Genomic DNA, 55,142 nt, shown 5'->3' with positions numbered 1-55,142 from the left:
GGTTCGGGACCGATCTTGCGGGTCACGTACTTCACCGCGCCGCCGATGGTGTTGCGGCCGTAAAGCGTGCCTTGCGGGCCGCGCAGCACCTCGATGCGCTCGATGTCGAACACGTCGAGGACCGCGCCCTGCGGACGGGCGATGTAGACGTCGTCGACATAGAGGCCCACGCCCGGCTCGAAGCCCCACAGCGGGTCCTGCTGGCCGACGCCGCGGATGAACGAGATCAGGGTCGAATTGGAGCCGCGCGCCACCTGCAAGGTCAGGTTGGGGGTCGACTGCTGCAGGCTGGTGATGTCCGAGGCGCCCATGCGCTCCAGCGCGGCCGCGCCATAGGCCGAGACGGCCACCGGCACGTCCTTCAGGGTTTCTTCGCGCCGCCGGGCGGTGACGACGACTTCCTCGACGCCGACGCCCGTTTCGCCGGCCGTGGCCGCCTGTTCCTGCGCAACCGCGAGATTGCTCGCGGCGCCCCACGCCGCGCCAGCCAGCAGCGCAGCCTTCCACATCGTTTTCATGGACAGCCCCTCTTACCTAGATGCGTTTCGTCCCTCACGCCGGCCGGGCCATCTTCAGCGGCCTCGTTTCCAGCGCTTTCCCGCACGATTTCACCGCCGCAGGAATTCGACTTCACTGTCACCTAGGTTGAGGAATTGCGCCAGCACTTTTTCACCAGGTGGTGAAAAGTGTGATCGGTGTGCGGATCAAGCCTTGCCGCGCTTGGCGACCACGGCCTCGAAGCCCGCCGCGCAATAGGCGAACAGGCGCGCGCGCACGGCCTCCAGGTCGCTGGAATGGCACACGCCTTCCGACAGGGAGTCGATCCGCCCCGTCTCCGACAGGGCCAGCATCATCGAGCCGGTCAGGAACTGGTAGCACCAGTAGAGGTCGCGATATTCCGCGTCGGGACGGACGATCTTCAGCGTGTCGACCAGCTGGTGGACGACCGGATCGAAGAACCGGGCCATGGTCTCGCCGCCCCAGGCCGGGGTGTTGTTCACCTGGGCGACCAGGGCGAAATAGCTCTTCCAGCCGCCGCCGCCCTCCTGCGAGATGCGCAGCAGGGGATCGATGAAGGCCGTGATCACGCCCTCGACCGTCATCCGCTCGCCGAAGGTCTCGACATAGGCGTTCATCGAGACGCTGCGGGCCTGGTTGAGGATGTCGGCCCGGCGCAGGAACACCGCGTCGAACAGCTCGCGCTTGGCGCCGAAATAATAGTGGATCAGGGCGGTGTCGACGCCGGCCTCGGCGGCCACCTGGCGGGTGGTCACGCCATGGAAGCCGTGGCGCGCGAACAGGCCCTCGGCGGAGTCGAGGATGGTCTCCTTCAAGTCGAGGCCCGTGGCCTTGGAAGGACGGCCCCGCCCGCCGGAACGGGCGCGGGTCTTGGTGGCGGTCATGTGGAAGAGACCCATCCGTGAACAGCGTTGTTCCTCGGATAGGCCCGCTTCCGGCGCCGTGGCAAGAGCGCGGCCGTTCCGACGACGTAGCGTCAGGCCGTGAAAATCCCGTGGAATCCCAGCGGCAAGGCGGTGTTCGCCCGCCAGGCGGCCAGCGTCAGCGCAGGGTCACCGCCTGGGCGTTCTCGCCCGGCGCGAGCGTGAAGGCGGCGGCCTCGAAGGATGGCGGTCCCATGCTGGCCTTGGCGTCGTTGGAGAAGCCGTAGGGCTCGGAGGGAATGCCGAAGGCGTTGGTTCCCAGGCGCCCGTCGCCGTCGACGTCATGGAAGACGCGCACGGCGTAGGTCCCGGCCGGCAGGTCCAGACGCACCGTGGGCTCGGCTTCGGCGGCGGGGACGTCCAGCGAGGCGACGGCCTTGCCGCCGTCTTTCCAGGCCTGGGCGCTGTCGTAGACGGCCACGTGAAGCGCTCCGGTGCGGGCCTTCAGCGCGGGGAAGGTCAGGGTCAGGCTGGCGTCGGATGGGGACGTGGCCGCTGCGGTCGCGGGCGCCTCGTCGACGGGGATGTCCTGGCACAGGCCGGCGACCGGGGCGGAGAGAAGGGCGGCGCAGGCCAGCAGGGGAAGAAGACGCATGGAAGGGTCCTTGAAGGCGCGGGCGAAACAGAGACCGCGAAATGCAAACGCGCTCAACCGAAGAAAACGCGCCACAGCAGTCGGCCGGGCAGGAAGGTGAAGGCGCCGGCGATCAGCAGGCCGCCAACGAACAGGCCGGTCATGAAGCGCCGGTGCATGTGGACGTTGTGGCGGCGGGCGGCGTAGACGGCCATCGGCAGGGCCACGATGGTCCAGCCCGACAGCAGGTGGATCCAGCTCATGGCGCCGTGGTTCATCTCGCGGATGAACAGCGAGCTGACCGCCGTGGCCGCCATGGCGACGACCCAGGTCCAGCCGAGGGCGCGATGCATCCGCGTGCCCTTGACCCCGACCATCAGCACCGTGCCGATCGCCAACGCCGCAAGGGCGGCGGCGATGTGGATCTGGATCTTGGCCGGCGCGGCCGCGATCAGCGACAGGTCCGGCAGGTGGACGCCATTGCGCGCCATCACCACCGGCGCGGCGGCGAGTGCGGTGGCGACGAGCACGCCGGCCAGGCCCTTGAGCCGGAAGCGGCGGGCGGCGGCGTCGTGCATTGACAGGCTGGTCTGGGCCATCTTGATCTCCATGCGGCGGCGCGGTGCGTCGCCGTTGCTGGATCGATAGGAGCCGCCGGGCCCGTGTCTCAATCGCCGTTACGTGAGCAGCCGGCTCCGCTTCGCCAATCGCCGCCGTCCGCCGTTCACGCTTCGCCAATGGCGGCCTTCGCTGCGCGGCATGGACGCGGCGTCGTCGTGGCGGGCGTCGCGGGCCTGTTCCTGGCCTTCGTCGGCGCGTTCGGCTCAGGCGCCGCGCCGCTGTGGATCCGGATCGTCTACTGGCTGGTGCTGTGCTGGTCGGGTGCGGCGGCCGGGTCGGTCGTCAGCGGGATCGTGCAGAACAGCGGCCTGACCGAGCGGAGGCCCTTCATCGGCGGCGCGGTCATCACCCTGGGCGTGGCCTTGCCCGGCACGCTCTACGTCTGGGCGGTGTCGAGCCTGATGTTCGGCCAGCGTCCGCAACCGGCGATGCTGCCCAACTTCCTGCTGCCGGTGCTGGTGATCACCGCGGCCATCACGGCGCTGAACTTCCTGGTCGCCCGCAAGCCGATCGAGACCCACGCGGCCGCCCCCGAGGCGGCGGCGCCGCGCTTTCTCGACCGCCTGCCGCCCAGGCTGCGCGGCGCGAGGCTCTACGCCGTCGAGGCGCAGGACCACTATCTGCGCCTTCACACCTCCCGGGGCGAGGACCTGATCCTGATGCGCCTGTCCGACGCGCTCGCCGAGCTGGAAGGCATTGAAGGCGCCCAGACCCACCGCTCGTGGTGGGTGGCGCGCGAGGCGGTGGTCGAGGCCAGGCGCGGCGACGGCCGCGCCGTCCTGACCCTGGCCAGCGGCGCCGAGGCCCCGGTCAGCCGGGCCTACGCCAAGGCCCTGCGCGAAGCGGGCTGGTTCTAGCCGGTGCGTCCCCGCCGCTGGGCCAGCAGCGCCTGCACCTGCGTCCAATGGCTGGCGGCGGCGAGGTCGTCGATGGTGGCGGGCGCGCCGAAGACGCACGTCGCGGATGGCGCGTCGATCGCAGCGCCGCCCTTGATCAAGGCCAGCGCCGCCGCCTCCTCGGTAGCGCAGATCAGCGGCGTGGCGCCGGCCTTGTCGCGCACGTTCGGATCGGCGCCGTTCTTCAGCAGCAGGTCGATCACTTCGGGGCTGCCGGGAAAAAAAGGGGGCGGCCCTCGCGAGCCGCCCCTTCCTGTTTTCAGCTGAACCGTCCGGCTCAGAACTCTTCCCACTCGTCGACCTTGGTCGCGGCGGCGGTCGCCGCGCCGCCAGGACGGCCAGGGCGGACGAAGGTCTGGGCCCGGGCCTGGGCGGCGTGCACCGGGTTGGCGCGCGGCGCGGCGACGGGAGCCGTGGCGCGGGCGGCGCTCTCGGCGCCGACCTTGAAGCGGCCGACAAGGGCGGCCAGCTCGCCGGTCTCGCCCTTCAGCGAATGGGTGGCGGCCGTGGCCTCCTCGACCATGGCGGCGTTCTGCTGAACGACCTGGTCCATCTGGTTCACGGCGGTGTTGACCTGGTGCAGGCCGGTCGACTGCTCGGTGGCCGAGGCGGAAATCTCGGTGACCAGGCTGTCGATGGTGGCGACCTGGTCGACGATGCGCTGCAGGGCCTCGCCGGTCTGGCCGACCAGGGCCACGCCCGCGCCGACCTGCTGGCTGGAGGTCGAGATCAGGGTCTTGATCTCCTTGGCGGCCTCGGCCGAGCGCTGGGCCAGGGCCCGCACTTCCTGGGCGACGACCGCGAAGCCCTTGCCGGCGTCGCCGGCCCGCGCGGCCTCGACGCCCGCGTTCAGGGCCAGAAGGTTGGTCTGGAAGGCGATCTCGTCGATCACGCCGATGATGTTGCCGATCTGGCCCGAGGACTGCTCGATCTCGGTCATGGCGCTGACGGCCTGGCTGACGATGGCGCCCGAGCGCTCGGCGTCGGCGCGGGCGGCGGCGACCACGCTGGAGGCCTCCTTGGCGCCGGCGGCGGTCTTGCGGACGGTGGCGGTGATCTCGTCGAGGGCGGCGGCGGTTTCTTCCAGGCTGGCGGCCTGTTGCTCGGTGCGGCGCGACAGGTCATCGGAGGCCTGGGCGATCTCTTCGGAGCCGGCGCGGATGCCGCCGGTGGCGCCGTTGATGCCGCGCAGGGCGTCCTGCAGGCGGCCGGCGGCGGCGTTGAAGTCGCTCTTCAACTGCTGGGCCTTGGGAGCGAACTGGGCGTTGATGCGGTAGGTCAGGTCGCCGTCGGCCAGCGAACCGAGCGCTTCGGCCAGGGCGGTGATGGCGATGCGGTCGACCTCGGCCTCGGCGGCCTTTTCGGCTTCGCGCTCGACGCGCTCGCGCTCGGTGCGGGCGGCGGCGGCGGCGGCTTCCTCTTCCAGGCGCAGCTTGTGGATGGCGGCGTCCTTGAAGGTGGCGACGGCGCCGGCCATCTCGCCGATCTCGTCCTTGCGGCCCGAGGCGGGGACGGCGACGCTGTTGTCGCCGGCGGCCAGGCGGCGCATGGCGGTGGTCATGGCGGCGACCGGGGCGGCGATGCCGCCGGTCAGCATCAGGCCGCCGGCGATGGCCACGGCCAGGGTCACGCCGATGCCGATGGCCAGGACCAGCGTGCTGCGCAGCGAGGCGGCGGCCTGGGCGGCGGTCTCGGCGGCGACCACGGCCTCGGCGTCGTTGGTGATGGCCTCGATGGCGTTCTCGACCGGCTCGACGGCCTTATCGGCGACGCCGTCGTGCTTGACGAGATCGATGGCCTGGACGCGGGTCGCCGGATCGGCGCCCAGCTTCTCGGCCGGCTCGATGGCGACGGCGCGGTAGTTGGCGTAGGCGGCGTCGACGGCGGCGATGCGGGCCAGGTCGGCCTCGTCCTTGCCGGCCAGGGTGCGCAGCTCGTCCAGGGCGGCCAGGAACTTCGGCTTGTGGGCGTTTTCCAGGCGGTCGACGTAGTAGGCGTCGCCAGACAGCAGGAAGCCGCGCAGCGAGTTCTCCTGACGCGTCAGGCGGAAGGCGGCGGTGTCGGCCGAGCGCAGGCTGGCGTGCGCCACGGCGGTGCGCTGCACCGAGCCCTTGTAGGCCTGCTGGTTGATGAAAAGCGTAACGCCCATGACCACAATCGCGGTCAGCATCACGCCGAACACGACCATCAGCTTCTGGGGAATCTTCAAGTCACCAAACCGCACGACCCGCCTCCGGATGTCTTAGCCCCGACGATGTGCGCGACGGCACATGTCCTCGCTGCAAGCTCTGGCGAGATCGCGGTTTCCACGGGATTAACCGTAGTGTGGCGGAACGTCGCACCCCAAGACCGCGGGTATATGCCGATGGTCGGCGACCGTGTGTCAGCAACCTCCCAAGGTTGCGGCGTGTAAGGGGTTACCGCTGATAACAATACACCCCGCTCCACCTGTGGCGGAGCGGGGTGCGACAAAGAGGCGGACCAAAAATATTCTGATCCAGGGCCTGATCTAGTGGGCCTCGTCCCAGTTGAGAGCCGCGCGCGCCTCGACGGTGAGCGGCACCGAGAGCGCCACGGCCGGCTCGGCCGCGCCCTCCATCACCCGCCGGGCGAGCGCGCAGACGGCGTCGGCTTCCTCCTGCGGGGCCTCGAACACCAGTTCGTCGTGCACCTGCAGCAGCATGCGCGCCTTCAGGCCCGCTTCCTCCAGGGCGGCGGGCATCCGCACCATGGCCCGGCGCATGACGTCGGCGGCCGCGCCCTGGATCGGGGCGTTGATGGCGGCGCGCTCGGAGAACTGCCGCTGCCCCACCGACTTGGCGTGGATGTCGGGAATGTTGATCTTGCGGCCGAAGATCGTGGTGACGTAGCCGTGCTCGCGCACGAAGGCCCGGGTGGCGTCCATATAGGCCTGGATGCCGGGGAAACGCTCGAAATAGGTCTTGATATAGGCCCCGGCCTCGCCCTGGCCGATGCCCAGCTGGTTGGCCAGGCCGAAGGCGGAAATGCCGTAGACGATGCCGAAGTTGATGGCCTTGGCCCGGCGGCGGATCATCGGGTCCATGCCCTCGATCGGCGTGTCGAACATTTCCGAGGCCGTCATGGCGTGGATGTCCAGGCCATCGCGGAAGGCCTGCTGCAACTGCGGGATCTGGCCGATATGGGCCAAGAGGCGCAGCTCGATCTGGCTGTAGTCGGCGCTGATCAGCACCTTGCCGGGCTCGGCCACGAACGCCTTGCGGATCTTGCGGCCTTCCTCGGTGCGGACCGGGATGTTCTGCAGGTTGGGGTCCGACGACGACAGGCGGCCCGTCGTGGTCGCCGCCAGGGCGTAGGAGGTGTGCACCCGGCCCGTGCGCTCGCTGATCGCGGCGATCAGGTTCTCGGTATAGGTGCCCTTCAGCTTGGACAGCTGGCGCCAGTCGAGCAGCACGCGCGGCAGTTCGTGTTCGTTGGCCAGGCTTTCCAGCACATCGCTGTCGGTCGACCACTGGCCGGTGGCGGTCTTCTTGCCGCCCTTCATGCTCAGCTCGCCGAACAGCACGTCGCCGATCTGCTTGGGGCTGCCCAGGTTGAACGGCCGGCCGGCCAGCTTTTGCGCCTGCTCCTCGAACTCGGCCATGCGCAGCGAAAACTCGTTCGACAGCCGGCGCAGGGTCTCCGGATCGACGCGGACGCCATCGTTCTCCATGGTCGCCAGCACGGCGGGCAGGGGGCGCTCCAGGGTCTCGTAGACGCTCAGCAGCCCCTCGGCCGCCAGGCGCGGACGCAGCACGTTGTAGAGCCGCAGGGTGACGTCGGCGTCCTCGGCGGCGTAGGCCGTGGCCTTGTCCAGCGCCACGTGCTTGAAGCTGATCTGGCTCTTGCCCGTACCAGCCACCTCCTTGAACGGGATGGGCTTGTGGCCCAGCCACAGCTCCGACAACTCGTCCATGCCGTGGCCGTGGAGGCCCGCTTCCAGCACGTAGCTGATCAGCATGGTGTCCTCGATCGGGCCGACGGCGATCCCCCGGCGAGCCATCACGGCGATGTCGTACTTGGCGTTCTGGGCGACCTTCAGCACGGCCGGGTCTTCCAGCAGGGGCTTCAGCGCGGCCAGAGCCTCCTCCTCGGAGATCTGTTCCAGCTTGGCGGGGGCCTCGAAGGCCAGGCCTCCGTCCTGCGGCTTGTCCTCGTGGCTGACGGGGATGTAGCAGGCCTCGCCCGGGGCGATGGCCAGCGACACGCCGCACAGCCCGGCATTGGCCGACGACAGGGCGTCGGTCTCGGTGTCGAAGGCGACCACGCCCTTGGCGCGGGCCTTGTCGATCCACACCTGCAGCGTGGGAAGATCCCGCACGCAGACATAGGCCGCATGGTCGATGGCGACCGGCTCGGCCACCGGATTGGCCGCGGCGCGGGCGGCGGCCGAGACGTAGGAGACGCTGGTGACCGGCGCGCTCACAGGCTTGTCCGACGGGCGGGCGTCCAGCGTGCGCGGCGCGGCGGCGGCGTTGCCGTCGCCGACCCGGCGGGCCAGCGTGCGGAACTCCATCTCTTCCAGGAAGGCGGCCAGCACGGCCTTGTCGGGCTCGCGCACGACCAGATCGTCCAGCGGCTCGGGCAGGGGGGTGTCGCAGTCCAGCGTGACCAGGGCCTTGGACAGGCGGATCTGGTCGGCGAAGTTGATCAAGGTCTCGCGGCGCTTGGGCTGCTTGATCTCGCCGGCGCGGGCCAGCAGCGTGTCGAGGTCGCCGTACTCGGTGATCAGCTGGGCGGCGGTCTTGATGCCGATGCCGGGGGCGCCGGGCACGTTGTCGACGCTGTCGCCGCACAGCGACTGCACGTCGACCACCTGCTCGGGATAGACGCCGAACTTCTCGAACACCTCGTTGCGGCCGATGCGGACGCCCTTCATCGGGTCGAACATCGAGACGCTGTCGCCGACCAGCTGCATCAGGTCCTTGTCGGACGAGACGATGACCGCCTCGCCGCCGGCGTCGCGGGCGGCGCAGGCATAGGCCGCGATCAGGTCGTCGGCCTCGTAGCCCGGCAGCTCGATGGCCGGCACGCCGAAGGCGCGCGTGGCGTCGCGCACCAGCGGGAACTGCGGGATCAGGTCTTCCGGCGGCGGCGGACGGTGAGCCTTGTACTGGTCGTACAGCTTGTTGCGGAACGTCTTTTCCGAGTGGTCCCAGATCACCGCCAGGTGCGTGGGCGCGTCGCCCTGCATGTCGCGCATCAGCTTCCACAGCATGTTGCAGAAGCCCTGCACCGCGCCGACGGGCAGGCCGTCGCTCTTGCGGGTCAGGGGCGGCAGGGCGTGATAGGCGCGGAACAGATAGGCCGAGCCGTCCACCAGGAAGAGGCGCAGGGCAGGGCCGTCCTGGGTGAGGGGGCGGGACTGGGCGGATTCGGGCGCGGCGGCGTCGGTCATGGGCGCGAACATAAGGGGAGCGGGGCCGCGCCGGAACCCTCGCTGGACGTGTCGCTAACGGTTGCTGACGCCGGGCGGCGTAACGCCCCATGGCGGCGCTTTGCAACCCTCGTTCGCCCAAATGAGGCGAGTTCGCCCTTAAGGCGCCCCATGCTGGACCTGTGGATGGTTTACAGGCAAAAGCACGTCCGCTCGTGAGGCGGACGCGATCCTTCTGGCGGGCCCCGGGAACCTCAGGGCCCATCAGAGGCTTGGTTCCTGGTGAGTAAAAGCGCCCTCCCCGACGCGGATACTTTTTTGAACATGACCTTCAAGAAGACCATAGCCCTGGGCCTTGGCCTGGGAAGTTGCAGCCTTGTGGTCGCTGGCGTGCTGGCGACCGGGATCCTGGCTCCGCCGCCCGCGCCCGACACGCTGACCAGCGAGCCCGTGGAGCTGCGCGCTCCCCTGGCCCCGGCCGAGCAGGGCGCGCCCCTGCCCAAGCAGTACGTGGTGTGAGCTGTCGACTGTCGGGCGCCTTGCGTCCTTCGAGGCTCGTCCTGCGCCTCGCACCTTCAGGATGAGGGCGTTCTCGCACTGGTTTTCTCGTCCTGAAGCGCCCGCGCAGCGGGCCTCGAAGGACGCAGGGCCTCGTTCTTAAGGCTTCGACTTCGCCGGCTCGCCTTCTTCGGGCGCCGGGGCGGGCTCCGGCGCCCCCGCCAGGGTCAGGTCGAACACCGAGCCGCCGGGACCCGTTTCCACCAGCACCAGATCCCCGCCGTGGCCCTGGGCCAGTTCCCGGGCGATGGCCAGGCCAAGGCCCGTGCCGCCGCGGCGCACCGAACCCACGAACGGCTGGAAGAGGTTGGCCCGCGCCCGGGCCGGCACGCCGGGGCCGTCGTCCGAGAGCCGCAGGTGGCTCATGCCGTCGGCGCGGCGCAGCTCGACGAACACCCGGCCCTTGCCGCTGCGGTCGGGCGTGCCCTCGATGGCCTCGCGGGCGTTGCGCAGCAGGTTGGTGAGGATGCGGTGCAGCTGGTCGGGGTCGGCCTGGATCTGCTCGCGGGCGTCGATCACGGTCTCCAGCGCCACGCCCTGCGGGGTCAGGCCGGAGTCCTCGGCCGCCATGTCCAGCGCCGCGCGAAGGGCCACGGTGCGGATCACCGGGGCGGGCTCCTTGGACTTGCCGTAGGCCATGACGTCGCTGGCCAGAGTGATGGCGCGGTCGAGAGCCCGTTCCAGGCGCGGCAGGGCCTGGGCCACCTTGGGGTCGCCCAAGGCGGCCAGGCGGTCCGAGGCCATCTGGGCGCTGGTCAGCATGTTGCGCAGGTCGTGATTGATCTTGGCCACCGCCTCGCCCAGCGCCGCAAGGCGCGCCTTGGCCTGCAGGGCGGTGCGCAGGTCGGTCTGCATGGCGTCGAGCTCGGCCTCGGCGCGGCCGATCTCGTCGCGGCGGCGCGACACCACCACCCGCGCCTCGGGATCCTCCGGATCGGCGCGGAAGCGCTCCATGGCCTTGGTGATGCGCTGCATGGGCCGCACCAGCAGGAAGTTCAGCGACAGGTAGATCAGCCCCCCGGCCAGCCCGGCGGCGAACAGGGTCACCCCCGCCAGGCGCCAGAAGTTGGCTATCAGGTGGGCCTTCAGCGGGGCGTCGGGCAGCACGATCTCGACGAACTCGGCCTCCTGGCGGAAGCGCGGCTCGGCCATCACCCGCACCAGGCTGCCGGGCTTGCTCTTCAGGGTGAAGAACGGAGCGGCCAGCCACGAGCCGGGGTTCTGGCCGCGCAGGTCGACGAGGTAGGGCTGCTCGATGGCGCGCGGTTCGGTAGGCAAGACGAGGCGGCGGGCGCCGTCGACCTGCAGGGCCACGATGACCACGCCGGCCTGGTCGAGCAGGCGTTGCGAGACCTGGTCGGTGACGCGGCGCTCGGGATCGGCGTCGGCGATGGTCGAAGCCAGTTCGGCGGCCCGCACCCGGTCGAGCAGCCACTGCTTTTCGAGGTCGGCCAGGGCCGGCGGCAGGATGAAGGCGCCGGCCAGGAATACGAACAGGGCCGTCAGCAGCAGCAGGCGCGCCGACAGGCCGCCGGGCCACGGAAGGCGTCTTCCGGGCGGCTTGTCGGATGCGGCGGGCGGCGTGACCGGTTCGGCCATTCGTCTGGGTTACTTCACGTCGGCGGCGGGGGCAACGCGGCGCCTGCGCGCGGCCTTCCAAAGCGGCGGCAGCAGGGCCAGCACGCCAAGCCCGATGATCGGCATGTAGATGCGCGGCGAGGCCAGGGTGGCGAGGGTCACCGGGTCGCCTTCCGCGAACAGGTGGCCAAGGCCCGAACCGATGCCGGCATAGACGAACGAACTGGGGGCCATGCCCAGCACCGAGGCCAGCAGGTAGGTGCGCAAGCGGATCTTCATCAGGCCCGAGGCGACATTGACCAGCAGCAGCGGGAAGGCCGGGATCAGCCGCAGGGTCAGCAGGTAGGAAAAGGCGTCGGCCTTGAAGCCGTCCTCGATGCGGGTCAGCAGGGCGCCGGGCTTGCGGCGCAGGAAGTCGCCGAAGGCGGTGCGGCAGGCCGCATAGACCACGGTCGAGCCGCCGGTCACCCCCATCAGGGCCAGGAACCCGCCCAGCGGCCCGAACAGGAAGCCGGCGCTGAGCGACAGGATCAGCGCGCCGGGCAGCGAGACCGAGACCGTGGCGACGTAGATCAGCACGTAGATCACCGCGCATTGCAGCGGGTGGTGATGGGCGAAGGCCTGCAGCGCCGCGCCCTCGGCCTGCAGGGTCTCGAGCGACAGCTTGCCCGCCACGCCCGACGCCAGAGCCGCCACGAGCAGCAGCGCCAGGACCGCGAGCGGTCCGAAGCGACGCAGCCAGGCGAGGCTCTGGTCAGGGGTCATGCGGTCCCGATCGCGTCCGAAACGCTGGCGAAGCCCTCGGCGCGCAGGCGGGCGGCGAGGTCCTTCTTGATGCGCACCACCAGGCCCGGACCGCCATAGACGAGGGCCGAATAGAGCTGCACCGCGCAGGCGCCGGCCTTGATCTTGGCCAGGGCGTCGGCGCCGCTGGCGACGCCGCCGGCTCCGATCAGGGCCACGCGGCCCTTGGCGGCGGCGTGGAACTGGCCGAGCACCGCCGTCGAGGCGACCCGCAGCGGCGCGCCGGAAAGCCCGCCCCCCTCGGCCTTCTGCGCCGACTTCAGGGCGTCGGGCCGGGCGATGGTGGTGTTGGAGACGATGATCCCGTTCAGGCCCGTGGCCAGCACGGTCTCGACGATGGCCTCGACCTCGCCGTCCTCCAGGTCGGGCGCGACCTTCAGGAAGATCGGATAGTCGGCGCCGTCCTTCTTCAGGCCCGCCCGGGCCTGCGCCAGACGGCCCAGCAGCTCCTCAAGCGCCGCCTTGGTCTGCAGGGCGCGCAGGCCAGGCGTGTTGGGCGAGGAGATGTTGACCGTGAAATAGTCCGACAGGCCCCACAGGCGGGTGAGGCCTGTGACGTAGTCGCCGATGCGGTCGGTGGCGTCCTTGTTGGCCCCGATATTGGCGCCGAACACGCCCAGGCGGTCGGCATGGGCGTGCTTGCGAGCGGCCAGGCGCGTTGCGAACGGCTCGAGCCCCTCGTTGTTGAAGCCCATGCGGTTGATCACCGCATGGTCTTCGGTGAGCCGGAACAGGCGCGGGCGCGGATTGCCGGCCTGGGCCAGCGGCGTGACCGTGCCGGCCTCCACGAAGCCGAAGCCGGCGGCCAGCATGGCGTCCGGAACCTCGGCGTTCTTGTCGAAGCCGGCGGCCAGGCCCACGCAGTTCGACAGCTGCAGGCCCGCGACGCTGGTGGCCAGGATCGGATCGTCCACGCCGCCATCGCGCGGGCCAAGGCCCCACTTCAGGCCGCGGATCGCCCAGCCGTGGGCGTCTTCGGGATCGAACGCGTGCAGGGCGCGGGCGGCGATGTCGTGCAAGGCCATCAGGCCAGGCCCAGCTGCGGCACGCCGTCGGCGTCGAGCGCCAGCGGCTTTTCCGACACCGCCTCATCTGGAGACAGGCTGCGGAAGAGGTGTGGGAACAGAGCCCCGCCGCGCGAGGCCTCCCACTTCAGGTCCGGACCCAGGGCGTCGGCGTCGAAGCCGACCAGCAGCAGGTCTTCCTGGCCCTTGAAATAGAGGGCGGCGGTCTCCTGGGCCTGGTCGGCGGCCGACAGGTGGATGTAGCCGTCGGCGTGGTCGATGGGCGCGCCGGTGAACTGCCCGGCCGCCTTGGCCTCGTCCCAGAGCGTCTTCGGAAGGATCTTGTAGACCAGGGTCATTCGCCGCCGTGCCCGCCGTGTTCGGATGCGTAGAAGACGCGCGCCAGCCGCGGGGCGCCGGACGCGTCGATGTCGAAGATCGCCGCCGTGGCGGTGGGGAAGCGGCCGCGCAGCTTGGAAAGCTCGGCCGGATCGGCGGGGCTGCCCATGGCCAGGCGCAGCGAAAGATCGTGCAGGCCCGGATTGTGGCCGACCACCATCACCGTGCCGGCCGGGGCGTCGGCCTCGCGCACGGCGGCCAGCACTTCCTGGGCTTCGGCATGATAGAGATTGCGCAGCACCTCGGCGGTCGCGCCCGGAAAGGCGCCGGCGGCGGCCTCCCAGGTCTCGCGGGTGCGGCGGGCGGCCGAGACCAGGACCAGGTCGGGCGAAAGGCCCTCCGAAGCCAGGGCCGAGGCGATCAACGCCACGTCCTGGCGGCCGCGCTCGGCGAGCGCGCGCTCGAAGTCGCCGCCCTGGGCGGCGTGCCGCTCGGCCTTGCCGTGGCGCATCAGGATCAGACGGTCCATGGCGCACTCCATAAAGCGGTTTTAAAGCGGGGCAAATGGCGAGAAACGCCGTCTTCGTCATCTCCTCATACGAGCCCGCCGCCCAGGCGCAAAGCGCATGGTTGACACCTTCGTCGACAGGCGGTCCAAGGCGACATGGCCGACCTTGATCTGGACGTTTCCGCGCCGCTCGGCGGCGGTGTCTGGCGCTTCCCCGCCGACCGGCCGCTGGTGCTAGATTCCGGCGCGAAGATCAGCGGGCTGGAGGTGGCCTATCAGACCTATGGCTCGCTGAACGAGAACGGCACAAACGCCATCCTGATCTGCCATGCCCTGACCGGCGACCAGTACGTGGCCTCCACCCATCCGACCACCGGCAAGCCCGGCTGGTGGACGCGGCTGGTCGGTCCCGGCAAGCCGATCGATCCGGCCCGCCACTTTGTCATCTGCTCCAATGTCATCGGCGGCTGCATGGGCTCCACGGGGCCGGCCTCGATCGATCCGGCCACCGGCGAGCCCTGGGGCCTGTCGTTTCCGATCCTGACCATCGCCGACATGGTGCGGGCCCAGGCCATGCTGATCGACGCCCTGGGAGTCGACACCCTGCTGGCGGTGGTCGGCGGCTCGATGGGCGGCATGCAGGTGCAGCAGTGGGCGGCCGACTATCCGCAGCGGCTGTTCAGCGCCGTGATCGTGGCCTCGGCCTCGCGGCACTCGGCCCAGAACATCGCCTTCCACGAGGTGGGCCGCCAGGCGATCATGGCCGATCCCGAATGGCGCGGCGGGGCCTATGCGGCCCAGGGCGCGCGGCCCGAGAAGGGCCTGGCCGTGGCGCGGATGGCCGCCCACATCACCTATCTTTCCGAGCCGGCCCTGCAGCGCAAGTTCGGCAGAGAACTTCAGCGCGACGGCCTGTCCTGGGGCTTCGACGCCGACTTCCAGGTCGAGAGCTACCTGCGCCACCAGGGGGCGTCGTTCGTCGACCGCTTCGACGCCAACTCCTATCTCTACATCACCCGGGCCATGGACTATTTCGACCTGGCCGCGCCGCATGGCGGGGTGCTGGCCAACGCCTTCAAGGCGGCGCGGGACGTACGCTTCTGCGTGCTCAGCTTCACCAGCGACTGGCTCTATCCCACCTCGGAGAGCCGCCACATCGTCCGCGCCCTCACCGCCGCCGGCTGCCGCGCCGCCTTCGCCGAGATCGACAGCGACAAGGGCCACGACGCCTTCCTGCTGGACGAGCCGGTGATGGACGCGGCCCTGACGGGGTTCATGGCGTCGGTGGAACGCGAGCGGGGGATCGGGCGATGAGGGCAGGTTCGGCGAGTTATCTCCTCCCCCGTGAAACGGGGGAGGGGGACCGCGAAGCGGTGGAGGGGGCGAGACTGGGCGCTGTGCCGGCCGTCGCCCCCTCCGTCACGTCGCCGGTGGCGACGCGCCACCTCCCCCGTTCCACGGGGGAGGAGCAATGATCCGCGAGGACTTCCGCGAGATCCTGCGTCTCGTCCGCCCCGGCGCGCGGGTGCTCGATGTCGGCTGCGGCGAGGGCGCGCTGCTGGAGCTGCTGACCCAGGAAAAGCAGGTCGACGGCCGGGGGCTGGAGATCAGCGCCCACGGCGTGGCCGCCTGCATGGCGCGGGGGCTGTCGGTGGTGCAGGGCGACGCCGACCAGGACCTCGACCACTTCCCCGACAAGACCTTCGACTACGCGGTGCTGTCCCAGACACTGCAGGCCACCCGCAATCCGCGCCACGTGCTGGACGAGCTGCTGCGCATCGCCGACCGGGCGATCGTCTCGTTCCCCAATTTCGGCCACTGGAGCGTGCGCTGGTCGCTGGTCAGCCGCGGGCGGATGCCGACGACCAAGGCCCTGCCGACGCCCTGGTGGGCCACGCCCAACATCCACCTGTGCACCCTGGCCGACTTCATGGCCCTGGCCGACGACCTGGGCGTGCGTGTCGACTCCAGCGCCGCCTTCGCCGGCAAGGGTCCGGCGCGCGCCATCGACCCGACCAGGGCGCTGGAGAACTGGCGCTCGGAGACCTGTCTTTTCCTGCTCAGTCGCGGGGCGCCCGCCGAGCGTGTGGAACCGAGCGCCGTTTCAGGCGATCTTCTGATCCCATGAAGCTGCGGCTGATGACCTACAACGTCCACCGTTGCGTGGGCGGCGACCGCAGGCTCGACGTGGAACGCGTGGCCGAGGTGATCTCGGCCCACGAGCCCGACGTCGTGGCCCTGCAGGAACTCGACGTCGGCCGGATGCGCACCGGCAATGTCGATCAGGCCCACCGCTTGGCCGAACTCTTGAAGATGGGCTTCCACTTCCACCCGGCCATGGCGGTGGAAGAGGAGCTTTACGGCGACGCCATCCTCACCCACCTGCCGGAAAAACTCATCAAGTCGGGCCCGCTGCCCTTCTACCGCGCCGTGCCGGGGCTGGAGCCGCGCGGGGCGCTGTGGATCGAGGTGATGGTCGGCGACACGCCGGTGCAGATCATCAACACCCATCTGGGCCTCGTGCCCCAGGAGCAGAAGCGCCAGGCCGCCGCCCTGGTCGGCGAGAGCTGGATGGCGTCCGACCGCTGGAAGGCGCCGGGCGTGCTGCTGGGCGACTTCAACGCCACGCCCTATTCGGCCACCTACCGCCTGCTGAAGGCCGCCGCCCGCGACGCCCAGTCCGTTTCGGCCGGCTGGGGAAAGGCCCCGACCGCGACCTTCCCCTCGACCTTCCCGTTCATGCGCATCGACCACGTCTTCCTGACCAAGGGCCTGAAGACGCTGAACGTGTTCTCGCCCTACGACGCCCTGGCGCGGGTGGCTTCGGATCACCTGCCGCTGGTGGTGGATCTGGAGATCGAGGAGGCCTGAACCCTCTCTCTTAGAGAGAGGGAGGGGCCCGCCGCGAAGCGGTGGGAGGGTGAGAGGTTTCACTGTCGGCCGGAGTACCACCCGCCGCTCTGCCTTTCGGCGCCCATCCGACCGCGCCCGTTCCTGAGAAGGTGTACCCTCTCACCCTCCCACGCCTGCGGTGTGGGCCCCTCCCTCTCTCCATGAGAGAGGGATTTTAGAGCTGCAGATGCTCAGGCGGCTCGGGCGGCGGGGCCGTCAGGCGGTGGAGGTCGTGCTTGAGGCGCTTGCGGCGGCCCCAGGGGCGCCAGGCGTCGTCGGGGGCGATGGCGTCGCCCAGGCTCCAGTCGGCGACGAACTTCTTCAGGCCCTTCAGCGGCATGACGCCCACTGGTTCCAGCCGGCGCGGTCCTGTCCTGCCGTCCAGCGCCTCGATGGCGGGGCCAAGGCCGCCGTGCTCGATGAAGGCCTCCAGCACGGCCTCGGTCTCGACGCCCAGGAAATGGCCGATCAGCCGGCCCAGGAACGCGGCGATGGCCAGGCGCTCGTCCTCGTCGCGGGCCTCGAAACCGATGTCGCATTCGGTGTCGAGCCCGATCGAGCGGTTGTTGAGGTTGGCCGAGCCCAGCCGCAGCACCCGGTCGTCGGCGATCGCCACCTTGGAATGGACGATGATCGGCGCGCCCTTGGGCGTGCGGGCGCTGAAGGCGTAGAAGCGGCCGTGGATATCGACCTCGCGCAGGCGGTTCAGGGCCGCCGTGCGTGCGCTGTCCATGGTGATCTGGTCGAAATAGCTGGGGCTGCGGGCGGGACCCACCGTCACCACCTCGGGGCCGTCCGGCTCGGCCAGGCGTTCGGCCAGGGCTTCGACCACGATCGGCGAGGTCAGGTACTGGTTCTCGATATAGATCAGCCACTGGGCCGTGCGGATCATCTCCAGGTGCAGCAGCAGGCACTCGTTGATCTCGGGGTCGCGGCGCCAGTGCGGCTGGGTGCGGGAGATGGCGATCGGCAGGCGGCGCAGCGACGGCGCCAGGTGCTCGGGCCAGGGGGCGACCAGCGGCCGCTCGGGGGGATCCACGGCCTCGCCGGTGGCCTTGCGCCAGCGTTCGGCGAAGAGCTGCGCCAGGGCGCCGGCGACCGGGCCGTCGACCAGGGCGGCGACCTCATGGCGGGCCGGATAGTGATGGCCGGTGGGCAGGCGCCGGCGCGGGTCGTTGTCGAGATGCTCTGTGGTGTCCCAGCGGTCGACGCCGATATCGCCGCCGCTGACCAAAGCGACCGAGCCGTCGACCACGACCACCTTCTGGTGATGGCAGGCGCTGGCCGGCAAGGTGTTGTCCAGCCGGTACTTGACCTTGGAGCCGGCGAAGAAGGCCGCGCCGCGCTGTGGGCCGAACAGCTGCGAGGCGGCGATCGGGAAGGGCATGTCCCAGGCCAGAACCCGCACGTCCAGCGCCGGGTTCAGCGCCGCCTGCCGGCGTAGCAGCAGGCCTATACGGTCGGCGTGGACGGGATCGCGGCTCTTCTTGACCCTGTCGGGATCCAGCCGCGTCAGCGGGTCGAACACCCAGGCCAGGATCCAGATCGAGTGCCTGGCCGACAGCAGGATAGCCTTCAGCGCGTCGAAGGCCTCGTCGTTGTCGATGAACAGCGCCAGGCGTTCGGCGGTCTCGACCCGCCAGCAGGTCGAGCCGGGACGGAAGACGGTTTCGATTTCGGCCATGTCGCCCCTACGCCCGTACTGCCACAGCAACGCACGGGACAGAGTAAGGCTCCGCTTGTGGTCGCGGCTTGTCCTAAATCATCCCGCCGCGCGCGGCAGATCAGCCGGCGATGGCGGCGGCGTCGCGCTCGCCGGTGCGGATGCGCAGGGCCTGCTCCAGGTCGAGCACGAACACCTTGCCGTCGCCGATCTTGCCGGTGTTGGCGGTGCGCTGCAGGGCCTCGATCACCGCGTCGGCCACGTCGGTGGGCACGGCGATCTCAAGCTTGACCTTCGGCAGCAGCTTCACTTCGTATTCGGCGCCGCGATAGACCTCGGTCTTGCCCTTCTGACGGCCGTAGCCGCGCACCTCGGTCACCGTCAGGCCCGACGCGCCCGCCTCGGTGACCGCCTCCAGCACGGCGTCCAGGCGGCTGGGCTTGATAACGGCGACGATCATCTTCATGGCGCGAATTCCCCTTTACGCGGCCGGTTTACGGCTTGGTCGGCGACTCAAGGCTAGGCCCTGGCGCCACAGCTTCCAATAGTATTCCGGTCCTTACGGTTCCCGGCGCCTTCCGAACAGGCGCCACGCCGGCGGGCGCGGGCGGCATGACCGGGGCGAACACCCGGGCGCGGGCCCGGCTGCCGCGCGGCTTGACCGCGAAGGTCTGCTTGACGGCCTCCATCAGGATCAGCCCGGCGAAGCGCGGCCACAGGCGCGCGCCGACCTGTTCGAAGCCCTCGGCCCAGCCCACGGTGAAGCCGGCCGGCGGCGCATAGAGCGCACGGGTCCAGCCGGCGGGCTCCAGGTCGGCCTCGCGCAGAAGGTTCTCCAGCTGGCTGCGGCTGAAGGGGCGGCCGTGGCCGAACGGCGTGCCCTCGGCGCGGGCCCAGACGCCGTCGCGCGAGGCCACGGCGACGATCAGCCGGCCCGAGGGGGCCATCACCCGCCACAGCTCGCGCAGCACGGCCGAGGGATCGTCGGCCTCTTCCAGGGCGTGGACCGCCAGGATCCGGTCGAACATGGCGTTGGGAAAGGGCAGGGCGGTCTCTTCGACCAGGGCCGCCTGGTTGCGCTCGCCCACCGGCCAGACCTCTACGCCCTGCGTCGCGGGCATGGCGGCGATCACCCGGCGGGCCTTGGCGCGGCATTCGTCGAGGAAGGGCGTGGCGTAGCCCAGGCCCAGCACGTCCAGCCCGTTGGCGTCGCCCCAGGCCTCGGCCACCTTGCGGCCGAGCATCTCCCGCGCCACCCGGCCCAGCGGGGCGGCGTAGAAGGCTCTGAGGTCGAGCACGTCGCGGCGCATTGTCTCTCCGTGGCGTCGAGGCCATCTATGTAGGCGGGCGAATCCTCCGCGTCACGCCCGCCGATAAGGGCCGATCGAATGCCGCTCGAAATCCACCAGTTTCCCTGCCTCTCCGACAATTACGGCTTTCTCGTGCGCGACACCGCCACCGGAAAGACCGCCTGCATCGACACGCCGGAGGCCGACGCCATCCTGATGCAGCTGGAAAAGCTGGGCTGGGGGCTGGACTTCATCCTCAACACCCACGGGCATCCCGACCACGCCGGCGGCAACGAGGCGGTCAAGGCCGCCACCGGCGCGACCATCGTCGGCCCGCAGGAAGTAACCCGCATCGCCCCCCTCGACCGCGTGGTGGCCGGCGGCGACGTCGTCGAGCTGGGCGAGACGACGTTCACCGTCATCGACAGCGGCGGCCACACGCTGGGCCACGTGGCCTATCACGATGCCGGGGATGGCGTGGCCTTCGTCGGCGACACCCTGTTCGCCCTGGGCTGCGGGCGGATGTTCGAGGGCGATCCCGAGCAGATGTGGGCCTCGCTCTCGCGGCTGGCCGACCTGCCCGACGACACCACCGTCTATTGCGCCCACGAATACACCGCCTCCAACGCCCGCTTCGCCCTGTCGGTCGACGCCGATCCGGCGCTGAAGGCGCGCGCGGACCAGGTGTTCGCCGCCCGCGAGCGCGGCGAGGCCACCGTGCCCACCAGCATCGGCCTGGAGAAGGCCACCAATCCGTTCCTGCGCGCGCCTGTGCTGCGGCCGGGCCTTGCGCCCGCCCAGGCCTTCGCCGAGATCCGCGCGGCCAAGGACAGTTTCAAGGGATGAGTACGATGAGCGTTGCTGGGATTTCGGGCGATCTGGGCGCGAAGGAGATCGTGCGCCTGCTGGGCATGCAGCCTCACCCCGAGGGGGGCTGGTACGTCCGCATGTTCGAGGACGCGCCGGGCGCCGACGGCCGTCCGGCCTCGACGGCGATCTATTACCTGCTGGAGGCCGAGCAGATGTCGGCCTGGCACCGCATCGACGCGGTCGAGGTCTGGCACTGGTACGCCGGCGCCCCGATCCGCCTGACCCTGTCGCCCCCCGACGGCGTCGGCGCCACGCCCCACACGCTTGGCCCGGACCTGCGGGCCGGCTGCCGCCCGCAGGTGGTGGTGCCGGTCGGCTGGTGGCAGACGGCCGTGTCGCTGGGCGCCTGGACGCTGGTCGGCTGCACGGTGGCGCCGGGCTTCAGGTTCGAGGGCTTCGAACTGGCCCCGGAGGACTGGCGGCCGAAGGCGTAGACCCCCTCGGTCGGCTTCGCCGACAGCTCCTCCAGAGGGGGAGCATCTGCGCGGCGTAGATCCTCCCCCTGAAGGGGGAGGTGGCCCGGAGGGCCGGAGGGGGGACGTTTTCAGCTTCTGATGAAGCTGGCCGTCCCGAGCGACTTCCCTCTCCGTCGGCTTCGCCGACACCTCTCCCTTCAGGGAGAGGGTCTTTGACGCCACTCCGCCCTGGTCTGCCCCCAAACCTCGTTGGGCAGGTCTTGATACGGCGCGGGCAGCGGATGGGCGCCCCGGTTCCTGGACCCCAGCCGCGCCGCCACCTGCTGCGAGGGCGTGTTCTGCGGGTGGATGCAGTGGATCACCTCGTCCCAGCCCAGGTCGTCGAAAGCCCAGTCGATGGCGGCCTGCGCGGCCTCGACCGCATAGCCCTTGCCCCAGGCGCTCCGCAACAGGCCCCAGCCGACCTCCGTGCCAGGCCAGCCTTCGGGCCGCCAAGGTCCGATGCGGCCGACCCATCGCCCGGTGTCCTTGGCGATCAGCGAGAACATGCCGAAGCCGTTCATGGCCCACGAGCCCGCCATGCTGGCCATGCCGCGCCAGGCGGCTTCGCGGGTCTGGTAGCCGCCGATGAACTGGGCGGCCTCGGCGTCGCCCATCAATTGCGCCCAGCCGTCGAGGTCTTCGGCGGCGGTCGGGCGCAGGATCAGGCGGGCGGTCTCCAGCGTGGGGCCAGGGGCGATGGCCATGGCGTCTCCTTCCCTTTTTTCCTGCTCTCGTCTCAGATCACGCAGGCGGCCAGACCGTCGCGACGGACCGTGCCCGAGGCTGCGCCGATCCTGCGCGAGCGCTTCTGGACGTAGCGGCCGGGCTTGACGGCCTTCCACTTCAGGGGGCTGGGCAGGATCGCCGCCAGCCGGGCCGACTGGGCCGGGGTCAGCTTGGCGGCGCTGACGCCGAAATAGCGCTGGGCGGCGGCCTCGGCACCATAGATGCCGGGGCCGAACTCGATGGAGTTCAGATAGACCTCCATGATCCGCTGCTTGCCCCAGCCCACTTCGATCAGCACCGTGAACCAGGCCTCCAGGCCCTTGCGCAGGTAGGAGCGGTCCGGCCACAGGAAGACGTTCTTGGCGGTCTGCTGGCTGATGGTCGAGCCGCCGCGCACCTTCTTGCCCTTCTCGTTGTTCTCATAGGCCTTCTGCAGGGCCTCGACGTCGAAGCCGTGGTGCTCGCAGAAGCGGGCGTCCTCGGCGGCGATCAGCGCGCGCGGCAGGCTGGGCGAGACCTTGGACAGCGGCCGCCAGCGATGGTCCCAGCCCTTGCCCTCGACGGCGCGGATGACCATCAGCGGCGTCGCCGGCACCGGCACGAAGCGATAGACCAGCACCGCCAGGATCGGCCCGGCGATCAGCACGATGAACAGCGCCAGGAAGATGTTGCGCAACAAGACCTTCAAAACCGTACGCCCCTTGCCTTGACCTTGCGGCCGGATGCTAACCAACGAGGAAGACAGCCGATAGGGTGCGTTGGTTAGGGAGGCCTTGATGGACGTTTCTACGGCGGTGGCGGAGCGGTTCTCGGCGCGGGCGTTCAAGCCCGACCCGGTCTCGGGCGAAACGGTGCGGGCGATCCTGGAAGCCGCGGCCCGCGCGCCGTCGGGCGGCAATCTTCAGCCATGGAAGGTGCATGCCGTCGCTGGCGACGTGCTCGCCGAGTTCAAGGCCAAGGTCGCCGCGCGGCTGGGCTCCCCGGACGAGGCGCAGTACGCGGTCTATCCGGCCAACCTCTGGGAGCCGTTCCGCACCCGCCGCTTCCAGGTCGGCGAGGACCTTTATGGCGCGCTGGAGATCCCGCGCGAGGACAAGATCGGCCGTCTGCGGCAGTTCGCCCGCAACGCCGAGTTCTTCGGGGCGCCCGTGGGCCTGTTCTTCTCGATCGACCGCAACCTGGGCCCGCCGCAGTGGTCGGACCTGGGCATGTACATGCAGACGGTGATGCTGCTGGCCACCGAACGGGGCCTGGCCACCTGCGCCCAGGAGTTCTGGTCGGCCTACGGCAAGCTGGCGGCGGACTTCCTGGGGCTGCCTGACGACCACATGGTGTTTTCCGGCATGGCGCTGGGCGTCGCCGACGAGGCCGCGCCGGTCAACGCCTGGCGTTCCCGGCGGGACGATTTCCAGGTCTGGGGCGAGCTTCGGGGATTCTGACGAGGGTTCCCGTTCGAAGGGAGCGCTTCCAGCGCGCCGCGAGACTCTTCGGGCGTGAAACCGCCTGCCCCACAAGGGCCCGCGCGCGGGAAACATAAGTTTCGCTCCGGGCAAGGAGATGGTTGATCACTTAAGGTTGCGGGCGTAGCGTCGCCAAAAGCGTTGGAGGAAGTGACCCCATGAAGATGATCCTAGCGGGCCTGGCCGCCCTGTCGTTCGTCGCGCCGGCCGCGGCCCAGGAGTGGCCCAAGCAGGATTGGCGGGTCAGCAGGATTTCCAACCTTTCGGCCCAGGCGCCGTCCTTCTACGAGCCCGACGGCGGCGCCCGGCCGATTCCGAGCGTGTATTCCACGAGCGTCAGCTTCCGTCAGCCGGCGCGCATCGGCCGCTCGAACATCGCCCTCGACGTCGGCTCGATCCGCCGTGAAGGCAAGGTCGCCCTGGTCAGCTACTTCGTGTGGCCGGACGACAAGTCGGGCTACACCGAGATTTCGTCGCGCATCGAGTGCGGCAAGACCGGCGAACAGATCAACGCCGTCCGCCATTACGACCAGGACTTCGCCCTGGTCGGCGGCCGCGACATGCGCCTGCGCCGCACCGACGCCACGGCCCGCGCCGTGGCCATCCAGGTCTGCGGCGCGCCGCGCGTCAACGTCAGCGACAAATCGCTGCCCGAACTGGTCAAGGGCGGCTGATCCTTCAGCCTCTCGGCCCAAACAAGAAGCCCCGGCCTTGCGGCCGGGGCTTCTTCGTTTCGCGGGACAGGCCGCTTTAGGCGGTCTGCTTGACGCCGGCTTCGGCCAGCCACTCGACGATCTTGCTCTTGGGCATGGCGCCGACCTTCATCGAGGTCATCTGGCCGCCGCGGAACAGCATCATGGTCGGGATGCCGCGCACGCCGTAGCGCGACGGGGTCATCTGGTTCTCGTCGATGTCGATCTTGGCGACCACGACCTGGTCGGCGAGCTCTTCGGAGATCTGCTCCAGGGCCGGGGCGATCTGCTTGCACGGGCCGCACCACGTGGCCCAGAAGTCGACGAGCACGGGGCCCTCGGCTTGCAGGACGTCTTTTTCGAAGGTGGCGTCGGTCACCGCAACGGTGCTCATGGTCTGGCTCCTGGCTGGCGTCGCGGGTCGGGGGATCGCGGCGCGGAATTGATAACAGTGGCGGTTCCAACCGCCTCTTGCTCGAAGATGTAGGCGCGGGGGGCGCGTCCGGCAATAACTCAGAAGAGGCGTGAAAGAGCCGCCGCCCGCACGTTTTCTGGAACGACCATCAGTTTGGGACCATCCGTCCACACGATCGCGGCCTCGATCTGGCGACCCGGGAAGATTTCGGCCAGCACCGCGGCGTAGACCGCCATCTGCGAGAGATAGGCTGGATCGGCGTCCTCGATGCGGTCGGGCGAGGGGCGGTTGGTCTTGTAGTCGACCACCAGCACCCGGTCGGGACCGACCACCAGCCGGTCGACCCGGCCCGAGATCGCCATGCCCACGGGCAGCTGGGCCGCGGCCCCGGCCAGCGAGGCCTCGGCCCGCGAGCCGGGGCCGAACACGGCGGCGAAGCGGTCGTCTTCCAGCACCCCAAACGCGGCGGCGGTCATCTCGGCCCGCTGGATCTCGGTCAGGTCGCGCTCGGCGGCCAGCAGGCGGCCGGCGGCGGCGCGGCGAGCGGCCGGCGCGATGTCGGGCAGAAGCTGCAGCAGCCGGTGGATGATCTCGCCGCGGCGATAGCGGCCGAGGCCTTCGATCTTCGCCAGCGGCGAGGGCGCCGAACCGATGGTCTCCTCCTCGGCCTCAAGCGCCGAGGGCGCGGCCCAGCGGGCGCCGGCCGAGACGGGCTCGGCGGCCCGCCGCGCCCAGTCGGGCAGGGGAGCGGGCGGCGCCTCGTCCCGTTCGGCCGCAGGAGGGGCAGGCAGGGGATCGGGGCCGTAGCGCAGGATCCCGGTCTCCTCATCGAGCGCCCGCACATCGCCCTCGACCCTGGAATGGGCGAAGGCGGCGCGGGCGGCGGCGTACCAGCCGCCGACGTTCTCGTCCTTGGTGCGGGCGTCGATGCGGCCGCAGAGAATCAACCGATCGCGCGCCCGCGTCAGGCCCACATAGAGCAGGCGATAGGCCTCCTGCTGGGCCTTGTCCTCGCGCAGTTTCCGCGCCGCCGCCGAGGCCTCGCAGTCCTGCTTGCCCGAGGCGCACCACAGAAAACCCTTGTCGGCGGTGGCCAGCAGCGGCGAGCCGCGAGCTCCACCCTTCATCGTCGTCTCGGGCAGGAAGACGATCGGCGCCTCCAGGCCCTTGGCGCCGTGGGCGGTCATCACCCGCACCTGCCGGCGCACGCCCTCCATCTCGCGCTTGACGACGATGTCGAGCGCGGCGAACTCGGCCACCAGCGTCTCCAGGTCGCGCACGCCGCGGGCTTCGGCGTTGGTGATCTGGGCCAGGAACTCGTCCAGGGCGTCGGCGGCCTCCTCGCCCAGGCGGGTGAGGGCGCGGGCGCGGTTGCTGACGTGGTTGGCGTCCAGCTTGCCCAGGAACAGGGCGTAGAACTCGTAAGGCTGGCGGCGACGGCGGGCGGTCAGCGCCCACTCCAGCAGGGCGTGGGCCTCGCGCCAGGCGGGGCGCTCGTCGGATCGCGCGGCCAGCGCGCTCCACAGCGTCGTCTTTCCGCGCCCCTTGGCCAGGGCGTAGAGGTCATCGTCGGTCAGGGCGCAGAACGGGCTCTTCAGCAGCGCCGCCAGGGTCAGGTCGTCGTCGGGGAACAGGCAGAAGCGGCCCAGCGCCAGGAGGTCGTCGAAGACGATGTGGGCCGACAGCGACAGCCGGTCGGCGCCGGCCACCGGCACGCCGCGCCGCTTCAGCGCCCGCAGCACCTCCTCGAACAGCGCCTTGCGCCGCCGCACCAGCACCAGCACGTCGCCGTAGTGAGCCGGGCGCCAGACGCGGGCGTCCTTGTCGAACACCGCGTCGCCCCGCTCGACCAGGGCCTTGATCTCGGCGGCGATCTTCTCGGCCAGGCGCCGGTTGGCGCCCTGCTCGGTCTCGACGTCCAGCGGCGCGTCCCAGGCCTCGCGCTCGGCGGCGACCGGCTCGCGCTCCAGCGGCCACAGGTCGACGCACCCCGGATGATCCTTGCGGAAGGCCACGTGGGCGGGAATGTCCTCGCCGGTAGGGGCCAGGCCCAGGCGCGCGTCCGGCGCCTCGAACAGGGCGTCGACGAAATCCAGCACCTGACGTGTGGAGCGATAGGAGGTCGCCAGCGGCACGGCCCTGCCCACCCGGCCGACGGCCTCGATGCGGGCGATGTACTGTTGCGTCTCGATCAGCAGGCGCTCGGGCTGGGCGCCCTGGAACGAATAGATCGACTGCTTCTCGTCGCCGACGATGAACAGGGTGCGGCCGTCGGCGGCCTTGCCGTCGCGCCCCGGTGCGCCGGCCCCGGCGAAGAAGTCCTCGGTCAGGGCCGACAGGATCTCCCACTGCTCGGGGGCGGTGTCCTGGGCCTCGTCGAGCAGGATGTGGGAAACCCCGCCGTCCAGTTTGTAGAGCACCCAGGCCGCGTCGACGCGCTTGGTCAGCAGATCGCGGGTCTTCTCGATCAGGTCGGAGAAGTCGAGGGCCCCTTGCGCCTTCTTCTCGGCGATGAACTCGGACAGATACAGCGCCGCCAGCCGCATGGCCGCGACGCTGTCCTCGGCCACCTTGGCCGCGCGCAGCCATTCGCGGGCCTCGCCAAGGCGCTCCTGCTCGGCCAGCAGCCGCTCGCGCAGGTCCTCGCGGCTCTTCAGGCCCGAGGTCTTGCCCGGCCAGGTCGCGGGCGTGCCGGCGCCCTTCTCGGTGAACAGCACCGCCAGGGCCTCGTCGAGCGTGGCGGCGGGATTGGTCGCCACCGCCCGCATCTGGTCGGCGCACCTGATGTCGGTCTTGCCGCCGCCCGACAGCACGTCGGCGATCGAGCGCCACAGCGCAACGTCCAGGTCGTCCATCGCCTGGGCGGCGATCTCCTCGGCGGTGGTCGGCTCGGCAAAGCCGCAGACGCTCCAGATGTCGGCGATCACGCCTTCGAGGCCGCCCGCGCGGTCCAGATAGGCGGCGATGTTGGCGCGCTGGTGCTCGAAGGTGGCGAACATCGCCTCGAACGAGGCGAAGTCCAGCGCCACCGAGAACCGGGCATAGGCCTGGGAGAATTCGTTGTCGGTGGCGGTGACGAAGGCGGCCAGCTTGTGCAGCGCGGCCTGGGCCACGGCGGCCGAGGCGCTGTCGTCCATCACCTCGAAGCCGGGCGATACGCCCGCCTCGATCGGGAAGCGCCGCAGGAGCTTCTCGCAGAAGGCGTGGATGGTCTGGATCTTCAGGCCGCCGGGCGTCTCCAGCGCCTTGGCGAACAGGCTGCGGGCCTTCGACAGGGCCAGGGCGTCGAACTCGCTCTCCGGCCGGTCGACCAGGCCTGCGATCTCGGCGCGCAGGGCCGTATCGGGCGTGACGCACCACTTGCCCAGACGGTCGAACAGCCTGTGCTGCATCTCGGCGGCGGCGGCCTTGGTGTAGGTCACGCACAGGATCGCCGCCGGCTCGGCGCCGCCCAGCAGGAGGCGCGCGACCCGGTCGATCAGGGTCTTGGTCTTGCCCGAGCCGGCGTTGGCCGTGACGAAGGCCGAGATCGCCGGGTCGGCGGCGACGCGCTGGGGGTCGAGGGCGCTCAAAGGGAACCTCCCCTTCTGGGGGAGGCGGCCGAAGGCCGGTGGGGGGGCGTTTTCAGCCGCCGCACCCCTGGCCGGTCTTGCGATATTTCCCCCCACCGATCGCTGCGCGATCGCCTCCCCCAGAGGGGGAGGTTCCTTGAGGCTTCGAGCGCCCTCATTCCCCGTCCCCCTCGTCGCCGCTGGTCGACCACTCGAACACCCGCGCCAGGTGCCCGTAGTCGCCGGCATGGTCGTGAACGAACTGCGGCGCGGTGCGCGACAGGTAGGGGCGGTCGGGCTCGTCGTACTTGCGGATCAGCTCCACCAGGCCGTCGAAGGCCTTGCGCGCGGCTTCCTCGCTTTCGGGGCCGGCGGCGGCGCGGGTCTGCTCCTCGCCGGCCGGGCGGCGGCCGGTGACGCGCACATAGGTCAGGTCGCCGGGCGCGCGCGGGCCGATGTCCTTGAAGCCGCCGTTCTGCAGGATCGCCGCCGTCAGGGTCAGCTGCGGCGAGAAGCCGGTGTCGACCTGCTTCTGGCTGGGGGCGGCGCCGGTCTTGTAGTCGAGGATGTGGGCGGCGCGGCCGTCGCGGGTGGGCTCGATGCGGTCGGTCTTGGCCGTCAGGGTGAAGGGGCGGCCACCCACCTGGAAGGTGATCTCGCCGGCGGCCTCGACCACGATCTTCTCGGCGCCCGCGCGGCGGCGGGCCTCAAGGTCCATGACCCACAGGGCCGCCTCGCGGGCCAGGGCGCGTTCGCGGGCCAGGGCCGAGGGCGGCATGCCGGCGGCGACCAGCTCGGCGATATACAGGCCCTCGAAGATCTCCGCGCCGTTGGCCGGCAGGGCGTCGGGATAGGTCAGGGCGAACATCTCGAAGGCCGCGTGGATGGCCGTGCCGCGGGCGCGCGCCTCCACCGGCTCGTCCGGGCGCTCGAGCGGATAGAGCTTGAGGATGTCGCGCGCCCACACCGCGTAGGGGTCGCGGGTCAGGGCCTCGACGCGGGTGACGGCCATGCGGCGCGGGCGGTCCTCGACCGGCGGGCAGGGGGCGGGGCGCTTGACCGGGGCGTAGGGGCCGGGGGCGTCCAGGGCGCGCGCCCAGTCCAGCACGTCGGCGCGCTCGGTCAGGGACAGGCCGGCGCCGCGCGCCAGGGTCTTCATCCGCCACAGCCAGCGGCTCTCGACGGCCGGCGCGCCGCCGCGACGCTGGCTGTGCACCAGGATCACGTCGGGGGCGCTGGCGGCCTGGGCGAAGTCGTGGGCGGTGAGGCCGATCTTGCGCTCGGGCGGCGGCAGGCCGAGCTTGCCGCGCATCGGTCGCGACAGGAACGGGTCGATCGGCGCGGCCTGCGGCCAGACGCCTTCCTCCAGCCCGGCCAGGATCAGCCGGTCGGCGCGCACGAGGCGGGCCTCGATGGCGCCCAGCATGCGAAGCTGGGGGTGGGTGGCGCCGCCGACGCGCAACGTCTCCTCGTCGACCAGTCGTCCGAGCAGGTCGAGGAAGCCCAATGGATTGGTCGGCGGCAAGGCCTGGCCGTCCTCGATCAGGGCCGAGATCAGCGCCGCCAGGGCCTCGCCGCCGGATCCGGCCCACAGCGAAGGCGGCTCGACCAGGTTTTCCAGCGCCCTGGCCAGCGCCTCGGCGGCCAGATGCGGCGGGGCGACGGGGCCGGCGGCGTAGGGTTGGGCGGCGATCTCGATGGCGGCGTGGATGCGGCGCGCAAGGTCCAACGCCTCGGGATACTCGGCGATGCGGCGCTCAAGGGCCGCGGCGTCGACCGGGGCGGGGCCGCGCAGGCCTTTCAGTTCGAGCGCCCGGGCGGCCTCGTCGGCCTTCAGCAGCGGGTGCTTGGCCACCGAAAGCAGGCCGACCGGGTCCAGCGGCGCCAGCACCAGCGCCGCCAGCTTGCGCGCCAGGACGGCGGGCGCCGAAGCGGCCAGCGGCGCCCCGGCCGAGCTGTCGGGCACGACGCCCCAGCGAGCCAGATAGAGGCCGGCGCGGCGGGCCAGCTGCTGGTCGGGTGTGACGAGCGCGGCGGTCTTGCCCGGCGTCTCCAGCGCCTCGCGCAGCAGGAGGGCGCAGGCCAGGGCGGCTTCCTCCTCGCCCGAGGCGTTGACCAGGGACAGGCCCGACAGGCCCTCGGCAATGGGGTCGACGCTGGCGGACTCCGCGCGCAGCTTGCCGATCTGGGTCAGCCAGTCGGCGGTGGCCTCGGCCGGGCGCAGGGCCTCGTTGACCAGGCGGCGGCGCCAGCGCCCCCGGCTGTCGGCCTCGGCGCGCCAGCGGCGCACGACGCCGCGATCGACGCCGGCGCGATGGAGAAGGCGGCGCATGGCGCCCTGCGGGTGCTGCTCGCCGACCTGATCCCAGGCGTCGCTCGCCAGGTCTTCGTCCAGGCCCGGCAGCACCACGCAGCCCTGCGGAGCACGCGAGACGGCGATCAGCAGGTCGGCGGTGGCCGGCGCGGTGCCGGTCGAACCGGCCGCGATGAGCAGGCCCGGCGGCGGATTGGCCATCCACTGGTCGGCCAGGGCGCGCAGCAGGCGCACCCGCCGCTCGCTGACGTCCATCATCTGCAGATCGGCCAATCGTGCGCTCCAGCCCTCGACCATGGCCCGGATGAACCGCGCCGAGACCTGCCAGTGGGCCGCCAGGTCGCCGTCGGCCAGGCCGTCGAGGCGCTCGATGATCGGCGCCTCCTCGATCTGGCAGCTGTCGAGCAGGTCGGAAATGGCTTTCGCCATCTCCAGGGCCTGGCCGGCGCTGGGCGGGCTGTCGAGCAGGGCGGCGTTGTCGTGGACCAGGCGCGCCAGCTCGAACCGCCGGCGGCGGCTGGAGACGGCCGGCGGCAGGTCGAGCGCCAGGTCGCCGGGCTCGAACGGCGGCTCGCCCTCGTCGAGATCGCCCAGCGGGCGGATCTGCGGCAGCAGCACGGCCCGCCCGCCGTTCACCGCCAGGAAGGCGTCGGCCAGCGCGCGCGCGCCACGACGGGTCGGGGTCAGCAGGGTGGCGTGCGACAGGGCGTCGGGGCCCAGGTGGGCCAGGCGCTCGACAAGGCCAGCGGCCACGTCGTCGACGAACGGCCGATGGGCCGGGATCGAGAACCAGCCGGAGCCGGCCGGGCCGCTCATCCGGCTTTGGCTTCCGCGAGCTTGGCTTCGGCCTCGTCGCGCGCGCCGGGATCGCCAACGTGCATCCAGAAGCCGTCCATCACCACCCCGTGGACGCGGCCCAGCGGCGCGAGCCTGCGCCAGATCGTCGCCAGCGAGAACGCGCCTTCGGGCCCATCGTCGACAAGGTCAGGCTTGCAGATATGCACGCCCATATAAGCGAAAGGCGCGCTTGGGGCCTCGCCCCGGAAGGTCAGCGCGCCCTCGTCCGACATGAAGATGTCGCCGGCCCCATCGAAGCCGAGCGTGCGGTCCAGCCGCGCCAGCAGCAGGCAGACGTCCATCCGTTCCGGATCCCAGGCCTGGGCCAGGCTGTCGATGGCGGGGACGCCGTCCTGCGTCCAGACGGAGTCGATATTGGCGACGAACACCGGATCCTCGCCCAGCAGCGGCCGGGCCTTGCGCAGGCCGCCGCCAGTTTCCAGCAGCTCGCCGCGTTCGTCGGAGATGACGATCTGGGGCGCGCCGGTGCGAGCCTTCAGATGGGTTTCCAGTCGGTCGGCGAAGGCGTGGACATTGACCACCGCGGTCTCGACGCCCGCTTCGGCAAGGCGATCGAGCATGTGGTCGATCAGGGTGCGGCCGGCGACCTCGACCAGCGCCTTGGGGCGATCGTTGGTCAGGGGGCGCATGCGGGTGCCCAGGCCGGCGGCCAGCACCATGGCTTTCTTCGGAGCGGTCATGCGCGGGCCTCCGCCGGGACATGGGCGTCGAACCAGGCCTTCAGTCCCGCCAGCGCCGGATCGGCCAGGCAGCTGTCGAGATAGCGCCACAGGCGCGGCATGAAGCTCTCGTACCTGGGCTTGCCGTCGCGGGTGACGAGGCGCGCGAAGATGCCGAGGATGCGGGCGACGTTGAGCGCCCCCAGCGCGTGGTAGTCGGCCAGGAACTGGGTCCGGTCGAGGTCCGGCCGGGCGGCCAGATAGCGGTCGAGGCCGCGGGCTTCGATCTCCGGCGACACGTCGCGGCGGGCGTCGTGCAGCAGCATCGAGAAGTCCCAGGCCGGGTGGGCGACCACGGCGTCCTGGAAGTCGATCAAGCCAACGCGCGCCGGACCCTCGCGGCCCGGCAGCCACAGCAGGTTCTCGGCGTGATAGTCGCGATGGCAGAAAACGCTGGCGCCCGCCTCGGCGCGAGCGCGGATCGGCGTCCACAGCGCTTGCCAGTCGGCCAGGGCGGCGGCGTCGAAGGTCACCGGCTTGAGCTTGGGCAGCCACTCGACGAACAGGTCCTGGGCCATCTGCAGGGCCAGGTCGTCATAGGTCAGCAGCGGCCAGGTCGAACCGCCGGCCTCCAGCACCGCCGGGGGCTCGGCCGCGTGCAGGGCGACCAGGGCGTCGACGGCGGCGTCGTACATCGCCGGCTCGTCGCCGCCTTCGGCGATCACCTTGGCGTAGAGGTCGTCGCCCAGGTCTTCCAGCACGGCCAGGCCCAGGGCCGGCTCGGCGGCCAGCACCTGCGGCGCGGAAAGGCCCTGCGCACGCAGCCAGCCGGCCACGGCCACGAAGGCGTCCACCCGGCCGGCGGCCAGGCGGTAGGCGGCGTTGAAGCCCAGCGCGCGGCGCTCGTCCGGCGTGGCGCCGGGCGGGCAGGGGGCGGTCTCGAGGGCCGGCGGCTGGTCCATGAAGATGAAGGTCGCATCGCCGCGATACAGGCGCTCGTACGAGCGGGTCGAGGCGTCGCCGCCCAGCGGCTGGCGGCGCGTGTCGCCATAGCCGTGACGGGCCAGGAAATCGGCCTTCAGGGTCTCGCGGTCAGAGCTCAAGCTTGCGTTCCTCGAAGGCGCCGAAGGACGTGATGCGGACGCGGCGCGCTTCGCCGGCCGTATCGTCCAGAACCGGCGAAATCTCTACATCGAGTCGGTGCGGCGGCAGACGGCCCTCCAGGCGCTGGGGCCATTCGATCAGGGCCGCGCCGTCCTCCAGGGCCTCGGCCAGGCCGATCTCGTAGGCCTCGTCCGGATCCTCCAGGCGATAGAGGTCGAAATGGGCGAGCGGGAAGTTCTCCGCCTCGTAGAACTGCACCAGGGTGAAGGTCGGGCTGGGCACCTCTTCCTCGGGCGAGGTCAGGGCGCGCACCAGGGCGCGGGCCAGGGTCGACTTACCCGCGCCCAGCGGGCCGTACAGGCACAGGGCCGCGCCGGGAAACAGGACGGCGGCCAGCCGCGCGCCGAGCGCCTTGGTGGCGGCCTCGTCGGGCAGGTCGATTTCGAGGGAGGCGGCGCCCCCGGGCGCCTGTGGCGTAGACATCGCGCCAATCTAGAGTCCCCCGCGCGGGCCTCAAGCCGCTTTCAGGAATTTTGCCGTCGCCGGGGCGGGCGGGGCGTCCTATCACCAGGGGAACAATCCCGAGAGGATCGGTCGAGATGAAGAACTGGAAGCTGTGGGCCGGCCTCGTCGCCGTGGTCGTGGTGATCGCCGCCGGCTGGGGCGCGTGGTGGAACTTCGAGCTGCGCTGGCGGCCCAAGACCATCACCAAGAACCAGGCCGAGATCGCCAGGATCCTCGAGGGCTCGGGCTGGGTGTCGCCCGGCCTGAACGGCCCCAAGCTCTACATGATCAGCTTCCGCACCTGCCCCGACTGCATCCGCTTCAAGAAGGAAGAGTACCCCCGCCTGCACAAGGCCGGGATCGACACCCGCCTGATCGAGATCGCCCGCGCCGATCGCAACGGCGTGCCGAAATCGACGCCGGTCGAGCGTGCGACGGTGGCCGAGCTGTGGATCAACCGCTCGTGGGCGTTGTCGGAGAAGTGGGACGCCACCCCGGTCGACGCCTGGGCGGCGCCGGGCCTCAAGCCGGCCGACGGCGACATCGCCCGCACCGCCGTCATCGAGGCCGGCCGCAAGTCGGTCGAGGACCTGATCCCCCTGCTCAAGAAGAACGGCGTGAACTTCGCCTATCCGCTGCTGGTCTGGTGGACGCCCGACGGCCAGATGAAGGCCTGCGCCTGCGAGAAGCGCGAGACCTACCGCTTCGTGCGCAAGGACCTTGGGGTCTAGTCTCAGGCGCGCGGATGGGCCTTGCCGTAGGCCGCCAGCAGGCCTTCGGCGTCGACCTGGGTGTAGCGCTGCGTCGTCGACAGCGAGGCGTGGCCCAGGAGGTCCTGGATCGAGCGCAGGTCGGCGCCGGCGCCCAGCAGGTGGGTGGCGAAGCTGTGTCTCAGGGCATGGGGCGTGGCGCGGTCCGAAAGGCCCAGGCGCCCCCGCAGCAGCTGCATGGCCGCCTGCACGTGGCGCGGCGACAGCGGTCCGCCGCGCTTGGCGCGGAACAGCGGCTCGTCGGGCGACAGCACGAAGGGCAGGGCCGTGACATAGGCGTCCACCGCCGTGCGCACGGCGTCGAGCACCGGCACGATCCGGGTCTTGCCGCCCTTGCCGGTGATGCGCAGGGTCTCGGCCAGGGGCGCGTCGGCGCGGGTCAGCGACAGCCCTTCGGAGATGCGCAGGCCGCAGCCCCAGAGCAGGGTCAGCACCGCTTCGTCGCGGGCCGCCTCCCAGTCCTCGCGGTCGGGATCGAGCGCGATCTCGGCCAGCAGGCCGCGGGCCTGGTCTTCTGACACCGGACGCGGCGCGCCGACCTTGATGCGCGGGCCGCGCACCAGGCCGATGGCGGCGTTGGGCGTTTCAAGGCGAGCGTCGAGAAAGCGGTGGAAGGCGCGGATCGAAGACAGCGACTGGCTCACCGAGCGCGGCGACAGCGGATGATCGCCCGAACGCCGGAAGGCCAGATAGGCCCGCAGGTCGGCGGCCGAGACGGCGCCGAGGTCCTTGAGCGAGAGCGAGCCGCCGTTATGGCCCTCGATGAAGTTCAGATAGGCCAGAACGTTGTCGCCATAGGCCCGCACCGTGCGAGGCGAGGCGCGGCGCTCGTCGGCGAGATGGGCGAGCCAGGCGGCCAGGGCTTCGCGGGCGGAGCTCACGAGGTCCTCCCCCTATGGGAGAAGTGTCCGCGAAGCGGACGGAGGGGGGAGTGGGGGCAAGGGCTGTCAGCTTCGCGGAAGCTGAGAACGCCCCCCCTCCGGCCCTCTGGGCCACCTCCCCCAAGGGGGGAGGATTTATGGATCACGGAACCGGCCAGCGTTCGGCCGTGCGTTCGACGACGCGGGCGAGGAAGGCCACGAGGTCGGAGCCCATGTCGGGGGTGAAGGCTTCGGGGTCGGTGGAACCGAAGGCCAGGACGCCCTGGCGCGAGGGCTCCCAAAGAGCCATGCGGACCAGGGCCATGCTGCGGATGGTGTCGAGCTTGTCGCCGAAGAGGCCGAGCGCGGGCGCGAAGAAGCCCATGCGGGCCACGCCATGGTCGCCCATGATCATGTCGACCTGGCCGTCGACCAGGGCGTGCCAGCCGGCGGGAACGCGGGCGGGGCCTTCCAGGGCCACCGTGCCGGCGGCCAGGCTGAAGCGCAGGGCGGCCATCTCGTCGACGCGGCGGGCCAGATCCGAATGGTTGCGGGCGTCCAGCAGGTCGATGACCGCGGCGTGCACCTGGGCCTGGGCCGACATGTTGGCGCGGGCGGTGTCCTCGATGGTCTTGCGCACCTCGGCCTCGCGCTCGCGGGCGGCGGCGGCGCGGGCGATGGCGACGTGGCCGAACTCGACGACGTTGCCGGTGTCGAGCTTGAGGCCAAGGTCGGTGAGCAGGTCGGTGTCCTCGCGCAGCAAATCGGGCTGTTCACGCAGGAAATCGCGGACCAGATCGGGATCGATCTGCGGCTGGACCATCGCCTGGCTGGATTCGCTCATGACCCCTCACACATCGGTTCACCTGCACGCGTCAGGCGAGGCCGATGAAGCCCTGTTTCGGTTAACGCCGGCTTGATGACAGCGTTGGCTTTCGCTCGCCAGGCGCCTCGACGCGGCGACGTTTCCGTTGCAGAAGGCGGGTCTCATGCCGCGCATCGCCTCCGTCCTGCTGCCCATGCCGCTGCCCGAGGCCTTCGACTACGCCGAGCCGGAGGGCCTGGAGCTGGCCGTCGGCGACCACGTGTCGGTGCCGCTGGGCCCGCGCACCGTGCGCGGCGTGGTCACCGCCCTGCGCGACGGCGTCGGCGGCAACCGCCGCCTCAAGCCCGTGCTGAACCGCGTGGACGATCCGCGCCTGCCGGCCAATGTCATCACCTTCGTCGAATGGGCCGCGCGCTACAGCGTCGATGTGCCTGGCTGGCCGCTGGCCATGGCCCTGCGCGGTCTGCGCCATCCACCGGCAAAGCCTGAAAAGGCCGTCGCCCTGACCGGCGTCCAGCCCGGCCGCATGACGCCGGCCCGCTTGAAGGTGCTGGCCGCTGCGCAAGCCGGCCCGCTGAGCGCCGCGGAGCTTGCCCGCCAGGCCGGGGTCTCGGCCGGGGTGGTCAAGGGCCTGGTCGACGAGGGCGCGCTGGAGCCCGTTCTGGTCGCCGCCGACGAAAGCATCGCCCAGCCCGACCTCACCCTGCCGGCCCAGACCCTGAACCCGAGTCAAAAGGCCGCAGCCGACGAAATGGCCGACATGCTGGCGGCCGGCGGCTTCCAGGCCGCGCTGCTGGACGGCGTCACCGGCTCGGGCAAGACCGAGGTCTATCTGGAGGTCGCCGCCGCCGCGCTGGAGGCCGATCCGGCCGCCCAGGTGCTGGTGCTGCTGCCCGAGATCGCCCTGACCCAGGCCGTCATGGGCCGCTTCGAGCAGCGCTTCGGCGCGGCCCCGATCGAGTGGCACTCGGGCGTGTCGCCGCCGCGCCGTCGCCGGGCCTGGGAGGCCGTGGCCGACGGCCGGGCCCGCATCGTGGTCGGCGCCCGCTCGGCGCTGTTCCTGCCGTTTACGAACCTTGCGCTGATCGTCGTCGACGAAGAGCACGACGGCTCGTTCAAGCAGGAAGAGGGCTTCATCTATCAGGCCCGCGACCTGGCGGTGGCCAGGGCCAAGATCGAGGGCGCGCTGGTGGTGCTGGCCAGCGCCACGCCGTCGCTTGAAAGCCTGTGGAACGCCCATCAGGGCCGCTATCGCTGGCTGAGACTGGGCGCGCGCCACGGGACGGCGCAACTGCCCGACGTGCACCTGATCGACATGCGGGCCACTCCGCCCGAGCCCGGCCGCTGGCTTTCGCCGACCCTGGTCAAGGCCGTGTCTCTGACCCTGCAGAAGGGCGAGCAGTCCCTGCTGTTCCTCAACCGCCGGGGCTATGCGCCGCTGGTGCTCTGCCGGGCCTGCGGCGAGAAGCTGAAGTCGCCCGACAGCGACAGCTGGCTGGTCGAGCACCGCTACACCGGGCGCCTTGTCTGCCACCTGACCGGCTTTTCGATGAAGAAGCCCGAGGCCTGCCCGCACTGCGGGGCCAAGGACAGTCTCGTCTCCATCGGTCCCGGGGTGGAGAGGGTGGAGGAGGAGGCGCGCTACCTGTTCCCCGACGCACGCATCGCGGTCTTCTCGTCGGACACGGTGTTCGATCCCGCAGGCGCCCGGGCGCTGGTGGACTCGATGGCGGCGGGCGAGATCGACATCCTGGTGGCCACCCAGGCCGCCGCCAAGGGCCACAACTTCCCCAACCTGACCCTGGTGGGCGTGATCGACGCCGACCTCTCCTTGCGCGGCGGGGACCTGCGGGCGGGCGAGCGCACCTTCCAGCTGCTGGCCCAGGCGACGGGGCGCGCCGGTCGTCATGAAAAGCCCGGCCGCGCCTATCTGCAGACCTATTCGCCAGAACACGCAGTGCTGCAGGCGCTGAAGGCCCAGGATCGCGACGCCTTCGTCGAGGCCGAGATGGCCATGCGCGAGGAGGCCGGCCTGCCGCCGTTCGGACGCCTGGCCGCGGTGATCGCCTCGGGTCCTGACGCCGAGGCGCTGGAGGCCTATGTCCAGACCCTGGCCGCGGCGACGCCAAACGCCGAGGGCGTGGAGGTCTACGGCCCGGCCGATGCGCCGCTGGGCCTGGTGCGCGGTCGCCGCCGCAAGCGCTTTCTGGTGCGGGCCGGCCGCAATGTCGACCTGCCGGGCTTCATGGCCGCATGGCGCGCGCGGGCCAAGATCCCGAACTCGGTGCGGGTGACGATCGACATCGACCCGTACAGCTTCCTTTGATCCGGAGCCCTGCTCCTCCCCCGAGAAACGGGGGAGGTGGCGCGGCGCTATCAGCGCCGTGACGGAGGGGGCGAGGGACGAAGCGCCTAGCCCGGTCGCGCCCCCTCCACCGCTTCGCGGTCCCCCTCCCCCGCAAGCGGGGGAGGAAAAGATAGGCGGCGCCCCGAAGGCGTCAGCCCACGGCCTCTTCCTTCTCCAGCACCGGCTCGGCCGCAGGCATCCGCGAGCGCAGCGGCAGGGCCGGGACGAAGAAGATCACGATCACGCCCAGCACGATGACCAGCAGGGCCGCCTGCATCACGCCGCTGACGGCGAAGGCCAGCGCCTGGCCCAGCGCCGGGTCGCGCTGGCCGGTTCCCAGCGCCGCGCCTTCCAGCGCCAGGCCCTGCAGGGCGCCGAGGTCGAGCTTGCCGCCGCCGTAAGCGGCCAGCCGCGTCGTCAGCAGCGCTCCGGCCACGGCCACGCCCACCGTCGAGCCGATCTGTCGGAAGAACTGGTTGGAGCTGGTGGCCACGCCGATGTCGCGCGGCGACACCGCGTTCTGGGTGGCCAGGTTGAAGAGGCTCTGGTTGGGTCCCAGGCCCACGCCGACCACGAGCAGCAGCAGGCACAGCAGATAGAGGTGCTGGATTCCGGCCAGGTGCGTCATCGGGATCACGCCGACCAGCAGCAGCACCGCCCCGCCCAGCATGAACGGCTTGTACTTGCCTGTGCGCGTGACCAGCTGGCCCGACACCGACGAGCCGACGATCAGACCGCCCATCAGCGGCAGCATGGCCAGGCCCGAGGTGGTGGCGTCGACGCCCAGGCCCAGCTGCATGTAGAGCGGCAGGAACACCGCCACCCCCATGAAGGCCATGGAGATCAGGAACGCCGCCAGGTTGGCGGTGACGAAGGTCTTGTTCCTGAAGAGATGCAGCGGAACGATCGGATTCGACACCCGGCTCTCGACATAGACGAAGAGGCCCAGCGCCACGGCCGCGCCGACGAACAGGCCCACGCTCTGGGGCGAGGCCCAGGCGATGTCGTGGCCGCCCAGGCTGAGCGCCAGCAGCAGCGGCACGAAGGCGGCGATCAGCAGGGCCGCGCCCAGGAAGTCGATGGCGCCCGAGCGCTGGTGCGGCAGGGCCGGCATCTTCACCAGGATCATGAACAGCGACAGCAGGCACAGCGGCAGGTTCACGTAGAACACCCAGCGCCAGCCGGCGATCACGTGGCCGGCCAGGGTGACCGTGCCGTGGTCGGTGAAATAGCCGCCGATCAGCGGGCCCAGCACGCTGGAAAGCCCGAACACCGAGCCGAATATGCCGGCGAACTTGCCCCGCTCGCGCGGCGGATAGAGGTCTGCGATGATCGCGAAGGCGGTGGTGAAGAGCGCGCCGCCGCCGATCCCCTGCAGGGCGCGGAAGACGATCAGCTGCACCATGCCGCTCATGCCGGCGATGGTCCCGAACTCGCCCGACAGGCCCGACAGCCACGAGCCGACCATGAAGATCGAGATGCCGACGACGAGCACGGGCTTGCGGCCGTAGATATCGCCCAGCTTGCCCCAGATCGGCACCATCACCGTCGAGCTCAGCAGGTAGGCGGTGGTCACCCAGGAATAGAGCGTCAGGCCATGCAGTTCGGAGATGATCCGCGGCATGGCGGTGGACACGATCGTCTGGTCCAGCGCGCTGAGCAGGAAGACGATCATCAGGCCGGCCAGGGTGGTGCGGCGTTCGGCGTCGGTGAAGTTGCCGGTCATGCAAGGGTCCGTGCAGCGTGGTCGCCCCGCCTAGCACGGTTCGCCCGCGCAGGCGGAGAGGGAACGCGCAAGAGGTCGAGGGGCGGGCGTTCGCGGTCCCAAACAAAAACCCCGCCGGACGGGCCGGCGGGGTTCTGGAAGTTCAGGGAGGTTACGCCCCCAAGTACGCGGGGCGGTTACGCGATCAGAATTCTTCCCAGTCGTCGCTGCTGGCGGCCGGGGCCGACGAGGCGAAGGCGGCCAGCTTGGCCTGGGCCGAGCGGACCGGATTGACGCCCGGGCGGCTGTCGGCGCCGGCCAGCGACACCGCCGGCTTGGCTGCGGCCGGGGCCGGACGCGAGACCGGGGGCGGCGGGGCCGCGGCGCGGCGGGTCGAACCACCGCCGGCCGAGGCGCGGCGGGCTTCGGCGCCCGAGACCTGGAAGCGCGAGATCATCTGCATCAGGCCGTTGGCCTCGCCCTTCAGCGAGTGGCTGGCGGCCGTCGACTGCTCGACCATGGCGGCGTTCTGCTGGACGGTCTGGTCCATCTGGTTGACGGCGGCGTTGACCTGGTTGAGGCCGGTGGCCTGCTCCTGGCCCGAGGCCGCGATCTCGCTGACCAGGGCGTCGATCTCGCCGACCTTGCTGACGATGGCCTGCAGGGCCTCGCCGGTCTGGCCGACCATCGACACGCCCTGATTGACCTGCTGCGACGAGGTCGAGATCAAGGTCTTGATCTCCTTGGCGGCCTCGGCCGAGCGCTGGGCCAGGGCCCGCACTTCCTGGGCGACGACCGCGAAGCCCTTGCCCGCGTCGCCGGCGCGAGCGGCCTCGACGCCTGCGTTCAGGGCCAGAAGGTTGGTCTGGAAGGCGATCTCGTCGATCACGCCGATGATCTGGCTGATCTCGGTCGAGGACTTTTCGATCTGCTGCATGGCGTCCACGGCGCCCTTGACGACGACGCTGGAGCGTTCGGCGTCGGCGCGGGTCGAGCCGACCACGCGCGAGGCTTCCTGGGCGCCGGTCGAGCTGCGGCGGACGGTGGCGGTGATCTCGTCGAGGGCGGCGGCGGTTTCTTCCAGGCTGGCGGCCTGCTGCTCGCTGCGGCGCGACAGGTCGTCGGCGGCCGAGGCGATCTCGTCGCTGCCGGCGCCGATGCCGTTGGCGGCGTGGACGATGGTGCGCATCGCCTCTTCCATCTGGGCGATGGCGCCGTTGAAGTCCGATTGCAGGCGCTTGTAGTCGGCCGGGAAATTGGCCTCGACGCGATAGGTCAGGTCGCCCTCGGCCAGGCGGTTCAGGCCCGTGGCGATCTCTTCCATCACGAAGGCCTGCTCCTTGGCGGCGGCTTCGCGAACCTGTTCGTTGCGGCGGCGCTCGGCCTCGGTCTCGGCGGCGGCGCGCTGCTGGGCGGCCTCGGCGGTGCGCAGGGCCAGGGCGTTGTCCTTGAACACCTGGACCGAGCGGGCCATGGCGCCGACCTCGTCACGACGCTGGGCGCCGTTGACTTCGACGTCCACCGAACCCTGGGCCAGGATTTCCATGGTCCTGGACAGCTGGACCAGCGGACGCGAGATCTTGGCGCGGCCGATCCACACGGCGTAGGCCAGGGCGGCGGCGGCCGAGATCAGGCCGAACAGCAGGGTGATGATGATGCCCGTCTGGGCGTCCTTCTGGGCCTTGCCGATGATCGCCTTGGTGTCGTTGGTGTGCTTGTCGGTCCAGTCGGACACGTCCTTGGTCAGGGCGGTGATGTCCGGGTCGATCACGGCCATGACCATGATGCCGGCCTCGTTGGCGTCCTGCAGGCCAAGATCGGCGCCCTGGCGGCCGCTGTCGTAGACCTTCTTGAAGCGGTTGCGGAAGCCGGCGACGTCCTTGGCGGTCGACGGGTCGGCCTTGACCACGGCGTCGAGGCGCTCGTTGCCGCTCTTCAGGGCGTCGTCGATCTCCTGCGAGGCCTGCTTGGCCGCGTCGGACGCGCCCTCGTTGGCGACGGTGCGATAGGCGGCGTAGCCGATAGTGGCGACGCGGCGGTTGAAGCGGGCCATTTCCAGTTCGGCCGGGGCGCGCTGCTGCACGATGTTGGACGCGGCGGCTTCCAGCTTCTTTTGCTGCCACACGCCGAGGCCGACGCAGGCGACGGCGACGAGCGCCAGCACGATGGCCGGCAGCATCACCTTGGTGGCGATCTTCAGATCGTCGAGCTTCATCAGGACTGTCCCGCTTTCAGCGTCCTCCCGCGCGCACTCGGCTTCGCGGAGGTGTTTCATCTTTGGACCCACAAATCAGGGTGCGCGGTAAAAGCGTGGTTAAGCGCGGCGTTTTCCCCAAGACGCGCGACTCCTTGTCGCAGGGCGAACGGTGATTTTTCCGCCTGCCGGGGGCGCGCGCGAAAATCGGGCTTCTGTGAAGGCGAGCACAGTCGTGTCGCAACTTCAGCGTCAGTTTCCCGACATTCGGGGCCGACGAGCGTCCGAGGGGAGGCCGACATGACCAAGCGACCCAACATCCTGCTGATCACCTGCGACCAGTATCGCTTTCCGCGCTTCTCGTACGGCGCCGCCCATGGCCTGGCCGAGGGGCTGAAGGACGTGCTGGGCTTCCAGCCGCTGAAGCCGGACAACGACTACATCCAGCATTTTCCCGGCCTTGCCGCCCTGCGCGACAACGCCGTGCTGCTGGCCAACCACACCATCGCCGCCAGCGCATGCACGCCCAGCCGTACGGTGATCTATACCGGCCAGTACGGTACGCGCACCGGCGTGACCCAGACCGACGGCCTGTTCAAGAGCGGGGATTCGCCCAACTTTCCCTGGCTGGCGGAAGGCGGCATCCCGACCCTGGGCAACTGGATGCGGCAGGCCGGCTACACCACTCACTACTTCGGCAAGTGGCACGTCAGCGACCCGGTCCGGCATTCGCTGGAGGACTTCGGCTTCGACGACTGGGAGGAAAGCTGGCCCGAGCCGCACGGGGCGGCGATCAACAATCTGGGCCTCTATCGCGACGCGGGCTTCTCCGACACCGCCTGCGCCTTCATCCGCCGCCAGGCCCTGGCGGTGAACTACGACCGCGCCGTGGCCACCGCCCAGTCGCACGACCCGTACGCCTCCGGTCCCGATCCGGCGAACCTGAAGCCGTGGTTCGCCGTGGCCTCCTTCACCAATCCGCACGACATCGCCACCTATCCGGCGGTGATCGGCCAGGCCCTGCCCACGCCCGACGGCGGCGGCGTGCAGGGGATCTTCAATCCGCTGACCGTGCCCCTGCAGGGCCAGGCGACGCCGCCGCCCAATGGCGGCACGGCCCTGGTTCCGCTGAACCCGGGCGGCTTCCCGCAGGACTGCGGCCGAGTTCCCCAGACCTGGGACGAGGACCTGTCGACCAAGCCCTCGGCCCAGCAGGACTACGCCTGGAAGATGGGCCTGGCGCTCAATTCCAAGACCGGCTTCAACGTCGCGCGCGGCATGGGGATCACCGACACCGACAAGGCCCTGGAGGCGGCCGCCGACATTGCCCTGCAGGGGCCGATCCCGTTCCAGCTGACCGATGATCCGCGCGGCGGGGTCAAGGCCTTTGTCCAGCTCTATGGCTGGCTGCACAGCGTGGTCGACGTCCACATCGCCGCGGTGCTGGAGACGCTGGAGGCCACGGGCCAGGCCGACAACACCATCGTCGTCTTCCTAACCGACCACGGCGAGATGGCCGGCGCCCACGGCATGATGCTGGAGAAGTGGCACACGGCCTATCAGGAGGTGCTGCACGTGCCGGTGGTCGTGCGCTTCCCGCCGGGACTGGCGCCGGCCGGCCTGCCTGACGGCGTTCCTCTGGCCAAGGAGGCCCTGACCAGCCACGCCGACATCGTGCCGACCATCCTGGGCCTGGCGGGCGTGGGCGAGGCCGAGCGCGACGCCATCGCTTCCGTGCTGGCCAAGACCCGTCCCGTGCCGCCGTTGCCGGGCGCCAACCTGGCGCCGCTGATCCGCGGCGAGACCGAGCGGGTGATCGAGCCGGACGGTAGCGAGCGGCAGGGCGTGCTGTTCATCACCGACGACGAGATCACTGCGCCCTCGCCGCCGCTCAACAACCCGCACAACACCAAGTGCGAGAAGGAGTACGCGGTGTTCGACGCGGCGGTCGAGAAGGTGCGCAAGGGCAATCCGCTGCGGCCGCCGGTCGATATCGCCCCCGGCTCGGTGCGCCAGCCCAACCATGTTCGCTCGCTGCGCACCCTGACCCACAAGCTGACCCGTTATTTCGACCCGTCCGGCCGGGTGGGTCAGGAGTGGGAGATGTACGACCTGGTCGCCGATCCCAACGAGACGACCAACCTCGTCTACGTGCAGGCCGATCCGCCCAAGGCGAGGCTCGACCCGGCCCTGCAGCCTGAAGTCGACCGCCTGGCCGCCCTGCTGGCGGCGCTGGAGGCGCGGGACCTCAGCTGAGGACGTCCCGAAACGACATCACCCCGGAGGCGGGCCTCCGGGGTGACTGAGCTCTCTATCTCTAAGGTCAGGTCGAAATCAGAAGATCTCGAACAGGCCCGCAGCCCCCATGCCGCCGCCGATGCACATGGTCACCACGCCCAGCTTGGCCTTGCGGCGCTTGCCTTCCAGCAGCAGGTGGCCGGCGCAGCGGGCGCCGGTCATGCCGAAGGGGTGGCCGATGGCGATCGAGCCGCCGTTGACGTTGTACTTCTCCGGATCGATGCCCAGGCGGTCGCGGCTGTAGAGGCACTGGCTGGCGAAGGCCTCGTTCAGTTCCCACAGGTCGATGTCGTCGACCTTCAGGCCGTGACGTTCGAGCAGGCGCGGCACGGCGAACACGGGACCGATGCCCATCTCGTCGGGCTCGCAGCCGGCGATGGCGAAGCCCTTGAACAGGCCCAGCGGCTCCAGATTGCGGCGGGCGGCCTCCTTGGCCTCCATCACCACCACGGCGGCCGCGCCGTCCGACAGCTGGCTGGCGTTGCCGGCCGTGATGAAGTTGCCGGGACCCTTGACCGGCTCCAGCTTGGCCAGGCCCTCAAGGGTGGTTTCGGGACGATTGCATTCGTCCTTGGTGACCACGTAGTCGACCAGGCTCTCTTCCTTGGTCTCCTTGTTGACCACCTTCATCTTGGTGGCCATCGGCACGATCTCGTCGTCGAACAGGCCGGCGGCCTGGGCGGCGGCGATCCGCTGCTGGCTGCGCAGGGCGTACTCGTCCTGATACTCGCGGCTGACGCCGTAGCGCTTGGCGACGATGTCGGCGGTGTCGATCATCGCCATCCACAGGGCCGGCTTTTCCTTCATCAGCTTGTCTTCGGTGATGTGGAAGCGGTTCATGTGGCCGCCGCCCTGCACCAGCGAGATCGACTCCACCCCGCCGCCGATCGCCACCGGAGCGCCGTCGTTGCGGACGTAGTTGGCGGCGGTCGCAATCGCTTGCAGGCCCGACGAGCAGAAGCGGTTGACGGTCTGGCCCGAGGTGGTCACCGGCAGGCCGGCCCAGATGGCGGCGTTGCGCGCCACGTTCATGCCGGTGGCGCCTTCGGGGCCGCCGCAGCCCAGAACCACGTCCTCGACCTCGGCGCCTTCCAGGCCGGCGCGGCTGACGGCGTGCTGGATAGCGTGGCCGGCCATGGCCGCGCCGTGGGTGTTGTTGAAGCCGCCGCGATTGGACTTGGCCAAGCCCGTCCGGGCGTAGGAGACGATGACCGCTTCGCGCATGGCGCTTCTTCCCTGTTTAAACGTTAGTTTGAATTGCCGTCACCGTAGGCCGGAAATTCGCCGGGGGGAAGATCACGTAAGCGTAAGCCTGGGTTCAGCGCAGGATGGTCGGGGCGTCGGACAGCTCGTTGCGGTCGTCGCCAGCGGGGCGGGGCGCATGCTCGGCCAGGATCGCGCCGGCCCGGCCGACCGCGGCGACGAAGCCGTCGGCCACGTCGCCGGCCTTCAGGCCCGCCACGAGTTCGGCGACCACGCCGCTCCAGGCGTCCTTAGGCGCCAGGCCGTGGATTCCCTCGTCGGCCAGCACCTCGACATGATGCTCGGCCAGGGCCGCGAAGATCAGCACGCCGGTGCGGCCTTCCGTGGCCCGCAGGTCGCTGGACAGGAAATAGTGCTCGGCGGCGCGATGCACGCGCTGATGGGCGTTCTCGCCGGTGGGCAGCCGGACGCGGATCGCCGGGATCGACAGCACCGCCGCCGCCAGGGCGAACACGCTCGCCTGCAAGGCCAGGTAGACCAGCAGCGCCGACAGGATCGCGCCGTCCTGGGCGGCGGCGTGGCCGACGCTCCAGCCGCCGAACAGGCGTGTCAGCGCCTCGGGCCGCAGGCCGGCCAGCAGGGCCAGGGCCGGCAGCAGCAGGGCCGCGCCCGCCGCCCAGGCCAGCACCGGGGCGGGGCGATCGGGGACGACGCGCGGAGCGATCACGCAACGGATCTCGCCGATCGTGGCGGCCTCGGCCGCGCGCACGGCGGCCGCGATGCGGTCCTGCTCGGCCTTGGTAAGAATGTCGCCCATCACCAGCTCCCCGAGGATCCGCCGCCGCCGAACGAGCCGCCGCCGCCGGAGAACCCGCCGCCGCCTCCGCCGCCGCGGCCGCTGCTGCTGAGGGCGTTGATCAGGATCCAGGGCAGGGCCTCGCCCACGGCCGCGCCCAGGCCGCTGCGCCGCCGGCGCCGGCCGAACATCGCCCGCAGGATCATGACGCCGACGATCACGGCGATGAAGATCGCCACGATGGGCACGCCGCCGCCGCCGTCCTGGCGCTCGCCTTCCGCGGCCTGGGCGACCTGGGCCCTGGCCTCGCCGTCGGGCAGGGACAGCTGCTTAACGATGGCGTCGGTCCCGGCGACGATGCCGCCCTCCATGTCGCCCGCCCTGAAGCGGGGCAGGATGGCGCTCTGAATGATGACGCTGGACAGGGCGTCGGTCAGCACCGGCTCCAGGCCGTAGCCGACCTCGATGCGGACCTTGCGCTCGGCGGGCGCGACGATCAGCAGGGCGCCGGTGTTCCTGTCCTTCTCGCCGATCCCCCAGGCGCGGCCGAGCTGGTAGCCGTAGTCCTCGATCTCGTAGCCCTGCAGGCTGGACAGGGTGGCGACCACCAGCTGGCGGCCGGTCTGTTTCTCCAGCGTCGCCAGCTGGTCGGTCAGCTGCTGCTCGGCCTGGGGCGACAGGATGTTCGCTTGGTCGACCACCCGGCCGCTCAGCGGCGGGAAGGTCGGGGCGGCCAGTGCGGCGGTGGCGGAAACAATAAGGGTGACGACCGCGAAGGCGAGGACGGTCAGCCAGTTCCTCCCCCGCCCGCGGGGGAGGCGTTGGACGGTGGTCGCCGTCACCCTAGTGCGCCGGGGCCGGCTGGGCCGGAGCAGGCGTGGGGGCGGCGGGGGCGTCGAAGCTGACGGTCGGGGCGGTCTGGGCCGCGGCCGAGGCCTCGAACAGCTGGGCCGGCTTCTGGCCGCCATAGACGGTCTTGGCCCAGAGGATGGTCGGGAAGGTGCGCAGGGACGTGTTGTAGACCCGCGCGGTCTCGTTGTAGTCGCGCCGCGCGATGGTGATGCGGTTCTCGGTGCCTTCCAGCTGGCTCTGCAGGGCCAGGAAGTTCTGGTTCGACTTCAGGTCCGGATACTGCTCCTGGATAACCATCAGCCGGCCCAGCACGCCGGTCAGCTGGTCCTGGGCGGCTGCGTACTTCTGGAAGGCGGCCGGGTCGGTGATGGTCGAGGCGTCGACCTTGACCTGGGTCGCGCTGGCGCGGGCCTGGGTCACCGAGGTCAGGACGTCCTTCTCCTGGGCGGCGTAGCCCTTCACGGTGGCCACCAGGTTGGGGATCAGGTCCGAGCGGCGCTGGTACTGGTTCTGCACCTCGGCCCAGGCGGCCTTGGTCTTCTCGTCCTGGGTGGGGATGGTGTTGATCCCGCAGCCGGCCAGGGAGACGGCGATGGCGGCGGAGGCAAGGGCCAGGCGGGCCGGCGAACGCAGCTGCGACATGAAGGGTCCCTCGTAGGGCGGCTCGCGGCCGCCGATCGCACTTATATGGCCCGTCTCCGGCTCGCGTCATCCGCGCATCGGATTAACTCGTGTCCATGCGGGGCTTAACTCCGTCTTGACCAGACGGGTTCAGGATCGCCCGCATGATCCTGATGGTCGCCTTCGCCCTGGTGGGAGCCCTGCTCGGGCTCTTCTGGCGCCCCCGCTTCGTGGGGGTGGTGGTCGCCGTCGTGCTCGCCGGCGTGGTGCAGGGGATCGCCGCGTGGTCGCTGCAGATCCTGTCCGAGCAGGTCAATCGCGAGCATCTGCTGGGCCAGCTGCACGCCATCTTCGGCGAGACCGCCATCGATTTCGCCGGCCCGGTGCTCGCCGCCGCCGTCGGCGCGGTGTTCGCCGCCCTGCTGGGCGGACTGACCGACGCCCGCCGGCCGCCGGTGGTGGTCACCGCCGACGGTCTGCGCCGCAAGGCCGGCAAGGACGGCCGCTTCGCCCGCATGGAAGGCATGGTCCAGGACCGCGCCATCCACGCCAAGGCCGAGAGCCGGATCGACTCCATCCTCGGGCTCTGAAAGCCGGAAATCTCAGTTTCGAAAAAATATGCGCACGCGAACGAAAATCGGCTTGCGCGATTTCTGAACGCTGATATCTAAGCAGTGCTTAGTTCGGTTTCGAGGCGTCGGTGGGGATACCGGCGCCATGTCCATGAAGGACAGCATCCCGCGGGACCGGGCGGCCAGTACAGCTTACGCCGCGATCATCGATCATTCCATCATCCCCGAAGCTGGAGGGCTTTTCCCATGAAGCTCCGCGCCCTGGCGGCTGTCGCCGCCCTGTCCGTTTCCGCGCTCGTCGCCGTTCCCGCCCTGGCCGATGGCCGCCTGGTGGTCACCCTCGAAAAGCCCGTCTTGGCCAAGACCAAGATCGTCGCCGGCGGCGCCGTCTTCGTCTGCGAGGACGCAGCCTGCGTCGCCACCTCGGCCCCGTCGCGGGCCCTCAGCGTCGCCTCGTGCAAGGCGCTGGCGAAAGAGGCCGGCCGGGTCTCGGCCTTCGGCGGCGACGCCAAGGCCCTGGCCGCCGAAGAGCTGGAGCGCTGCAACGCCTCGGCCAAGGCCGCCTGAGGTCCTCCATTCGTAAGCGTGCCCCCCAGAGGCGTCTTTCTCTGGCTGTTTCCTCGAACATTCGCCTGATGGGGCGGCGGAGCGCTTCCGCCGCCCTTTTTCTTTCGCCCGGCCTTATTCCTCTTCACTGCAAGGATTAGATTTCGGCATGACCCAGTCTCTGACCGTCCAGCTCGAAGAGGCCCTGCGCCAGGCCGCCGGCGCCGACGCCGCGCCCGTGTCGGTCACGATCGATTACGCGGGGCGAGGCCAGGCCGGGGAAAGCGCCCGCGGATGGGTCGAGCGGGCCACGCGCAGCCTTGTGTTCGCCCAGGCCGAGGCCCGCGCCGCCGACGGGTCTCTGGCTGGTGCGGCCTCGGCCGTGTTCCGCCGCGTCAACGTCTGACGGATAAACACATTTTTTCGCGAACTTGGCCGAACACGATCACCTCGGCTTGGTTGCGACTGCGAACACCCCGTGTTATCAGGCGCCGGGCTTCGGGAAGGGCAGCGTGTGAGCGCGGGCCGCCCGTGCGCTTTTCTCAAGCGCTAACAAGTCTTTAAGTCGGGAAGAGGGGGCAGCTTCTCTTCCGCGGCGATTGCAACGCACACCGGGCGGAACAAGTGGCGGAAGAAACCAAGGCGACGGATGCGGGTCAGCGTTATGCGCAGTCCCTGTTCGAACTGACGATCGAAGGCGGCAACCTGGCGAAGGTCGAGAGCGACCTGAAGGCCCTGAAGGGTCTGATCGCCGACAGCGCCGACCTGCGCCGTCTGCTCGACTCGCCGGCGTTCTCGGCCGAGGACAAGGCCAAGGGCCTGACCGCCGTCGCCGTAAAGGCCGGTTTCGATATCCTGACTGCCAAGTTCCTGGGCCTGATCGCCACCAACGGCCGCGCCGCCGAGCTGATCGGCGCGATCAACGCCTTCGTGGCGCTGTCGGCCAAGCACCGCGGCGTGGTCGCCGCCGAGGTCACCTCGGCCGCTCCGCTGAGCGCCGCCCAGCTGAAGGCCGTCACGGCCGCCGTGTCGAGCGCGCTCGGCCAGACCCCTGAAATCTCGACCCGCGTCGACCCGTCCATCCTGGGCGGCGTCAAGGTGCGCGTCGGTTCCCGACTGTTCGACGCTTCGGTTCGCTCGAAGCTCGATTCCCTGAAATTCGCCCTCAAGCGCGCCTAAGCGTATAACCGCGCAAAAACGTACGTACGCAGAGAGCCTCAAGAAAGAGCCCGACCCAGCCATGGATATCCGCGCCGCCGAAATCTCGGCCATCCTCAAGTCGCAGATCGCCAACTTCGGCGAGGAAGCCGCCGTCTCGGACGTCGGTCAGGTCCTGTCGGTGGGTGACGGCATCGCCCGCATCTACGGCCTGGACAACGTCCAGGCCGGTGAAATGGTCGAATTCCCGAAGGCCGGCGTGAAGGGCATGGCCCTGAACCTCGAGCGCGACAACGTCGGCGCCGTGATCTTCGGCGCTGACGCCGAGATCCGCGAAGGCGACGAAGTCCGCCGCCTCGGCGAGATCGTCGACGTGCCGGTCGGCAAGGGCCTGCTGGGCCGCGTCGTCAACCCGCTGGGCGAGCCGATCGACGGCAAGGGCCCGATCCAGTACACCGAGCGTCGCCGCGTCGACGTGAAGGCCCCGGGCATCATCCCGCGCAAGTCGGTGCACGAGCCCGTGCAGACCGGACTGAAGTCGATCGACACCCTGATCCCCGTCGGCCGCGGCCAGCGCGAACTGATCATCGGCGACCGTCAGACCGGCAAGACCGCCGTCGCCATCGACACCATCCTGAACCAGAAGGCCGCCAACGCCGGCAAGGACGAGAGCGCCAAGCTCTACTGCGTCTACGTCGCCATCGGCCAGAAGCGCTCGACCGTCGCCCAGATCGTCAAGACCCTGGAAGAGCACGGCGCCCTGGAATACACCATCGTCGTCGTGGCCTCGGCCTCGGAGCCGGCCCCGCTGCAGTACCTGGCCCCGTTCGCCGGCTGCGCCATGGGCGAGTGGTTCCGCGACAACGGCCTGCACGGCCTGATCATCTATGACGATCTGTCCAAGCAAGCCGTCGCCTACCGTCAGATGTCGCTGCTGCTGCGCCGCCCGCCGGGCCGCGAAGCCTATCCGGGCGACGTGTTCTACCTGCACTCGCGCCTGCTGGAACGCGCCGCGAAGCTGAACGAAGACAACGGTTCGGGCTCGCTGACGGCTCTGCCGATCATCGAAACCCAGGCCAACGACGTGTCGGCCTACATCCCGACCAACGTGATCTCGATCACCGACGGCCAGATCTTCCTGGAAACCGACCTGTTCTACCAAGGCATCCGCCCGGCCGTGAACGTCGGCATCTCGGTGTCGCGCGTCGGCTCGTCCGCCCAGATCAAGGCGATGAAGCAGGTCGCCGGTCCGATTAAGGGCGAGCTGGCCCAGTATCGTGAAATGGCCGCCTTCGCGAAGTTCGGTTCGGACCTCGACGCCTCGACCCAGAAGATGCTGGCTCGCGGCGAGCGCCTGACCGAGCTGCTGAAGCAGCCGCAATACGCGCCGCTGTCGGTCGAAGAGCAGGTCTGCGTGATCTACGCCGGCACCCGCGGCTATCTCGACAAGATCCCGACCTCGTCGGTGCGTCGCTTCGAGACCGAGTTCCTGGCCCGCCTGCACAGCCAGCACCAGGACCTGCTGACCGGCATCGCCACCAAGAAGGCCCTCGACAAGGACCTGGAAGCGTCGCTGAAGAGCGCGCTCGAGGCCTTCTCGTCGACCTTCGCCTAAGCCCCCTCGGAACCGCTCGGAGAGAGTAGCGCCGAATGGCCAGCTTGAAGGAAATGCGCAATCGGATCTCGAGCGTCAAAGCGACGCAAAAGATCACGAAGGCGATGCAGATGGTGGCGGCTGCCAAGCTGCGCCGGAGCCAGGACGCGGCCGAAGCCGCCCGTCCTTACGCCCGGCGTCTGGCCAGCGTCATCGCCAATCTCGCGACCGGCGTGTCGGGCGACGGCGCTCCGGCGCTGCTAGCCGGCACCGGCCGCGACGACCGTCACCTGGTGGTGGTGGCTGCTGCGGACCGCGGTCTGGCCGGCGGCTTCACCTCGTCGATCGTGCGCGCGGCCCGCGCCCACATCGACGGGCTGATCGCCCAGGGCAAGGACGTGAAGATCGTCTGCGTCGGCAAGAAGGTGACCGCCCAGCTGAAGCGCCCCTACGGCGACAAGGTGGTGGAGAACTTCGACCTGTCGGCCTACCGCCAGATCACTCTGTCGGTCGCTCAGCCGATCGCCGACGTCGTCACCAAGCTCTACGAAGCCGGCGACATCGACGTCGTCACGCTGTTCTACAGCCGCTTCCGTTCGGTGGTGCAGCAGGTTCCGACCGCGCTGCAGCTGATCCCGGCCGTGGTCGAGGGCGGCGAGCCCGCGTCCGGTCCGGCCGCGGTCTACGAGTACGAGCCCTCGGAAGAGGCCATCCTCGAGACCCTGCTGCCGCGCAACCTGACGGTCCAGATCCTGTCGGCGCTGCTCGACAACATGGCCGGCTTCTACGCCAGCCAGATGACGGCGATGGACAACGCCACGCGGAACGCGGGCGACATGATCAAGCGCTACACCCTCGAGTACAACCGTTCCCGCCAGGCCCAGATCACCAAGGAGCTGATCGAGATCATCTCCGGCGCCGAAGCCGTCTGATCTAGCCTAACGCCAAAAACGCACGCAGAGACGCACGAAAGACCCGCACGCCATGGCCAAGACCCCTGCTAAGGCTCCCGAAGCCGCCGCTGAAAAGCCGGCCGCCGCCAAGAAGCCCGCCGCCCCGAAGGCCGCCGCCGCCGCTCCGGCCGCTGCTGCTGCTCCCAAGGCTCCGGCCGCCAAGAAGCCGGCCGCTCCGAAGGCCGCCGCCGCCCCGACGGCTGCTGCTCCGGTGGCCGGCGAAGCCACCGGCAAGCTGGTTCAGATCATCGGCGCCGTCGTCGACATCGAGTTCACCGGCGCCCTGCCGGCGATCCTGAACGCCGTCGAGACCACCAACACCGCCACCGGCCAGCGCCTGGTGTTCGAAGTCGCCCAGCACCTGGGCCAGAACACCGTCCGCGCCATCGCCATGGACGCCACCGAAGGTCTCGTCCGCGGCCAGGCCGTGCGCGACACCGGCGAAGCCATCCGCGTTCCGGTCGGTCCGGGCACGCTGGGCCGCATCATGAACGTCATCGGCGAGCCGATCGACGAGCAGGGCCCGATCCAGTCGGACCTGTCGCGCCCGATCCACCGCGACGCCCCGACCTTCGCCGAGCAGACCAACACCGCTGAAGTGCTGGTCACCGGCATCAAGGTCATCGACCTGATGTGCCCCTACACCAAGGGCGGCAAGATCGGCCTGTTCGGCGGCGCCGGCGTCGGCAAGACCGTGACGATGCAGGAACTGATCAACAACATCGCCAAGGCTTACGGCGGTTACTCGGTTCTGGCCGGCGTGGGCGAACGCACCCGCGAAGGCAACGACCTCTATCACGAGATGATCGAGAGCAACGTCAACGTCGACCCGAAGGCCAACAACGGCTCGACCGAAGGCAGCCGCTGCGCCCTGGTCTACGGCCAGATGAACGAACCCCCGGGCGCCCGCGCCCGCGTCGCCCTGACCGGCCTGTCGATCGCGGAATACTTCCGCGACGAAGAAGGCAAGGACGTGCTGCTGTTCGTCGACAACATCTTCCGCTTCACCCAAGCCGGCGCCGAAGTGTCGGCTCTGCTGGGCCGCATCCCCTCGGCCGTGGGCTACCAGCCCACCCTGGCCACCGAGATGGGCAACCTGCAGGAGCGCATCACCTCGACCAACAAGGGTTCGATCACCTCGGTCCAGGCCATCTACGTTCCCGCCGACGACCTGACCGACCCGGCCCCGGCCGCTTCGTTCGCCCACCTGGACGCCACCACCGTTCTGTCGCGCGACATCGCCGCCCAGGCCATCTTCCCGGCCGTCGACCCGCTGGACTCGACCTCGCGGATCATGGACCCGCTGGTCATCGGCGAAGAGCACTACACGGTCGCTCGCCGCGTCCAGGAAGTGCTCCAGCAGTACAAGGCCCTAAAGGACATCATCGCCATCCTCGGCATGGACGAGCTGTCGGAAGAGGACAAGCTGACGGTCGCCCGCGCCCGTAAGATCAGCCGCTTCCTGAGCCAGCCGTTCCACGTGGCCGAGCAGTTCACCAACACGCCGGGCGCCTTCGTCCAGCTGAAGGACACGATCCGCTCGTTCAAGGGCATCGTGGACGGTGAATACGACCACCTGCCGGAAGGCGCCTTCTACATGGTCGGCCCGATCGAGGAAGCCGTGGCCAAGGCCGAGAAGATGGCGGCGGAAGCCTGATGCAAGAGGAAGACGGCGATCTGGCCCACTTCTGTTGCGACGAGCTGGAGGACGCGGTGTCTTCGGACGCCGAGGCCTCCCTCATCGAGCACGATAGCGGCCTGATCCTGTTGAACCTGGGTCAACGGGAAGCCGATGGCGAGACGGGCACGGTCCTGACCACCATCCGCTTCTGTCCGTTCTGCGGCACCGAGATCCAGACCGACGAAGACATCGAAGCGGCCCTGGGCGCCGTGGAGACCTACGACTGATGGCCAAGCTGCACTTCTCCCTCGTCGCGCCCGAGCGCGAACTGTTCTCGGCCGACGTCGACCAGGTCGACGCTCCGGGCACGGAAGGCGATTTCGGCGTCCTGCCGAACCACGCCCCGTTCATGACCACGCTGCGCGAGGGCCGGGTGACGGTCCGCGACGGCGCGACCGTCAAGCTGTTCGACATCCAGGGCGGTTTCGCGGACGTCGGTCCCGACGGCTTCACGATCCTGGCCGAGCACGCGGTGGAAGTGGCCTCGTAAGAGCCGCTTCTGTCCGAAGAGTTCGAAAGCGCCTCCATCCGAAAGGGTGGGGGCGTTTTCTTTTGTCCCTCTCCCCTTGCGGGAGAGGGTGGCCTCGCGTCGCGAGGTCGGGTGAGGGGTCTCTCAGATCCTTCCGAAAATGGCTTTCGACCCCTCATCCGTCGACCTTCGGTCGCCACCTTCTCCCGCAAGGGGAGAAGGATCGGAGGCCTCCGATCGAAAAAATTACGTTTGTGACCCCATCTGCGCCGCAATCGGCCACCATAAGGGTTGCGAGGGAACGCCTGTCGGTTTTAATGCCGACCTCCAGTCTCTAGGGGATATCCGACCTATGCGCCTTGCGCTCGCCAGCCTGATCGCCCTCGGCGTCGTTTCGACCGCCGTCGCCCAGGAGCAGCCCGCTCCCGCCGCCGCCCCGGCTCCCGCCCCGGCCGCCGCGCCCGCTGATCAGGCCGCGCCTGCCGATCAAGCCGCGCCCGTCGTCCCGGCGCCCGCCGCCGGC

Annotated in this window: 52 protein-coding genes and 1 pseudogene (1 of these 53 running past the window's edge); 22 read left to right on the top strand and 31 right to left on the bottom strand. The window is 70.1% G+C overall.

Translation table 11 applies throughout. From position 1 onward, the window contains the following. From DDF67_RS17640 to DDF67_RS17625, 4 genes are all read right to left on the bottom strand, one after another. Window positions 1-518, bottom strand: partial view of a TonB-dependent receptor gene (locus DDF67_RS17640; protein WP_109102154.1) — the beginning only. It extends 1,723 nt beyond the left edge of the window; 518 of the gene's 2,241 nt are visible here — the first part of the coding sequence; its start codon is at window positions 516-518; its stop codon lies beyond the left edge, outside the window. A 186-nt stretch (window positions 519-704) separates the two neighbouring features. Next, window positions 705-1,403 (bottom strand): TetR/AcrR family transcriptional regulator, encoded by a 699-nt coding sequence (locus DDF67_RS17635; protein ID WP_109102166.1) that lies wholly within the window; start codon window positions 1,401-1,403, stop codon window positions 705-707. A 157-nt stretch (window positions 1,404-1,560) separates the two neighbouring features. Then, window positions 1,561-2,037 (bottom strand): DUF2141 domain-containing protein, encoded by a 477-nt coding sequence (locus tag DDF67_RS17630; RefSeq protein WP_109102153.1) that lies wholly within the window; start codon window positions 2,035-2,037, stop codon window positions 1,561-1,563. 53 nt (window positions 2,038-2,090) lie between these two features. Then, window positions 2,091-2,615, bottom strand: a complete 525-nt coding sequence (locus tag DDF67_RS17625) for a DUF2306 domain-containing protein (RefSeq protein WP_109102165.1) — start codon at window positions 2,613-2,615, stop codon at window positions 2,091-2,093. A 138-nt stretch (window positions 2,616-2,753) separates the two neighbouring features. Between DDF67_RS17625 and DDF67_RS17620 the strand changes: the two genes are divergently transcribed. Beyond that, a complete protein-coding gene (locus DDF67_RS17620; RefSeq protein ID WP_109102152.1) occupies window positions 2,754-3,494 on the top strand; it encodes a LytTR family DNA-binding domain-containing protein in 741 nt (246 codons plus the stop codon). On the opposite strand, the gene DDF67_RS17615 is transcribed toward DDF67_RS17620, so the two are convergent. The 3 genes from DDF67_RS17615 to polA all read right to left on the bottom strand — a co-directional run bounded on the left by DDF67_RS17615 (window position 3,491) and on the right by polA (window position 8,949). Beyond that, complete coding sequence (locus tag DDF67_RS17615) at window positions 3,491-3,826, bottom strand: ankyrin repeat domain-containing protein (protein WP_332888331.1); 336 nt, start codon at window positions 3,824-3,826, stop codon at window positions 3,491-3,493. The genes DDF67_RS17620 and DDF67_RS17615 overlap by 4 nt on opposite strands. After that, a complete protein-coding gene (locus tag DDF67_RS17610; protein WP_109102150.1) occupies window positions 3,811-5,757 on the bottom strand; it encodes a methyl-accepting chemotaxis protein in 1,947 nt (648 codons plus the stop codon). Before DDF67_RS17610 ends, DDF67_RS17615 begins: the two co-directional genes overlap by 16 nt. A 285-nt stretch (window positions 5,758-6,042) precedes the next feature. Further along, complete coding sequence (gene polA / locus DDF67_RS17605) at window positions 6,043-8,949, bottom strand: DNA polymerase I (RefSeq protein ID WP_199229265.1); 2,907 nt, start codon at window positions 8,947-8,949, stop codon at window positions 6,043-6,045. 303 nt (window positions 8,950-9,252) lie between these two features. On the opposite strand from polA, the gene DDF67_RS17600 reads away from it, so the two are divergent. Next, window positions 9,253-9,447 (top strand): hypothetical protein, encoded by a 195-nt coding sequence (locus DDF67_RS17600; protein WP_109102164.1) that lies wholly within the window; start codon window positions 9,253-9,255, stop codon window positions 9,445-9,447. Between the two features lie 138 nt (window positions 9,448-9,585). Here the strand turns inward: DDF67_RS17600 and DDF67_RS17595 are convergent, their stop codons facing one another. From DDF67_RS17595 to DDF67_RS17575, 5 genes are read right to left on the bottom strand one after another with little or no spacing between them, the layout of a single operon-like run. Then, entirely contained in the window at window positions 9,586-11,085 is a 1,500-nt protein-coding gene (locus DDF67_RS17595) for a sensor histidine kinase (RefSeq protein ID WP_109102148.1), read from the bottom strand. A 9-nt stretch (window positions 11,086-11,094) separates the two neighbouring features. Continuing rightward, window positions 11,095-11,829, bottom strand: a complete 735-nt coding sequence (locus DDF67_RS17590; protein ID WP_109102147.1) for a TVP38/TMEM64 family protein — start codon at window positions 11,827-11,829, stop codon at window positions 11,095-11,097. Continuing rightward, entirely contained in the window at window positions 11,826-12,893 is a 1,068-nt protein-coding gene (locus tag DDF67_RS17585) for a quinone-dependent dihydroorotate dehydrogenase (RefSeq protein ID WP_109102146.1), read from the bottom strand. Before DDF67_RS17585 ends, DDF67_RS17590 begins: the two co-directional genes overlap by 4 nt. Then, window positions 12,893-13,231, bottom strand: a complete 339-nt coding sequence (locus tag DDF67_RS17580) for a DUF952 domain-containing protein (protein WP_109102145.1) — start codon at window positions 13,229-13,231, stop codon at window positions 12,893-12,895. The genes DDF67_RS17585 and DDF67_RS17580 overlap by 1 nt, the downstream gene beginning before the upstream one ends. Then, window positions 13,228-13,740, bottom strand: coding sequence for a SixA phosphatase family protein (locus DDF67_RS17575; protein ID WP_109102163.1), 513 nt, complete (start codon window positions 13,738-13,740; stop codon window positions 13,228-13,230). Before DDF67_RS17575 ends, DDF67_RS17580 begins: the two co-directional genes overlap by 4 nt. A 135-nt stretch (window positions 13,741-13,875) precedes the next feature. Between DDF67_RS17575 and metX the strand changes: the two genes are divergently transcribed. The 3 genes from metX (at window position 13,876) to DDF67_RS17560 (ending at window position 16,590) form a co-directional block, all read left to right on the top strand. Next, window positions 13,876-15,033, top strand: coding sequence for a homoserine O-acetyltransferase MetX (gene metX / locus DDF67_RS17570; protein ID WP_109102144.1), 1,158 nt, complete (start codon window positions 13,876-13,878; stop codon window positions 15,031-15,033). Window positions 15,034-15,190: 157 nt separating this feature from the next. Beyond that, window positions 15,191-15,847 (top strand): methionine biosynthesis protein MetW, encoded by a 657-nt coding sequence (gene metW, locus DDF67_RS17565; protein ID WP_109102143.1) that lies wholly within the window; start codon window positions 15,191-15,193, stop codon window positions 15,845-15,847. After that, window positions 15,844-16,590 (top strand): endonuclease/exonuclease/phosphatase family protein, encoded by a 747-nt coding sequence (locus tag DDF67_RS17560; protein WP_109102142.1) that lies wholly within the window; start codon window positions 15,844-15,846, stop codon window positions 16,588-16,590. The genes metW and DDF67_RS17560 overlap by 4 nt, the downstream gene beginning before the upstream one ends. Before the next feature lie 196 nt (window positions 16,591-16,786). Here DDF67_RS17560 and DDF67_RS17555 read toward each other — a convergent pair whose 3' ends face one another. From DDF67_RS17555 to DDF67_RS17545, 3 genes are all read right to left on the bottom strand, one after another. Continuing rightward, window positions 16,787-18,295: a phospholipase D-like domain-containing protein gene (locus DDF67_RS17555; RefSeq protein WP_109102141.1), complete on the bottom strand. Its 1,509-nt coding sequence runs from the start codon at window positions 18,293-18,295 to the stop codon at window positions 16,787-16,789. Window positions 18,296-18,395: 100 nt separating this feature from the next. Next, window positions 18,396-18,740 carry a P-II family nitrogen regulator gene (locus tag DDF67_RS17550; protein ID WP_058348648.1) on the bottom strand — a complete coding sequence of 115 codons (345 nt, stop codon included), beginning with the start codon at window positions 18,738-18,740 and terminating at the stop codon, window positions 18,396-18,398. 28 nt (window positions 18,741-18,768) lie between these two features. After that, the gene (locus DDF67_RS17545; protein ID WP_109102140.1) at window positions 18,769-19,584 is read right to left on the bottom strand and encodes a class I SAM-dependent methyltransferase; all 816 of its coding nucleotides are present in this window, start codon (window positions 19,582-19,584) and stop codon (window positions 18,769-18,771) included. Window positions 19,585-19,662: 78 nt separating this feature from the next. Here DDF67_RS17545 and gloB point away from each other — a divergent pair, with 78 nt between their 5' ends. Then, the gene (gloB, locus tag DDF67_RS17540; RefSeq protein WP_109102139.1) at window positions 19,663-20,409 is read left to right on the top strand and encodes a hydroxyacylglutathione hydrolase; all 747 of its coding nucleotides are present in this window, start codon (window positions 19,663-19,665) and stop codon (window positions 20,407-20,409) included. Further along, the gene (locus tag DDF67_RS17535; protein ID WP_109102138.1) at window positions 20,406-20,867 is read left to right on the top strand and encodes a cupin domain-containing protein; all 462 of its coding nucleotides are present in this window, start codon (window positions 20,406-20,408) and stop codon (window positions 20,865-20,867) included. Before gloB ends, DDF67_RS17535 begins: the two co-directional genes overlap by 4 nt. A gap of 179 nt (window positions 20,868-21,046) precedes the next feature. Here the strand turns inward: DDF67_RS17535 and DDF67_RS17530 are convergent, their stop codons facing one another. Then, a complete protein-coding gene (locus DDF67_RS17530) occupies window positions 21,047-21,595 on the bottom strand; it encodes a GNAT family N-acetyltransferase (RefSeq protein ID WP_109102137.1) in 549 nt (182 codons plus the stop codon). Window positions 21,596-21,627: 32 nt separating this feature from the next. Further along, complete coding sequence (mtgA, locus tag DDF67_RS17525) at window positions 21,628-22,341, bottom strand: monofunctional biosynthetic peptidoglycan transglycosylase (protein ID WP_109102162.1); 714 nt, start codon at window positions 22,339-22,341, stop codon at window positions 21,628-21,630. Window positions 22,342-22,393: 52 nt separating this feature from the next. On the opposite strand from mtgA, the gene DDF67_RS17520 reads away from it, so the two are divergent. Continuing rightward, window positions 22,394-23,056, top strand: a complete 663-nt coding sequence (locus tag DDF67_RS17520; protein ID WP_109102136.1) for a nitroreductase — start codon at window positions 22,394-22,396, stop codon at window positions 23,054-23,056. A gap of 179 nt (window positions 23,057-23,235) precedes the next feature. After that, complete coding sequence (locus DDF67_RS17515) at window positions 23,236-23,751, top strand: hypothetical protein (RefSeq protein ID WP_109102135.1); 516 nt, start codon at window positions 23,236-23,238, stop codon at window positions 23,749-23,751. Window positions 23,752-23,827: 76 nt separating this feature from the next. Here DDF67_RS17515 and trxA read toward each other — a convergent pair whose 3' ends face one another. The 6 genes from trxA to tsaE all read right to left on the bottom strand — a co-directional run bounded on the left by trxA (window position 23,828) and on the right by tsaE (window position 33,153). Continuing rightward, window positions 23,828-24,163, bottom strand: a complete 336-nt coding sequence (gene trxA / locus DDF67_RS17510) for a thioredoxin (protein ID WP_109102134.1) — start codon at window positions 24,161-24,163, stop codon at window positions 23,828-23,830. 119 nt (window positions 24,164-24,282) lie between these two features. Beyond that, complete coding sequence (addA, locus tag DDF67_RS17505) at window positions 24,283-27,756, bottom strand: double-strand break repair helicase AddA (protein WP_233247690.1); 3,474 nt, start codon at window positions 27,754-27,756, stop codon at window positions 24,283-24,285. Window positions 27,757-27,910: 154 nt separating this feature from the next. Then, on the bottom strand, window positions 27,911-30,865 hold the full coding sequence (gene addB / locus DDF67_RS17500; RefSeq protein ID WP_109102132.1) for a double-strand break repair protein AddB: 2,955 nt from the start codon (window positions 30,863-30,865) through the stop codon (window positions 27,911-27,913). Continuing rightward, window positions 30,862-31,587, bottom strand: a complete 726-nt coding sequence (murU, locus tag DDF67_RS17495; RefSeq protein ID WP_109102131.1) for an N-acetylmuramate alpha-1-phosphate uridylyltransferase MurU — start codon at window positions 31,585-31,587, stop codon at window positions 30,862-30,864. Before murU ends, addB begins: the two co-directional genes overlap by 4 nt. Next, the gene (gene amgK / locus DDF67_RS17490) at window positions 31,584-32,669 is read right to left on the bottom strand and encodes an N-acetylmuramate/N-acetylglucosamine kinase AmgK (protein ID WP_109102130.1); all 1,086 of its coding nucleotides are present in this window, start codon (window positions 32,667-32,669) and stop codon (window positions 31,584-31,586) included. The genes murU and amgK overlap by 4 nt, the downstream gene beginning before the upstream one ends. Next, a complete protein-coding gene (gene tsaE, locus DDF67_RS17485) occupies window positions 32,659-33,153 on the bottom strand; it encodes a tRNA (adenosine(37)-N6)-threonylcarbamoyltransferase complex ATPase subunit type 1 TsaE (protein ID WP_109102129.1) in 495 nt (164 codons plus the stop codon). Before tsaE ends, amgK begins: the two co-directional genes overlap by 11 nt. Before the next feature lie 116 nt (window positions 33,154-33,269). On the opposite strand from tsaE, the gene DDF67_RS17480 reads away from it, so the two are divergent. After that, window positions 33,270-33,905 (top strand): hypothetical protein, encoded by a 636-nt coding sequence (locus DDF67_RS17480; RefSeq protein WP_109102128.1) that lies wholly within the window; start codon window positions 33,270-33,272, stop codon window positions 33,903-33,905. Window positions 33,906-33,907: 2 nt separating this feature from the next. Here the strand turns inward: DDF67_RS17480 and DDF67_RS17475 are convergent, their stop codons facing one another. Then, a complete protein-coding gene (locus DDF67_RS17475) occupies window positions 33,908-34,825 on the bottom strand; it encodes a tyrosine recombinase XerC (RefSeq protein ID WP_109102127.1) in 918 nt (305 codons plus the stop codon). Window positions 34,826-34,967: 142 nt separating this feature from the next. Beyond that, window positions 34,968-35,648 (bottom strand): DUF484 family protein, encoded by a 681-nt coding sequence (locus DDF67_RS17470; RefSeq protein WP_109102126.1) that lies wholly within the window; start codon window positions 35,646-35,648, stop codon window positions 34,968-34,970. A 145-nt stretch (window positions 35,649-35,793) separates the two neighbouring features. Between DDF67_RS17470 and DDF67_RS17465 the strand changes: the two genes are divergently transcribed. Then, a complete protein-coding gene (locus DDF67_RS17465; protein WP_109102125.1) occupies window positions 35,794-37,956 on the top strand; it encodes a primosomal protein N' in 2,163 nt (720 codons plus the stop codon). Window positions 37,957-38,128: 172 nt separating this feature from the next. Here the strand turns inward: DDF67_RS17465 and DDF67_RS17460 are convergent, their stop codons facing one another. Both DDF67_RS17460 and DDF67_RS17455 read right to left on the bottom strand, forming a co-directional pair. Beyond that, window positions 38,129-39,703, bottom strand: coding sequence for an MDR family MFS transporter (locus tag DDF67_RS17460; protein WP_109102124.1), 1,575 nt, complete (start codon window positions 39,701-39,703; stop codon window positions 38,129-38,131). Between the two features lie 184 nt (window positions 39,704-39,887). Continuing rightward, a complete protein-coding gene (locus DDF67_RS17455) occupies window positions 39,888-41,897 on the bottom strand; it encodes a methyl-accepting chemotaxis protein (RefSeq protein WP_109102123.1) in 2,010 nt (669 codons plus the stop codon). Window positions 41,898-42,176: 279 nt separating this feature from the next. Here DDF67_RS17455 and DDF67_RS17450 point away from each other — a divergent pair, with 279 nt between their 5' ends. Then, window positions 42,177-44,132, top strand: coding sequence for a sulfatase-like hydrolase/transferase (locus DDF67_RS17450; protein ID WP_109102122.1), 1,956 nt, complete (start codon window positions 42,177-42,179; stop codon window positions 44,130-44,132). A 78-nt stretch (window positions 44,133-44,210) separates the two neighbouring features. Here the strand turns inward: DDF67_RS17450 and DDF67_RS17445 are convergent, their stop codons facing one another. The 4 genes from DDF67_RS17445 to DDF67_RS17430 form a co-directional block, all read right to left on the bottom strand. Next, on the bottom strand, window positions 44,211-45,398 hold the full coding sequence (locus DDF67_RS17445) for an acetyl-CoA C-acyltransferase (protein WP_109102121.1): 1,188 nt from the start codon (window positions 45,396-45,398) through the stop codon (window positions 44,211-44,213). Between the two features lie 94 nt (window positions 45,399-45,492). Beyond that, the gene (locus DDF67_RS17440) at window positions 45,493-46,194 is read right to left on the bottom strand and encodes a TPM domain-containing protein (RefSeq protein WP_109102120.1); all 702 of its coding nucleotides are present in this window, start codon (window positions 46,192-46,194) and stop codon (window positions 45,493-45,495) included. Next, on the bottom strand, window positions 46,194-47,015 hold the full coding sequence (locus DDF67_RS17435; protein ID WP_408608620.1) for a TPM domain-containing protein: 822 nt from the start codon (window positions 47,013-47,015) through the stop codon (window positions 46,194-46,196). The genes DDF67_RS17440 and DDF67_RS17435 overlap by 1 nt, the downstream gene beginning before the upstream one ends. Before the next feature lies 1 nt (window position 47,016). Then, complete coding sequence (locus DDF67_RS17430; protein WP_109102119.1) at window positions 47,017-47,667, bottom strand: LemA family protein; 651 nt, start codon at window positions 47,665-47,667, stop codon at window positions 47,017-47,019. A gap of 143 nt (window positions 47,668-47,810) precedes the next feature. Here DDF67_RS17430 and DDF67_RS17425 point away from each other — a divergent pair, with 143 nt between their 5' ends. The 10 genes and pseudogenes from DDF67_RS17425 to DDF67_RS25785 form a co-directional block, all read left to right on the top strand. Next, on the top strand, window positions 47,811-48,236 hold the full coding sequence (locus DDF67_RS17425) for a hypothetical protein (RefSeq protein WP_233247689.1): 426 nt from the start codon (window positions 47,811-47,813) through the stop codon (window positions 48,234-48,236). Window positions 48,237-48,464: 228 nt separating this feature from the next. Then, entirely contained in the window at window positions 48,465-48,785 is a 321-nt protein-coding gene (locus DDF67_RS17420; RefSeq protein ID WP_109102118.1) for a CC_3452 family protein, read from the top strand. Between the two features lie 148 nt (window positions 48,786-48,933). Beyond that, window positions 48,934-49,170 (top strand): hotdog family protein, encoded by a 237-nt coding sequence (locus tag DDF67_RS17415; protein WP_109102117.1) that lies wholly within the window; start codon window positions 48,934-48,936, stop codon window positions 49,168-49,170. Window positions 49,171-49,388: 218 nt separating this feature from the next. Next, on the top strand, window positions 49,389-49,943 hold the full coding sequence (locus DDF67_RS17410) for a F0F1 ATP synthase subunit delta (protein ID WP_109102116.1): 555 nt from the start codon (window positions 49,389-49,391) through the stop codon (window positions 49,941-49,943). A gap of 61 nt (window positions 49,944-50,004) precedes the next feature. Next, the gene (gene atpA, locus DDF67_RS17405) at window positions 50,005-51,537 is read left to right on the top strand and encodes a F0F1 ATP synthase subunit alpha (protein WP_109102115.1); all 1,533 of its coding nucleotides are present in this window, start codon (window positions 50,005-50,007) and stop codon (window positions 51,535-51,537) included. A gap of 35 nt (window positions 51,538-51,572) precedes the next feature. After that, window positions 51,573-52,448 (top strand): F0F1 ATP synthase subunit gamma, encoded by an 876-nt coding sequence (locus DDF67_RS17400; protein ID WP_109102114.1) that lies wholly within the window; start codon window positions 51,573-51,575, stop codon window positions 52,446-52,448. A gap of 52 nt (window positions 52,449-52,500) precedes the next feature. After that, the gene (gene atpD, locus DDF67_RS17395) at window positions 52,501-54,126 is read left to right on the top strand and encodes a F0F1 ATP synthase subunit beta (protein ID WP_109102113.1); all 1,626 of its coding nucleotides are present in this window, start codon (window positions 52,501-52,503) and stop codon (window positions 54,124-54,126) included. Beyond that, window positions 54,126-54,377 carry a hypothetical protein gene (locus tag DDF67_RS17390; RefSeq protein WP_058347723.1) on the top strand — a complete coding sequence of 84 codons (252 nt, stop codon included), beginning with the start codon at window positions 54,126-54,128 and terminating at the stop codon, window positions 54,375-54,377. The genes atpD and DDF67_RS17390 overlap by 1 nt, the downstream gene beginning before the upstream one ends. Then, on the top strand, window positions 54,377-54,640 hold the full coding sequence (locus DDF67_RS17385; protein ID WP_109102112.1) for an ATP synthase F1 subunit epsilon: 264 nt from the start codon (window positions 54,377-54,379) through the stop codon (window positions 54,638-54,640). The genes DDF67_RS17390 and DDF67_RS17385 overlap by 1 nt, the downstream gene beginning before the upstream one ends. Before the next feature lie 331 nt (window positions 54,641-54,971). Beyond that, window positions 54,972-55,142 (top strand): annotated as a pseudogene (locus tag DDF67_RS25785) (hypothetical protein); the annotation flags it as partial.

Origin of the sequence: Caulobacter endophyticus (assembly GCF_003116815.1) — a bacterium.
Lineage (GTDB): Bacteria > Pseudomonadota > Alphaproteobacteria > Caulobacterales > Caulobacteraceae > Caulobacter > Caulobacter endophyticus.
This window is presented reverse-complemented; position numbering and strand designations above follow the sequence as displayed.

What these genes read in the sequence shown, in the direction of transcription:
- DDF67_RS17635 (WP_109102166.1), bottom strand. Translation starts at nt 1,403, where the DNA reads ATGACCGCCACCAAGACCCGCGCCCGTTCCGGCGGGCGGGGCCGTCCT.
- DDF67_RS17630 (WP_109102153.1), bottom strand. Translation starts at nt 2,037, where the DNA reads ATGCGTCTTCTTCCCCTGCTGGCCTGCGCCGCCCTTCTCTCCGCCCCG.
- DDF67_RS17625 (WP_109102165.1), bottom strand. Translation starts at nt 2,615, where the DNA reads ATGGCCCAGACCAGCCTGTCAATGCACGACGCCGCCGCCCGCCGCTTC.
- DDF67_RS17620 (WP_109102152.1), top strand. Translation starts at nt 2,754, where the DNA reads ATGGCGGCCTTCGCTGCGCGGCATGGACGCGGCGTCGTCGTGGCGGGC.
- polA (WP_199229265.1), bottom strand. Translation starts at nt 8,949, where the DNA reads ATGACCGACGCCGCCGCGCCCGAATCCGCCCAGTCCCGCCCCCTCACC.
- DDF67_RS17600 (WP_109102164.1), top strand. Translation starts at nt 9,253, where the DNA reads ATGACCTTCAAGAAGACCATAGCCCTGGGCCTTGGCCTGGGAAGTTGC.
- DDF67_RS17595 (WP_109102148.1), bottom strand. Translation starts at nt 11,085, where the DNA reads ATGGCCGAACCGGTCACGCCGCCCGCCGCATCCGACAAGCCGCCCGGA.
- DDF67_RS17590 (WP_109102147.1), bottom strand. Translation starts at nt 11,829, where the DNA reads ATGACCCCTGACCAGAGCCTCGCCTGGCTGCGTCGCTTCGGACCGCTC.
- DDF67_RS17585 (WP_109102146.1), bottom strand. Translation starts at nt 12,893, where the DNA reads ATGGCCTTGCACGACATCGCCGCCCGCGCCCTGCACGCGTTCGATCCC.
- DDF67_RS17580 (WP_109102145.1), bottom strand. Translation starts at nt 13,231, where the DNA reads ATGACCCTGGTCTACAAGATCCTTCCGAAGACGCTCTGGGACGAGGCC.
- DDF67_RS17575 (WP_109102163.1), bottom strand. Translation starts at nt 13,740, where the DNA reads ATGGACCGTCTGATCCTGATGCGCCACGGCAAGGCCGAGCGGCACGCC.
- metX (WP_109102144.1), top strand. Translation starts at nt 13,876, where the DNA reads ATGGCCGACCTTGATCTGGACGTTTCCGCGCCGCTCGGCGGCGGTGTC.
- metW (WP_109102143.1), top strand. Translation starts at nt 15,191, where the DNA reads ATGATCCGCGAGGACTTCCGCGAGATCCTGCGTCTCGTCCGCCCCGGC.
- DDF67_RS17560 (WP_109102142.1), top strand. Translation starts at nt 15,844, where the DNA reads ATGAAGCTGCGGCTGATGACCTACAACGTCCACCGTTGCGTGGGCGGC.
- DDF67_RS17555 (WP_109102141.1), bottom strand. Translation starts at nt 18,295, where the DNA reads ATGGCCGAAATCGAAACCGTCTTCCGTCCCGGCTCGACCTGCTGGCGG.
- DDF67_RS17550 (WP_058348648.1), bottom strand. Translation starts at nt 18,740, where the DNA reads ATGAAGATGATCGTCGCCGTTATCAAGCCCAGCCGCCTGGACGCCGTG.
- DDF67_RS17545 (WP_109102140.1), bottom strand. Translation starts at nt 19,584, where the DNA reads ATGCGCCGCGACGTGCTCGACCTCAGAGCCTTCTACGCCGCCCCGCTG.
- gloB (WP_109102139.1), top strand. Translation starts at nt 19,663, where the DNA reads ATGCCGCTCGAAATCCACCAGTTTCCCTGCCTCTCCGACAATTACGGC.
- DDF67_RS17535 (WP_109102138.1), top strand. Translation starts at nt 20,406, where the DNA reads ATGAGTACGATGAGCGTTGCTGGGATTTCGGGCGATCTGGGCGCGAAG.
- DDF67_RS17530 (WP_109102137.1), bottom strand. Translation starts at nt 21,595, where the DNA reads ATGGCCATCGCCCCTGGCCCCACGCTGGAGACCGCCCGCCTGATCCTG.
- DDF67_RS17520 (WP_109102136.1), top strand. Translation starts at nt 22,394, where the DNA reads ATGGACGTTTCTACGGCGGTGGCGGAGCGGTTCTCGGCGCGGGCGTTC.
- DDF67_RS17515 (WP_109102135.1), top strand. Translation starts at nt 23,236, where the DNA reads ATGAAGATGATCCTAGCGGGCCTGGCCGCCCTGTCGTTCGTCGCGCCG.
- trxA (WP_109102134.1), bottom strand. Translation starts at nt 24,163, where the DNA reads ATGAGCACCGTTGCGGTGACCGACGCCACCTTCGAAAAAGACGTCCTG.
- addB (WP_109102132.1), bottom strand. Translation starts at nt 30,865, where the DNA reads ATGAGCGGCCCGGCCGGCTCCGGCTGGTTCTCGATCCCGGCCCATCGG.
- murU (WP_109102131.1), bottom strand. Translation starts at nt 31,587, where the DNA reads ATGACCGCTCCGAAGAAAGCCATGGTGCTGGCCGCCGGCCTGGGCACC.
- tsaE (WP_109102129.1), bottom strand. Translation starts at nt 33,153, where the DNA reads ATGTCTACGCCACAGGCGCCCGGGGGCGCCGCCTCCCTCGAAATCGAC.
- DDF67_RS17480 (WP_109102128.1), top strand. Translation starts at nt 33,270, where the DNA reads ATGAAGAACTGGAAGCTGTGGGCCGGCCTCGTCGCCGTGGTCGTGGTG.
- DDF67_RS17470 (WP_109102126.1), bottom strand. Translation starts at nt 35,648, where the DNA reads ATGAGCGAATCCAGCCAGGCGATGGTCCAGCCGCAGATCGATCCCGAT.
- DDF67_RS17465 (WP_109102125.1), top strand. Translation starts at nt 35,794, where the DNA reads ATGCCGCGCATCGCCTCCGTCCTGCTGCCCATGCCGCTGCCCGAGGCC.
- DDF67_RS17460 (WP_109102124.1), bottom strand. Translation starts at nt 39,703, where the DNA reads ATGACCGGCAACTTCACCGACGCCGAACGCCGCACCACCCTGGCCGGC.
- DDF67_RS17455 (WP_109102123.1), bottom strand. Translation starts at nt 41,897, where the DNA reads ATGAAGCTCGACGATCTGAAGATCGCCACCAAGGTGATGCTGCCGGCC.
- DDF67_RS17450 (WP_109102122.1), top strand. Translation starts at nt 42,177, where the DNA reads ATGACCAAGCGACCCAACATCCTGCTGATCACCTGCGACCAGTATCGC.
- DDF67_RS17445 (WP_109102121.1), bottom strand. Translation starts at nt 45,398, where the DNA reads ATGCGCGAAGCGGTCATCGTCTCCTACGCCCGGACGGGCTTGGCCAAG.
- DDF67_RS17440 (WP_109102120.1), bottom strand. Translation starts at nt 46,194, where the DNA reads ATGGGCGACATTCTTACCAAGGCCGAGCAGGACCGCATCGCGGCCGCC.
- DDF67_RS17430 (WP_109102119.1), bottom strand. Translation starts at nt 47,667, where the DNA reads ATGTCGCAGCTGCGTTCGCCGGCCCGCCTGGCCCTTGCCTCCGCCGCC.
- DDF67_RS17425 (WP_233247689.1), top strand. Translation starts at nt 47,811, where the DNA reads ATGATCCTGATGGTCGCCTTCGCCCTGGTGGGAGCCCTGCTCGGGCTC.
- DDF67_RS17420 (WP_109102118.1), top strand. Translation starts at nt 48,465, where the DNA reads ATGAAGCTCCGCGCCCTGGCGGCTGTCGCCGCCCTGTCCGTTTCCGCG.
- DDF67_RS17415 (WP_109102117.1), top strand. Translation starts at nt 48,934, where the DNA reads ATGACCCAGTCTCTGACCGTCCAGCTCGAAGAGGCCCTGCGCCAGGCC.
- atpA (WP_109102115.1), top strand. Translation starts at nt 50,005, where the DNA reads ATGGATATCCGCGCCGCCGAAATCTCGGCCATCCTCAAGTCGCAGATC.
- DDF67_RS17400 (WP_109102114.1), top strand. Translation starts at nt 51,573, where the DNA reads ATGGCCAGCTTGAAGGAAATGCGCAATCGGATCTCGAGCGTCAAAGCG.
- atpD (WP_109102113.1), top strand. Translation starts at nt 52,501, where the DNA reads ATGGCCAAGACCCCTGCTAAGGCTCCCGAAGCCGCCGCTGAAAAGCCG.
- DDF67_RS17390 (WP_058347723.1), top strand. Translation starts at nt 54,126, where the DNA reads ATGCAAGAGGAAGACGGCGATCTGGCCCACTTCTGTTGCGACGAGCTG.
- DDF67_RS17385 (WP_109102112.1), top strand. Translation starts at nt 54,377, where the DNA reads ATGGCCAAGCTGCACTTCTCCCTCGTCGCGCCCGAGCGCGAACTGTTC.